Source organism: Cohnella kolymensis (assembly GCF_000829465.1).
Taxonomy (GTDB): Bacteria; Bacillota; Bacilli; order Paenibacillales; family Paenibacillaceae; genus Cohnella; species Cohnella kolymensis.
The window spans coordinates 1-56,705 of sequence record NZ_JXAL01000024.1 but is presented as its reverse complement, the minus strand read 5'-3'; the positions used below and the strand labels follow the sequence as shown (position 1 = coordinate 56,705).

Below are 56,705 nucleotides of genomic sequence, written 5' to 3'. Positions count from 1 at the left end.
AGGCACGGTGGATTTAAACACGATTCTGTTCGAAAGAACGCTTAGCGGATTTTTGATGGGCCGAAGCGTCCCCCAATTGTACATTCCAGCGCTGATCGAGTTGTACAAAAAGGGAAGATTCCCGTTTGACAAATTGATCAAATACTACTCATTCGATCAGATCAATCAGGCGTTCGAGGATTCCCATAAAGGGACGACCATTAAGCCGATAATTAGATTTGAATAGCTGATGATCGCAAAAAGCCGGTCGCGCTGAAATTTGTCAAAAGGAGAATTATAACCGTCAAGAGTACTCATTCCGAAAAGGAGTGGGTACTCTTGACGATTAAGTCTTGATTGAGACCGCTCGTGTCATAGAAAAGTGTCCCTTTCTATATTACGTTTTCGGCAGAATAGTTAAATCGGACAGGGGCCGATTCTTGGATCGTCGGACGTCCACGGTGGTACAAACTACAGGCTGCCCCGCAACGAGGCCGTTGAAAAACGGGCAGGTGTAGATACAGGATTTCCCCTCCGCAATATGCGATAATAAAGTTGACATAACGTACAACGCGGAGGATGAACCGTATGAAAGCATTAGTTTTTGATCGTTTTGGCGGTCCTGAGGTGCTGGAGTTTCGTGACATCCCTGAGCCACAGCCAGCTTTGGGCACTGTGATTGTACGGATGAAGGCAATCGGGCTCAACTTTGCTGATGTATATCGGCGTAAGGGCAACTATCATTTGGCGGGGGAACCGCCTTATATACTCGGATATGAGGGAGCCGGCGTGATTGAGAATGTCGGCTACGGCGTAGAGGGGCTGCGTGAAGGTGACCGCATCGCTTTTGCCGACGTTCCGTTTGCAAATGCGGAACTTGTCTCTGTGCCTGTGGAGCGGGCTATTCCGCTGCCGGACAGTATCACCTTCGAGCAAGCAGCATCCCTGCTGCTCCAAGGATTGACCGCACATTATCTGGTCCATGACAGTTATCGTGTGCTAGCGGGTGACGAGGTACTCGTGCATGCCGCAGCCGGAGGTGTGGGTCAGCTGTTGACGCAGTTATGCAAGGCGAAGGGCGCTCGCGTACTCGGTCTTACATCGTCCGATGCCAAGCGCGAGAAGGCGCTGCATGCTGGCGCGGATGAAGTTTTGCTGTATGGAAGCGGTGTTGATCGGCATTGGGTCAAGGCCGCCCGGGATTGGTCCTCCAACGGAAAAGGCGTGAAAGTTGCGTATGACTCTGTAGGCTCCACTCTGATGGACAGTTTTTCGGCGGTCCGCATCAAGGGTGTTGTCGTTTTCTACGGCATGGCCGGGGGAGATCCTCAGCATGTCGATCCGAGAATGCTAATGGATACGTCCAAGACACTGACCGGAGGTGACCTGTGGAACCATATCACAACACGGCAAGATCGGGTAGAACGCAGTGAAGCTCTGTTCACCGAGCTTCATGAAGGTCGTCTACGGGTGGACATGCCGACGACTTTTCCTCTTAGCGAAGGTAAGCAAGCGCATCGATTGCTTGAGAGTCGCGCCAGTACCGGCAAAATTTTGTTGATACCATAAGATTTCTAACACAGTGGTTCGGATTAGAACATCCGGAGTTATTAACCTCGAGCATCCATTTACGAAGGGGGCACTAAATGAGGTTATTTCATTTTAGCGAGGAAAGTTCAATTGAGATTTTTGTTCCTAGAGTTAAAGAAAATCGTAGGGACATGCCGCCTGTCGTTTGGGCGATTGATGATGCCCATGAATTCACTTTTTATTTTCCAAGAGATTGCCCGAGGATTGTTTATACTAGGAGTAATGAAATCACGGATGAGGATAATATTAAATTCTTTGGTACAACGAAATCAGACATTGTAGTCACAGTTGAAAATGATTGGTACGAGCGTATTAAGAGGACAACCATATATAGATATAGATTGCCTACCGATGGTTTTCGGCAAGGGGAGAATTTTCGCCACTTCAGACATACGGGGCAGCCGCTAGATTCCAGACTTGCTTTGGGGCAAATCCTTGCACTAAGGTTCGCGGAAGATGAGGAATTCCTCGTCTTGTGTCAGAAAGCCGTTGAAACCGGAATGACGAATGAGGCGATCAAGAAATCCATCACCCGCTGGAGAGCGGACCATATCCGCGTTTGAACGTCCACACGTACACAAACATTCACTCAATCGGGCACGACTAGTTCAATAAACACACGGGGACTGCTGATACATTTCAGCGGTCCCTGTGCATTTAACGGCAAAGAAATACGCAACGTCATCCGCAACTCTTTAAAAAATGTGGTCATGGACGCTCCTTAAAGTGTTATTGTATGTTTGATTGTAGATTTCCTATATTACCCAGAAGAAAAGGAGAGTCTAAGTTATGGAATGTCCTTGGTGCCATCATGAGGTAGAGATTCTTAAGGGAAGATGCCCGAATTGCCGAAATAAATTGCACGAGGTTACAGAAGATGATTTTGCACCGGATGCGCGCACTGGGAGCGCCGTCGAAGCTTTTGAGGAAGCACGCGTGATTGAGGTTATCGAGGATAACTTTAAATGTGCCAAATGCAAAGGAACTGATTGCAACGTCAAGGAAGTGGCCATGACCGGTGCCGGCTTGAGCAAGTTGTTCGATATCCAGCACAACCACTATTTGTTCGTTTCTTGTATGAATTGCGGATTCGTCGAGATCTATGATCCGGATGTCCTGGAGGGTCACAAGGCCGGAAAGTTGGGAACTGTGATGGATGTTTTGTTTGGGGGTTAATAGATAAGCTCATCGAATAAGTTGTTTCGAGGTTGGAGGTCAAATATGCACGAAAATACTGAAGATTTATATGATTTGATTTATAGTTTTAAGGACTATAAAAAAGAAGCAAACGATATCAAGGAATATATATTAACAAGGTTTCCTCATACAAAATCAATTCTTGACGTTGCATGTGGGACAGGAAAACATATTGAACATTTGAATGACTCTTTCAAAGTAGACGGCATTGATATAAGCGAGCGTTTCGTTGAAATAGCCCAAAATCGAAATCCTTCCTCTACGTTTTGGTGCAGGGATATGACTTCATTTAAATTAGAAAAGCATTATGATGTAGTAATGTGTCTGTTCAGTGCAATCGCATACGCTAACACCTATACTGCTTTGACTCAAACTTTAAAACAAATGTAAAAGCATACCAAGCAAGGTGGATTCATCATAATAGAACCTTGGTTTACTCCAGAAACTTGGCATCCTGGTTATGTATCTATTGTTAACGGCGGAACAAATGATATCAAAGTGAGTCGGATGTCGTACTCCGGCCAATCGGGCAATTTATCTGTCCTTAATTTTGAGTATTTAGTTGGAACTAAGGATGGAATTACACGTTTATCAGAGAAACATGAGCTAGGGCTATATACCGTCGATGAAATGTTTTCTGCTTTTAAAGAAGCTGGAATGGAAACGGAATATGACCCTGAAGGAATTAGCGGAAGAGGCATGTATATTTCAAAACTATTAAACATCAGATAAACCCAAGTTAAAGCCTTGTTAAAGCAAGAAAAAATTAGCAAATGATACAGCTATTGCGATGGCTGGCCTGCCGTCCCTTGAAGTAAACTGGATGCAAAAGGAGATGGGGACATGAAGGATAAGGTAAAAGGAATCGTTCTTGGATTGGCCGTCGGCTCGCTCGTATTCGGCTCTGTTGGATTCGCGGCGGGGTCGCAAATCAGCGTCAAGGTTCAGAAAGCGGCGGTCTATTTCGACGGGGTGAAGAAATCCCTGCCGTCCGGCCAGGAAACGTTCATATACAAGGGGCAAGTTTACGCTCCCGCTTCTTTTGTCGCTGGGTAAAGCCTATTCTTTCGATTCCAAGGCGAATTCGGCGTACATAGGCAAAAAACCGGTCAAGACGTTGACCAAAGCCGATGCGGAGAAATTGGTGCGGAAGCATCTGAAGCTAGACAGTAAACCGGCCATCTATGTAGAATATGACCACAATGAAGGCGCCGAATACTTAATTCACGTGTACGAAGTCGTGATCGACGATCCGAATACCGGTGAGGGCCATACGGCCACCTGGGGGTGGTACTACGTTAACCCGAAAACCGGTGGTATCCGGTCGATGTTCTGAGTCAAATATAAATGATCAACTATCGTGAATGAGGAGAGAACATGGTAAACGTCACAATCGAACTTGTGAAGGATGGAAACATCGAGCAGTGTAGACAGTTGTGCAACGAGCTAATGGCATTTCAAAAATCGAAGGCTGCTATTGCACCAGAAGCTTTTGACTCTATGAACTTTGACACAAGAATGAAAAAAAGCTACGAAAGTTCGTTAGAAAGTCAGGTTATTGTGGTTAAGGACAATGGTATGCCTGTCGGGTACGTTTTTTCTACCATCGAAAATATTGAAAACAGTAAGGGCCAATACCCGGCATGGGCTCCGAAAGACGAGAACAGCAAGGGCTTTTATCCGGAATGGGTTAATCTGCCGAATAAGATTGGCTGCTTAAACAACTTATATGTGCGGGATCAATATCGGGACATGGGACTTGGCTCCAAACTCTTAGAAATGTCTATGGAATGGCTGGAGAGCTTTCCGGATGTTGATTTAATATTTATTTATGTATCAAACGGCAATGATGCCGCGCTGAATTTTTACCTCAGTCGTGGGTTCACCTTTAGTCATGATGTATTCGGGGGTTTTATCAAGGCAATCTATAAGTTCAAAAAATAAACGATTTGGGTGCACGCATGATCGATTGCCTTACATGCAATCTTTTTGACAGCCGAAAAAAGCGTTTACTGTGTCGGATGATACTTGTCTGTCGGAGAGAGATTAAGCGTACAGCATGCTTGTCGGAGCTACAGAAACCAACGTTCATCTTGCTGGTTTTCACTTGATAGAAGGCGGTTCTAAAAACTATTGCATCATTTGTGATTTTGTGGGTAGTCATGCATTTTAGGCAAAAGTAGTCCATCGGACGTTCTCCTTTAAAAAGGAAAAATTTAATGTTTCATGTAGGAGGGTAAGGTTTATTTACCCCATACCAATTGTTTGAAACAAAAACGAAATGGAGTCAAGCAAGAGGAGGATTTACATGTTAGCTGCTATTACACGAAGTGAAAACGGATATACCGCCTGTTTTGAGCGTCATCTCGAGCATTCTGTAGAAGCGGTATGGTCTTGGCTGACAGACAACGCAAAGTTGCCCAAGTGGTTTCCTGAGCTGCGGGTCGACGACCTTAGTGAGGGCGGGACCATAAGCTTCGACATGCATGATGGGACGTATAAAGTACTAATAATTATCGAGCTTAAAATAAACTCCGTATTGGAATATACATGGGCTGAAGACCGTGTTCGGTTTGAACTGTATCCAGAGCCGGAGGGCTGTCGTCTGCTGTTGATCGAGAAAATAGCTAAGATCACGAATCATACTCCAAAAGATTTGGCCGGTTGGCATGTTTGCTTGGATGTGGTGAGCGCATTGCTGAATGGAAGGACGCTGGAATCACGGGAGAACGAATGGAAAGCGTGGTATGAGAAGTATGTGGAGCTTATAGAAAACCTGCCTTCGACAATCAATTGAGAAGGTCGAATTCAATAATGGTTCAAAATGGGTAAAGATATTAAAAAGCCATCAGAGGAAGATGATGAAGGATGAAAACCCAGTATCCTGTCGAATATTTGAAGTCTGCGAGGATCGTCAGCAGATCCTCATTTGACCAAAGGGAGAAAGACCGGCATTACAAAGAATTGCTAGCAGCGCTTCGGCCGCACGTAGAGCCAAATACGGAAGCGCTCGCTTTTTATCGCGATATTTCTTCAATGATCGGCAAGCAGTAAAGGCATCTGACCAATAGCGCGGTTAATGCGTCAGAGTCTCACCAGGCCTTTTTCCCATGTAATATCTCTGCCCAAGACACCGACTGCCTGGATGTCTTCCTGCGTGCTCGCTCCAACATCGGCCATAAATTTTTTCTGCGCCTCTGCAAACGGCATCAGCTTGATGTGCTTATTGTAGGGGCACTGCGCCTTTTCCATATATCCGAACATGCGACATAGCCATGGACGTGCTTCATACACGGTACACCGCTTATTCTCCACGTCTACCAACGGACACGCACCTGTTTTCCGTGTCTGGCCCCTCAGCCGGTCAATTTGTTCTTGCGGCATCGCACGAACAGCTCGCCGTATGGTCACCATCTCCTTGGCACTCACTGGAACATTGGCGCAGCACTCAATACAGTTATCGCAAGAAAAGGGTTTTGTATTTGTCGTCGCCATAGCCGCAAGCATCCTCCTCATTCAAAGCTGTGAATCACCACCGCAGGCATTATTGTTTCCCGACACCACGTCAGTCATGTAAAAAAACGGAAAAGACGCAGCCTTGCCAGAACAATAGCAATCGATAAGAAATCCCTATGTATTCTCCATGCTACAATATCCTTGATTTGGAAATTTTAATGAAATAAACATGGAGGTGGTGCCGGTAAATTTCATGGTTATGACGTTGTCACATGCAGTTTCGCACGCCAATTATCCGAAATTAGAGGTGAGGAACAATGGCAGTTACAGCAGACAAAATATTTGTTAATTTACCCGTTAAAGATCTCAATAAATCCATGGAGTTTTTTCGTAGTATCGGCTTTGAATTTAACGCCCAGTTCACCGATGAGAACGCAGCGTGCCTGGTAATCAGCGAGCACATCTATGCCATGTTGTTGCTTGAACAATTTTTCGGGACTTTCACAAAAAAAGAAATCGCAGATGCAACTAGAAGCACGGAAGTCATTCTGGCCTTGACCGCCGACAGCAAGGAAAAAGTGGATGAGCTCGTAAATAAGGCTCTGGCAGCCGGAGGCAAGCCATCGAATGATCCGACTGACCATGGATTTATGTACGTGTGGAGCTTTCAAGATGTAGACGGTCATCTTTGGGAAGTCTTCTACATGGATGAAAGCGCAGTCCCTCAAGAATAATTCGTTAAGGCGGAAATATAAAATGACAATTAACGTTACTCTTCGAGAAATGATAACAGATGACCTACCGACATTTTACGAGCAGCAATCGGACGCAACCGCCAACTATATGGCTGCCTTTACGCCTACAGACCCAGCGGACAGGAATGCCTTCACCACTCGCTGGCTTAAGATTTTAAGGGATGATAACATCTCAAAAAAGACGATCATTTATAACGGGGACGTCGCAGGGCAAGTGCTCAGCTTTGAGCACTTCGGTGAACCGCACGTGAGTTACTGGATTGCAAAGGAACATTGGGGCAAAGGCGTGGCCACGTCCGCGCTCTCGAAATTTCTGGCCGACTCAAAGATTCGCCCCTTATATGCTCGTGCAGTGAAAGACAATATCGGCTCTATTCGTGTGCTGGAAAAGTGCGGGTTTACAATTACCGGTGAGGACAAGGGCTTCTCTAACGCACGCGGCACAGAGGTCGAAGAATTTATTCTGAAACTGGATCGGTAAAACAAGCCGACATCGGTCAAATACCGATGTCGGCTTGTTTTTTATAAATTAGTCGTTTGAGACTTTGTTGATTGTTACTGCTTCTTTTCCCTGGCTAATGATTTTTGGTGTAAAGTAGGATTGTTGTGATTGCGAACTGGGGGAATATTCATGTGGAAGAACCGCAACGTGTGGATTATTTGTATCGGTGAACTCATTGCCGGCGTAGGTTTATGGACCTCTATCATTGGGAATCTGGAATTCATGCAGCGGCATGTGCCGTCGGATTTCTTGAAGGCGGTTATCCTCTTCATCGGTCTGCTCGCCGGAGTGCTCGTAGGTCCGCTTGCCGGCCGGGTGATCGATTCGAGCAAAAAGAAGACCGTGCTGCTTTATTCAGGATTCGGGCGGATGGTCAGTGTATGCTTCATGTTCGTTGCCTTGCAGCAAGAGTCCCTGCTATGGATGGTGCTGTTCGCGATATCGCTTCAGATTTCAGCTGCCTTTTACTTCCCTGCACTCCAGGCCATCATTCCCCTGGCCGTCGAAGAAAAACAGCTGCTGACGCTGAACGGCATACATATGAATGTCGCTACAGTCGGCAGGATCGCCGGAACTGCACTCGCGGGTCTCATGTTAACAGTTATGAGTCTTTATTCTTTATATCTGGCTTCATTGATCGCCTATCTTTTTCTGCTCATCTCGACATGGTACATCAACGTAGATGAAAGCAGGAAGGATGCGGGTTCACGGCACAGCAGCAGCAAGAGCAAAGGCTTCAGAGAAATCATACCGTTATTGAGAAGCATGCCGGTTGTGACCAGAATACTGCTGCTGACCATCGTACCCACGCTTTTCATAGGCGGATTCAATTTGATGGTGATCAATATAAGCGAACTTCAGCATGATGCGACGATAAAAGGGCTTTTGTATACAGTGGAAGGATGCTGCTTTATGTTGGGAACCGTCCTGGCGAAAAGGCTGCCGGGTGGCAGCATGATGCAGCGGCTGTTCGCTCTGTCCATATTTGTGGCAATCTCGCATCTGTTATTATTTTTTGCTGATGACAAGCTCATGTCGCTCGTGGCTTTCGGATTGTTCGGGCTCAGCATCGGCTGCTTTTTTCCTATCATTTCAACTGTGTTTCAGACGCAAGTTCCAAAGGAGTATCACGGCCGGTTTTTCTCGTTCCGGACCATGTTCGACCGAGTCTTGTTCCAGGTCATTCTGCTTTGTACAGGCATGCTGCTTGATTTGATCGGACTAAAATATATGGTTCTCGTTTTCGGTCTGTTTTCATTGCTGCTTGTGTTCTATTTCGCATCCCGCCCGGTTCGGCAGTCAGCATCGTCCGACGCGGCACTTCGGGAGATGTCAGTCTGACACTTGTATATAACATCATATTGGACAATCACGCACGCATAGGGTGAGGCGAGGGGAGTGTGGGGACCTTGAACGAAACCCGAGCGGAGAATGAGTTGTTCGAACACCGCTTTTGGCTGCAAATCATGGGGGATCATGGGAGATTCATCTTGAATTCCTTGTCTCCACGTGAGAGCGTGGATATCGCAAAGGCTGAAGCTATATTCACTTATTTGATCAATTACTCGCACAGGCACGAACGGCAAACACAACCACGGATCTATCGGCATTCGATAGGGATACACTCGGTAATGTCGCTGCTTTTCGATTTTTTAAACTAGACCTGCTTGCCAGACAGCTGCTCGGCAAAGTGAAAATTATGTTATCACCGACATTTCTCAATCATATGGTTAACGAACTCGAAGAATATATGAGGATCCTGCAAGTTTTGACAGCAGGTCAACCGGTGCCTGAATTTGATCCGCTGCATCACGACTTGTTGTGGCTGCCGGACGCCGCCGGGCATGCGGGAGCCATAGCTTCTGATTTAGACATGGTGGAAAAAAGGCTGATTCACAAAAGCAAAGACTTTGAGAAGCATTTCGAGGCATTCTACCTGAAAGCAATCGAAATGGCCGGTTACATTCGGTCGAATCTAAATGATTTTCCAGCATTCCGGCGTTTTCATAAAGAAATCAATTTGGAGATGCGCCTGTTTATGGCATTCCTAGCTGAGTTGGAGGAGGATGAGATATCATCCGAAGTGCTGGACCGGATTTCTCCACTTATCCCTGATCATATGATGCGGGAAGAATGTTACTACCTGACGAAGCTTGCCAAAAGCGGTGTGATCCCCGACTTGAATTGCGATCCGACTCGTCCACGTGTGGAAGACTAGCCGCGTTTATACTAAAAATCAGCTTCCTCTCACGGAAGCTGATTTTTTTATCGCTAAAAAAGTTATAATTGATACCAAGTTAAAGGTGAAAATGTAAAGGCGGAATACATTTGAAATCTTCGTACCCACGTGAATTGACGGTCCTAAAGCTGTTCACTTTTTTCTCTTTCGGATCGGTGGCCATCTTGTTCGTTTACTTCCCGGTGTACTTCTCCCAACAAGGGTTAAGCAAGCTTCAGGTTGGCATGATTATGGCCGGCGGCCCGTTCATTTCGATCATTGCCAACCCTTTCTGGGGATACGTAAGCGACAAGTATCAGAATATCAGGCGGACGATTGTCTTGCTGCTTGCAGGAAGCTTGATTGTCGTGCAAGCAGTATTGCGTACAGATCTGTATGTGCTGCTAATAGCTGCAATGCTTCTATTCTTTTTCTTTCAAAGCCCGCTTGCCTCTCAAGGCAACAGTCTGATTCTCAATACAATCGAGGGCACCGGTTATAAATTCGGTTCCTTCCGGTCATGGGGGTCGATCGGCTACGCCGTTGTTGCGATTGCGGCAGGTCCGGTATTCGTTGCCGTGGGCATGGATGAATTGTGGATCGTCTATTCGCTGCTGCTCATCGTCTCTTTGATTTTTACTGCAGGCATGCCAATAGGGATTGCATCAGGCAAGGCCTTCTCCAATAAGGGATACGGTACGGTGTTTACAAATCCCCTGTTTCTCATTTTTGTCTTACTAGGCGTACTTGGTCTCGATACCGAATTCGGTCAATTCCACTTTCGTCTCCATCTACATACAAGAGCTTGGCGGTTCGGAAGTATTCGTCGGATGGGGAGCTTTCTTGGCGGCCATCTTTGAAGTGCCGGTCTTTCTGCTGCTCGACCGCTTCATCAAACGCGAAACCCGCTATTTGATCTTTTGCTTAGCGGTGACCAGCTTGCTGTTCTCGGTTCGTTGGGCGCTGATGTCGTTCGCTTCGGAACCTGTACACATTCTGCTGATCCAGCTTCTGCATTGCGTAACCTTCGGCGGCTATTATTACTTAGGCACTACGCTTACCGCCTATTTAATCCCCGCGGAATACCGGGCATCGGGTCAGGCGGCTTTCGCTTTAACCTGGGGAGGCGTGTCCGGAATCATGGCGGGAGTGATGGGCGGATGGTTGTACCAAACGTTCGGAGCGGTTGTCATGTATCGTGTGAATGTTGTCATTTCGCTTTGCGGCGCCGCCGGTTTTATGTTGATGATCAAGCTGGTCGATAAGAAGCAGAAAGAGGCAGCATTCACTGAAGGTGGAAAACCAACCGGAGCGTAATTTTGTCCCACTTCCATAAAAATGGTAAAATTTAATGTGCAACTGCTTGAATCCATGATTAAAAAGGAGGAAATGCAAATGCGCAAAAAGTTTATCGTTACATTGGCAGTGGCAATGATTTGGTCGGTTCTGCTGAGTACTTCAATGTTTGCCTCGGAACAGAAGGAGAAGAAGCATCATTCGTGGGAAGTGTCGATTGTCGTGGATTTGGATGCCAACAACGCAGCGGGGATGAGGATAGAAGGCCTGACAGGAGACAAGCAGGGCAGGCTGTATACGAGTGATCTTAATTCCAGGCGATTAATTCGGGTCACACCCCATACAGGGGCTGTTGAAGTATTAACGGTTCTTCCCCAATCGGCGACGGGCATGGTGTTCGATAAAGACGGAAACCTGTATATGGCGAGCGGCGGAGGTCCGGGCGTGGATGGTGTCATTCTCCGAGTCTCTGAGCAAGAGCTGAAAAAAGGCAGCTTCACATCTGATAAAGTAGAAACCTTTGCTGTGGATGTGGACGGCGCGAATGGGTTGGTGTTTGACCGTGACGGCAATCTATATGTTAGCGGGGGCGCCACGGGCAATATCTATGTAATTACACCGGATGGTGAGCGTACGGTTTGGGCAAGCGGCATTTCAGCCGATCGTCCGACGCAGCCGATTGTGGTCAACGGATTAGCTTTCGGCCGCGACGGGCGTCTGTATATCGCCAATACCAGTTCAGGTGAAATCAATCGCGTCAGTATTAAGAAAGACGGCACTTTTGGAGCTGTAGAGAGGTTTGCGAAAGATCCTTTGTTGTATGGAGCCGATGGTATCGCATTTGGTCCGAATGGCGATCTGTATGTGGCAGCCAACGAACGTAATGCGATCGTCAAGGTTTCACATTCCGGCAAAGTGACCGAGATCGCGGGCAACAACAATGAAGGACCTCTGGAATTCCCGGCCAGCCTTCATTTCATTGGCAGCACTCTGTATGCCAGCAACTTCGACATCGACCGCGGAGTGAATTCACCGAACTCGCCAGGAATCGGTGCCTCGATTGCCAAGATAGAGTTCGTGCAAGAACATTCTAATGAAAAATAAATATGACGCAGAAAACAAGAGATAACACCCCGCTAGCAATTAGCGGGGTGTTCTATCGTGGACTTAAGTTTCCTGCTTTATCAAGGCTTGAGATTGCTTGACCGCCAAGGTTCTGCGTTTTAACGCGGATCCGGTGAACAAGAGAACACTGAGCAGCGCAAGGCTGATCATGCCGGCACTGATCAGTAATGCAGGTACGACATGGCTGCCGAAGTCTGCCGGCGATTGGATCTGCGAGCCTGACTGAAAGATGAGACCGCTGATCGCAATTCCGAAAACACCGCCCAGCTCCCGCGTCGAGTTGCTGATTCCGCTAGCTTCGCCTGCCGAATCCTCCGGTACCGAAGATAGAACCCCATGTGCGAGGGGAGTGAAGCTCAAACCCATTCCCGCACCCGCCAGCATCATTAACGGCGCCTGGTATCCGAAAGGAAAGTCGACGCCAAGCGATAAGATCAGCATGCCGAATCCTATCAATGCCAAGCCTTGCAGCACCAGGCCCAGTGACAACACTGCCTTGTTGCCGAATCTGGATACCGCGAGTCCTGCAAGCGGTGCGGCGATCATCGTGCATCCTGTCCAGGCCATTGTGCGCACTCCCGCCTCTAGAGCCGAATATCCTTGCCCCTGTTGAAGGAAGAGCGTGAGGAGAAAAATCGAACCGAAGATGCCGGCGTTCATCCAGAAGCCTGAGAAAATGAATGCCGAATACTTGCCGTTACGGAAAAAGTCGAAGCGGACGAACGGCTGTTTTCGGGTACGCTGCCACAAGTAAAAGACGATCAGCAGCAATAATCCGCCGGCTAAAGATCCTGCGACGATATCCGATGTCCAACCTTCGTGATTTCCTTTTTCCAGTCCGAACACAACGCCGAACAATCCGGTGCCGAGCAGCAAGATGCCGAGCGGGTCTAATGGTTTCTTTACTCCAGTTGATTCTTTTAGCCAAAATAATCCCAACACGAAAGCGAGCATACCGGCGGGGACATTCACCCAGAAAATGAGCTGCCAAGGTGCGCCCTCCACGATTAAACCGCCTACCAGCGGACCCACCGAAAGCCCAAGCCCCGAAATCCCCGACCACAGGCCCAGTGCGGCCGCTCTCATTTTCTCCGGGAATGCCGAATTCACGAGTGTCAAGCTCAATGGCACGATCGCAGCTCCACCGACTCCCTGTAAGGCACGCGACAATATGAGCTGAATGGAACTTTCGCTCAATCCCGATAGTGCCGATCCTAAAGTGAACAAAACGACACCGGTTAAAAACATTTTTTTGCGGCCGAATCTTTCCCCAAGGACGCTGAACGGGATAAGCAATACCGAGAACGCGAGGGTGTAAGCGTTCATGAACCATTGAAGGTCTGTGATGGTGGCCTTGAACGATTCCTGAATCGAAGGTAAGGCGACCCCGATCACCAAATTGTCCAACATGGCCATGAACAGTGCGGTACATGTTACTGCGAGCAATCGAACTCTTGAAGCGGTAAACATGGGACTTCATCTCCATTAAGTTTTTATTTATTGATAAATAAATTGAAGCCCGAAAAAATCGGCAAAGCAGCTGAAGTGAAAAAGCACTTTGCCTTGATGGATGTGTGTTGCAATCTGCTTACTCGCACCAGGGGAGCAATTTCTGCAAATTGACCGTTTCCGCCAACGCAATAACGAGTCCTTGGCCGATGAAATTGCTCGCCATTTTTCCTGCGTCCGGAATGCCGGCGTCTTCGAAGCGTTGTTTTACCCGCTCGTACACGAGATCGAATTCTCTCCGGGTGTATTCCCTGATCGCCGGCTCGGGCGTGGCAAATGACATCATGACAAGCAGAATCTCATTGCGATGCACTTCGAGCAATTCGGAGAAAGCTTTGCCCATGGCTTCAGGAAGCTGCTCCGGCGGCGCCTCCACGGTGGAGAAAGCGTGCAGGATTCTTTCCGACGCCTGCTGAAGCACGGCCAGATACAGTTGTTCCTTGGATTTGAAGAAGTGGAACACATACGGCTGTGTAACACCGACTGCCCTAGCTACATCCGCTGTCGTCGTTTTGTAGTAACCCGACTCGGCGAATAGCTCAGCCGCAGCCTCAAGGATTTGTTGTTTTCGATTGATGGATGCAGCATCGTCTTTTGGTGTCATGGCCGACTCCTTTCCATTTATTTATTGACTGATAAATAAAATATAAACGCATCTCGCTCAAGTGTCAACTACACCACGCCACCGCACACGGGCACAGAGCCAAAGTTCCTCAGGTCTATCGTGGTTTTCTGCCCAATTGATACTCGCACATAACCTGTTGTTTTAATTTGGCTCATTAGTACAGCGTCTCCCCGGTGGAGGTATTATAAGGAATCGGGTCTAGGGCAATGAACTCTGCAGAGATACTATACAAACCATCCAGCAGGCGCTTAGGTTTCGAAGATTCGCCGGTGACTACACGCGTTAACCGCAAAGATGTGGGCAAGCGGAAACCCCGAACCGGTTGGTTGGCAACTAACCGTAACAGATACGGCCATAACTGCTGCAGGATGGGTAGGAGTTGGTGGTACTTCTTTAAATGGTGTTCGAGATTTTGACTTTGTGAGTATTGCCACAAACGGGGAAACGGCTCTCCGATACCCGCTAGTGAACACCCTACAGCCGAGTGTGATTGGCTCAGTGGGAGCAACTTTACAAGGTGACATCCAGGATACAGGCGGAGAAGATCCAACAAGATACTTTGAATACGGGCAGACAACGGCATACGGTAATATAGTTAGTGCGAGTGTTGGCGCGGCAGGCATTTTTACTGCTGCCATAGGCGGGTTGACAGAGAACACCACCTATCATTACCGTGCTTATGCCACGAACAGTACAGGCACAGGTTATGGTCCCGATCAAACGTTCACGACGACCAGCTATATGAGAGCAACTCAGTTACAGCCGAATAATACTAATATTTCGCCGTTAGCGATCAATATATTCAGTTGGCAAAAGGCCACGCAGGGAATTCAAACCCACGATGAACTGCGATACAGAATTGTAGGAGACGCTGCCTGGATCACAACGGGACCGATTGCCTCTACATTGCTTCAACACTCTTTTCCGGCGAATACATTCGGCATTGATAAAAATTACGAATGGCAAATTAAAAGCTGGGATGCAGCCAATCCGAACGCCTATGACTGTTTTAACCGGGAAGATATGTCGTTAAGTTTAGTCTGAATCCTACGTAGTTCTCGGTCATAGTGCTTATAAACCCTGTACCCTGTGTAGGCTTGGATTGCAAAAAACAAAACACCTCCAATCGAGATGAGTAAATAATTGTGCGTTAAGTTCTCTAACAAATCATTTAACTTCTGCAAATGATGTCCCATAGATTAGTCCCCCGTCCGTACACTTGTTGGAGATTAGGGTTTGGATTAGATTGGAAATTTATTCATGATGGGAGTTAGTGGGATGAAAGTCATTACGGTCATTCAGCCATGGGCTACGCTGATCGCCCTTGGCGAGAAACGATACGAGACGCGATCATGGGATACAAGGCACCGCGGCGCAATAGCGATCCACGCAAGTAAGAAGGTCGATAAGCGGATCGGCATGGAAGAGCCGTTCTTTTCAGTATTGGGAAGGCATGGGTACACAGCGCACAACCTTCCAACCGGCGTGATAATCGCCAAGTGTAGGTTAGCAGCCAGCATGCAAGTTGTTCGGAACGGTGGAGATCACGCCATTCTGGACATCGGTCGGCGTTTGATCTATGGCAATGAACTTGCATTCGGCGATTACACTGAGGGGCGCTTCGCCTGGGACTTGGTGAACGTTGAAATGCTGAAAGAGCCGATTCCAGCTAAGGGGCAGCTCAGTTTGTGGAATTATCGGATGCCAATATCGACGATCCCACCCGATCCGGTCGGTCCAGAGAACGACATGCATATTCGGAGAGCTGCACTTCAAGCCGACAAGATCATCACGGCATGGGGAACCAACGGAACACTACTCGGCCGTGATCGCAAAGTGAAGGAGCTTCTATACTCATTTCATACTTACTACCTTCAAATGTCAAAAGACGGTCACCCAAAGCACCCGTTGTATATAGCCGGTAATTGCGAACCGAAAGCGCAGGCGGAGAAAGAGCGGCTGGCCAGAGAAGCACTGGCTAAAAGCAACGCAGAGCTTGAGAAGAAGACCAAGGCGCATGATGATCTGGTTAGACGGTTGAACAATGAACTGCAGGAGGCTAAGGCAGTTGGCAACGATGAAGAAGTGGAGAAGCTGCAGGCATCCTTAAAGCAGTCGGAAACAGAAGTGGAGGCTTCCCGACAGCGGATCAAGCAGCAGGAAGGAGAGCTTACTAAAAAGCCGATCGATGTGCCGGCCGTTGTGGAAAAGATTCCGGATAACATCCAGGCAGAGCTCGACCAATTGCGTAAGGCGCAGACACAAAGCAAACAGACTATCAAATTTACTTGTCGAAATGCCAAAAGGATACGAAAAAACAGGATATGTGATTACTAATTTTGAAACGGCTATCGATATGATACAGAAAATAGAAGGTCGCGAAGAGCGCATTGCATAGTAAAAAGAGCAGGAATATTATCTGGTTGTCTTAAATCAAACCCTAATTAATTGGAGAAAACTGTCGATAACGTAGGAGGAAGCAAACGTGCTTGCTGTCATACAAAACCTCTTAGAATTGGACGGTGCTTTTTTTGCTGAGCGCAATCGGAAATGCTTTTTCTATTATGATGATGTGGATTGTACGGATCTGCGTGTTCGTTTATTTTCTGTATATCTTTGAACAATTCTCTCAGCTCATCACGATGTATAACATCCATGTGAAGACGGCGCAATCGGCGGTGCAAGCTTCACAACTGGCCAATGAGAGCATTTTATTAGCTCTTACATATATCGGCAAACTGCTTGTCGTTGTGGCCGGCATCATGGTGTTTGAATCCATGTATCGTAATAGTCGCCGGGCAGCACTACGCGAAAGATTGAATCAAACATCCGAGTCGAACTTATGAGTAATAATTGAGCAAGTAGATTCGCAAACGGAACTTCGGCTCCGAAAGCTACGCTAATATCAAATATAAACAATGTTGTTAACATAGCCCAAAAAATAAAAAGCAGGCTCCGGACAGTACGTCCGGCAGTCTGCTTTTTGTGTGCTGCGTCGCGGCGCCGCTTACATTTGCCGCTGATTCGTTCCTCTGGTGAAACTCTGCAGTGTACGGATTAATTTGTCGCGTACCGGTTTATTCCTCATCAGATACCTGACACCCATACCGACTGCGGTCATTATTAATGTTTTTCTCAACATATCGTTACCTCCTCGGATATTGGTTTGGCTTGCTTACATTTACCCTTGTTTACAGAGTTACACGCAACAACAATAGATTGACGAATCATCAGGCGGTAAAGTAATAATAGGAAAGAGCGCAAACTTGCGGAATGATAAGGGGCAATACGACTGATGTTTAACGCCGAACATTTGCATATAGAAACTTCATATTGTCTGATAGAACCATCAGCTAGTTTGGCTGGTGTGAGAACTCTTGCCGAAACGCACAGATATGTAATCGTCATTCAGGACGATGCTTTCGTTGTCGCTTCTGACGAGATGCATTATTTTGCAGCGCTTGAAGCTGGCAGGGCGATTGCGGACTGTATACGAGAATTGAATTGGAAAAGCTCTCGAACCGAGAACCTGGAACGATTGGCGGAAAGCAATGGCAGCTGGGAACGGCCGGTTATCATTCGAGACGCAGCCAATGAACTCAAAGGGATCGTGACAGCAGAGAGCTTCATTCATTTTATAGCCGCAGAGTACAAAAGAATCGCGTCGTATTTGTCCGTACTTTCGGAAACTGTGAACGATGCGGTAACTGCGGTGGATCATGAAGGTCGTGTCATTCTGTGGAACAGTGAAGCTGAGCGCGTATATGCCATCAAAAAGGAGGACATCATCGGCCGAAAAATCGGTGATCATTTCGAGAAAGACGCCGTCATGCTGCACACCATTCTGGATGAGGGGCGGACTGTGCGTCAGGTTTACCATCAGCCGACTCCGAGTAAGCATGTACTGATCAACGCATCCCCGATCCTCGAAGGCAATCAGGTCAGAGGAGGGATAGCGACCGAAAAAGACATAACACGCATCGTTCATCTGAACGAAGAGCTGTACTCCTCGGTGCTTCTCCGAATTGAGCAAGAAAGACCTTTTTCATCGATTGTGGGGATGGGTCCCTTTTTCAAGCGTTCCATAAAGGCGGCACAGAAGTTTGCTCAAACCAACACTCCTGTTCTCCTTAAGGGCGAATCGGGATCCGGCAAAGAAATGCTTGCTCAAGCGATTCATTATGGGGGGGGAACGGCAAAAAGCTCCGCTGCTTTCCTTGCATTGCGGGGCTATGCCGGGCGGGCTTCTGGAACCTGAGTTATTCGGCTACCAAGGCGGTGCGTTCTCGAGCGGCGGCAAACAAGGTAAAGCGGGCAAGTTGGAGTTGGCTGATGGCGGCACACTGCTGCTGCAAGAAATCGATCAGATGCCGCTCGATATCCAATTGAAGCTGCTGCACTATTTAAAAAGCGGAAGCTTTACCCGCATCGGCAGCGATGAAGAGGTAACCGTTGACACGCGTATTATCGCGACGACTACAGGATCGATGCAGAGGCTGATGGATGAAGGCCAATTTTTAGAGCAATTGTATTATCGCTTGAACGTGATGAGCGTCGAAATTCCACCTTTGCGCGAACGTACGGAAGACATCCCGGAGCTGGTTCAAGCGTTTATACGAGAGTTTGCGGTAGAATACCGGAAGCCTGCGCCCCGAGTCGATGCGAGCGTCATGACGGTTCTGATGAATTATAGCTGGCCGGGAAACATAAGAGAGCTGCGAAATGCAATAGAGCGAATGATCATACTCGGAGACAGTGATACGATTACCGCCGAGCTTTTACCGGAGTCTTTGGCGTCATTGACTCAAGGTGATGAAGGATTTCCAGCGGCAAGCACAGACAAAGATACCGCAGAAATGGACGAACAAGAATTAATCAAGGAAGCCTTGCGGAAAACCTTCGGAAACAAGAGCGCTGCCGCCAAAATGCTTGGTATATCCCGAGGAACTATCTATAACAAGATGAAGGAATACGGCATTGAAGAGTGATCGACCAACCGGCCTATGATTAGGCCGGTTTTTTTGTGAGGGAATGCGGAGATAGATAGCCGGAAAAAATGTACAACCAATTATATACAAATAGTGTTTAAATACATATAATGACGAGGTAAGGATTAAACATAAGTGTTCAAATTGTGCGGTTGTTGTGTTCATTACAGTCATGGGAGGCATTTATGGAAGTGATCCTGCGGAATTTATTCCAGTCTCTAGGCAAAAGTCACACAGCAGTTAAGTTGGCGCGCAGGTACGGGTTAAAATTCGGAGCCAGCCGCTTTGTTGCAGGCGAATCGATCGACACGGCAATTCGGGCCGTACGGCGACTGAATGAAGATGGCCGAATGGCTACTCTCGATCATTTGGGAGAATTCGTGAGCACGGAAGAGGAAGCGAATGAATCCGCGGCAATGTGTATTCAAACTTTGGAAGCGATTGCAGCGGCAAAAGTGAAATCGAATCTATCTTTGAAATTGACCTCATTGGGCCTCGATCTGAGTAAAATTCTATGTATGAACAACATGCGCAGAATATTGGATTGCGCAGCCAGACACGGCAGCTTTGTGAGGATCGATATGGAGGACTATGCACATTGCCAAACTTCCCTCGATATCTATCACCAGCTTCGCGAGGAGTACGACAATGTAGGAATCGTCATTCAAGCTTATCTTTATCGGACCGAACAGGACATCGAAGATTTGAACCGTGTGAACGCCAACTTGCGGCTGGTTAAAGGAGCTTACAAAGAATCGCCCAAGGTCGCTTTTCCCGCCAAAAAAGATGTGGACGACAATTTCCTGAAAATCATAAAGCGGCATATGCTGAATGGAAATTACACAGCGGTCGCAAGCCATGACCCTGCGATTATCAGAGAGACCGTAGCGTTCATTAAGGAGAATGGCATCACTAACGAGAGATTTGAGTTCCAAATGCTGTATGGAATAGCGGAAGACCTTCAAAAGCAGCTGGTTAATGAAGGCTACAGAGTACGGGTTTATGTTCCCTATGGCATCGACTGGTTCGGCTACTTCATGAGGCGGTTGGCCGAGCGTCCGGCGAATGTCTGGTTTGTTCTGAAAAACATGTTCAAATAACGAATAGGGGAGTGTCCATGTTTATGATTAACGGTACCGCTGCAGCATTCGTAAATGAACCCTTCACGGATTTTTCACAGGAAGAGAACAAATCGGCCATGAAAGCCGCGCTAAATAAAGTGAAGCAGCAGTTGGGACGAGAATATCCCCTTCATATCGGCAGTGATAGAGTGATGACCGAAGCCAAAGAGCGGTCGATTAATCCGGGCAAAGTGTCTGAGGTCATTGGCTTAGTAAGCAAGGCTTCTATCAACGAAGCGGATCGCGCGATGGCTGCCGCACTTCAAACTTTCGACACCTGGAAGAAGGTTCCCCCGACTGAAAGGGCGGAGTATTTATTTAAGGCAGCGGAACTCATGAGACAGCGCAAACATGAATTCTCCGCATGGATGGTGCTGGAGGCCGGGAAGAACTGGGCTGAAGCCGATGCCGACACTGCAGAAGCGATCGACTTTATGGAGTTCTATGCCAGGGAAATGGTTCGCTTAAGCGCAATCAACATCCATCAGCCGCTCACCAAAATTAATGGAGAAGTGAACCGGTTGACTTATATTCCACTAGGGGTGGGAGTCGTCATCCCTCCATGGAATTTTCCGCTAGCCATCTGCGTGGGAATGACGACCGCTGCCGTCGTGTCCGGAAACACGGTTCTGTTGAAGCCGGCCAGCACGACTCCAGTCATTGCCGCCAAATTCGTTGAGTTAATGCAAGAAGTGGGACTGCCGCAGGGAGTCATCAACTTTATACCTGGTAACGGATCCGAGATCGGAGACTACCTGACGTCTCACCCCAAAGTTCGTTTTATCAGCTTTACCGGCTCCAAAGAAGTGGGCTTACGCATCAATAAGAGAGCGGCTGAAACGGCTGACGGTCAGATCTGGATCAAACGGGTGGTCGCGGAAATGGGCGGTAAAGACGGAATTGTCGTGGATGAAACAGCGGATTTGGATCAGGCGGCTGCCGCCATTGTCGCTTCCGCTTTCGGTTTCCAAGGGCAAAAATGCTCGGCCGGCTCCCGCGCGATCATCGTTGAAGACGTGTATGATACAGTGCTCGACAATGTTCTGGAGCTGACGAGTAAATTAAAGTCAGGACTGCCGGAAGAAAACTTCGCGGTCGGGCCCGTTATTGATCAGAAGTCCTATGATAAAATACTTGAGTATATGGAAATCGGAAAGAATGAAGGCTATTTAGTGGCTGGCGGTTCCAAGGCGGAAGGGAACGGGTATTATCTGCAGCCGACGATTATCGCAGACGTTTATCCGAAAGCGCGGATCATGCAGGAAGAAATTTTTGGGCCGGTGCTCGCGGTTGCAAAAGCAAAGGATTGGAAAGAAGCGATCGAGATCTTTAATGATACCGAGTTCGGGCTCACGGGATCCTTCTTCTCGAAGAATGAAGCGAGAATCTCAGAGGCCCTGCAGGAAATGCACTGCGGTAACTTATATATCAACCGCAAATGCACCGGCGCTTTGGTAGGTGTCCATCCATTCGGCGGCTTTAATATGTCGGGTACCGATTCCAAAGCCGGCGGCCATGATTACTTATTACTGTTCACTCAAGCCAAACTGACTTCCCGCAAAATTTAAAAGCACATACAACGAAGCTGCCCGGCAACTTGCTCGGCAGCTTTCCGTTTAACCGGTCCACCAAATATCTTTGAAATCCACCCAGCCGCGCGCATTCATGTGAACGCCTTTCCAGGCGGAATGAAAAGAGGCGTTGGATTTTTTGCGAGTTAAATAGATCATACAGCAGTCCTGAAGCAACACATTTTCTACCGGCTTGAAGGTTTCAAGCCAATCCTTCTGAAGGGGTTTCGCCCATTCTACAGCTATAGCCGCATCAACGGACTCTGCCACCTTGGTCGAGAGATGAGCTCGCAAGAAACTGTTGTTGGACCGAAACATCTCCATCACACGCATCGGGCCTTCGCTGAGCACCAGTTCGTATAAAATGAAGTCCGCCTCTCGGATGACTTCTTCGGTAAGAAGCTCGTGCCACTCCAACAATTTTACAGCTATATGTATACCGAATGGTTTGTACCACTCTTGCAGCCAGTAAGCATCTCGGCCATGCCGTTCCACACAGTAAACGGTGAGCGGCTCGCCTTGGTACGCGGATTGCCGGAGGAGATCACAACCCAGATCAGGGTCAAAGTCCGGATCCTCCTCTAATACAGCTCTGTTCATCTGCAAGGCTTGTGCGGCTGAGACCCGAAGCTCGCCTAATACGGACACCATCTTTACCCGATCGATCAAATGACTGAGAGCCATTCTAAACAATGGGTCTTGCAAAGGTCCTTCTTTTCGCATATTGATCGTCAGCAAGCTTCTTCCTTCATATCCATCGTCTGTTTCTTCATTATCAGAGTGTGTGACATAGCTCTCGGTGCCGGTTTCCTCTGTATGAACGAGAAGCATGCTTGAATCCATCGGTAATGGTAGCTGTTGTCCCAGTTCCGGTATATGCAGAATTTCTACACGATCAAGATAAGGTCTCCCTCGGAAATGGCGATCATAGGCGTCCAGCACACAGATGCGCCGATCATATTTGGACAATTGGAATGGCCCCGTCCCAACTTCGGCATGGAGATCGTCTTCCGAATCTTTCATATATCGCTTAGGGATAATAGCAGCCGGTGTAAAACTGAGGAAGTGAAGGAATGCGTAATTGGGATTCGCCAGATCAACTTGCACGATATTTTCGGAGATCGCTTGAATGCTTTCAACCCCCGCCATCAGCCAACTCTGCGCCAATCCTCCATGCTTTAACCGCTGAAAAGAGTGACACACATCGTGTGAATCCATTAACTTTCCATTATGAAAATACACGGCTTTGCGCAGGTAAAAGGTCCAGCTCGTACAGTTCTCGTTAGATGTCCAATGGTGTGCGAGACTTCCTGTAATTTCACCGGTTCGATGATCATATTCCACGAGCGTGTCATAGAGTTGGCGAATAATATGAAAATCAAAAGAGTAGATGGCCGACGCGGGATCAAGAGTATTGATGGCCCGAAATACAGGCGTCCGCAAAACTTCTCTATGCGCTCCGCCGGCGGCTTCTACCCGGATGCCGAAATAGTTGGACAGCCAATGCAAAAAGTGTGTTTTGACAGGGAAATCTTCCTCTGTATTGTTGATGAGCGACAATGCATCTTCCACGTGTCCTTCGACGACCATCCGCTCAGCTTCTTGCAAGATTAAGGCGGCAGGATCGGCCAATATTGTAAGCTCGGAGACATGACCTCTGCCCCGGCCGGGCGCATAGTGAATCCAGCGGGCAACGCTCATTTTGTTCAGCAGAAATTTCACATTCCGTTCCGTACATATCCATATTTGCGCCAGTTCAGGAACTGTCAGTCTCAGCTTCTCTTTACCGGCAGCCTTCGATTGCCTCCATAACCGTATAAAATCTTCCAGCAATCTGGACATCGTATTTGCTCCTTTATAAAACCCGAAAATGATCCTCGAATTCGTTCGCTTTTTACGCTGCTATTCAGCCATTATCATGAAATCAACGAATGAATAGAGGGGAAGTGATTGCAGTGCAGCCTTATGCTTCGGAAAAACAAGTGAGTGCCGCATGGAAGCTTCAACCGCTGATGCTGCTCGTTGTCGGAAGTTTCCTGCTGCATATCGGAACTAAAATCTACGAAATTGTCCTGCCTCTGATGATGTATGACATGACGCATTCGTCGGTGGCCATGGCGTCAATGCGTACGGCAGAATTGCTGCCGAATCTCGTATTCGGAGTGTTAATCGGAGTCATCGTCGACCGGGTCAACACGAAGCGCTGGGTATTATGGATGGTCAGCTCGCAGGCGGTCATTCTGCTCCTGTTGGCCGCGTTGTTCAAATCAGGCAATGCTGCCCTATGGCCGTATTACCTGGGCGGCTTTCTTCTGATGACTTTCGGCTACGGTTATTTCAATGCGCAGATCAGCTTGACCAAACAGACAGCACACCCGGATGAGCTGACTTCAGCCAATGCCAAGTTTTCGTTCGCGGAAACGTTAGTCAGCGTGTTAGGTCCTGTCCTAAGCGCCTGCATCCTGTTGTTCAGCGATAAATCCGATGGCTTGGTCATAACAGCATTGCTGTTGGGATTCAGTTTTGTCATTTTCACGAAGGTTGCCGTTCAGGGTGTCCAAAAACCGTCCTTGAATGTTCAGGCTAAGGGCTCCTATTGGAGAGATTTCAGGGAAGGCTGGGTGGTGTTCCGCAGTACTCCGATCCTCAGGACTGTCACTTTGTTCGTCTTATTCTTGAATTGTACAACAGTCGTTTTTCAAACGACAATCATTTATTACGCCAAGGATGTTTTGGAGATCTCTTCCTATTTGCTTGCTGTTTATTTCTCCGTATCGGGAGTCGGAGGGCTGCTGGGCAGTTTGTTGGTGGGACAGATCCGCAATCGATTCGGGTTAGGGAAAACGATAGGATTGACAGCATTGGTCAACGCTTTCGTATATTTGGGGGTTTATCTTCTCCCTACAACGCCGGTAATTGTCGCAGCTCTGTTCGTTTTTGGTTTTACAATCTCGGTTTTCACCATCTGTGTCTATACACTGCGCCATGAACAGACGCCGGCCGAACATATGGGACGAATCGGCGGAATCACCGGCACCTTCTTTCGCATCGGTATGCCGATTACGATGTATGCTTCGGGTTGGATGATGTTGTGGTGGAGTCCTACAGTCATATTTGCAGCTTTGGCTGTGTGGAATGGTGCGGTATTTCTATTCTATGTTCGAAGTCTATTATGGAGGGGATAAGTTTGTACGGCATACACAATTATGAGGTATTTATACTTGCCGGAATTCTATTAAATATGACTCCCGGCACAGACACGATGTATATCATAGGCAGAAGCGCGGCTCAGGGTAAAATGGCCGGGGTGTATTCCGCATTAGGCATTGGAACGGGATCGCTGGTTCATACTTTGCTAGCGGCTTTCGGGCTATCCGTTGTATTGGCACAATCCATTGTGATGTTCAATATGATCAAAATAATCGGCGTGATCTATCTCTTCTATTTAGGACTAAAAATGATACTGAGCAAGGCAACTCTCATGAACAGCGATCCTGAACTTGTGAATCAGAGGCTTTCCAAAGTGTATTTGCAAGGAGTGCTCACCAACGTTTTTAATCCGAAAGTGGCCTTGTTCTATCTTTCATTTCTACCGCAGTTTGTTGACGCCACCGGTAATTTCGGGCCAATTCCGTTTGTGTTGTTAGGGTTGACGTTTATTGTAACCGGAACTCTGTGGAATCTGTTGTTAGCATTTTTCTCCTCATTTGCGACAAAAAAGCTAAGAAGCAGCACGAGAGCGGCATCAACGCTGAACAAGCTGACGGGCATCGTATTCATCGCCATGGGCGTTAAGTTATTTCAGGCAAAGGCAAGTCAATAATAGGAGGTTATTCGGAATGAGTATGCACTCGGAAGAACTGCTGCCGGAGATAGAAAACCGGAAAAGTGTAACGAACTGGAGGAATGCGCCGATTCGAAGCGAACACTGGGACCTTATGCTGGAAGCCGCGCGACGGGCGCCTTCTTCGTGGAATCATCAGCCTGCTAGATATGTGCTGGTCACCGATCGGGAGCACATTCAGCGCTTATCTCAATCGCTCCACCGAACGAATGGCTGGGCCGTGAATGCCGCCGCTTTAGTGGTGCTGGCTGCAACTCCGGAAGACGACGATCGTGTGGCGGGCAAAGACTACTATTTATATGACTGCGGACTTTCGATGATGAGCATGATCTATCAAGCTCAAGCTCTGGGTATCACCTCTAGGCAGATGATAGGGTGGGATGAAGAGCAAGTGAAGGGATGCCTTATGATTCCTAGTCGATATCGGGTGGTTGTCATTACGGCAATCGGCTACGTGTCAGATAGCCTTGCTTCTACCAAGCTGGCGGATTGGAAACGCACATTGACAGGGCAGCAGAAGCGATACAACGCCCAGCACACGGTTTATTGGCAGCGCTGGGGAGAAGGGGGGAGCAGTTTACGATGAAGGCTGTAGCAGCTAGAGCACCCTCGTATCGGCTCAATCCGGAGTTAAGAGTGAAGCTTAATAAGCTCCGATTGAACATTGACACGATCGGGCTCTATTTCGTGAAGGTTATTTTCTCCCTAGGTATAGCATTGCCGGGATGGTTGGGTATGGGGTTGGGTGTATATCAGGTGGCAGCGTGGATTACCGTGCTCACAGTTGATCCATCGCGAATCCCTGAAGCGGCGACGACCCGGATCCATCAGAAACAAGCATGGCTGCTGCTGCTGAGAATTTTGCCGGCAGTTTCGATGGTTCTCGGATTATTGGCTTGGGCCAATGCTTTAAGTATTCAACTGCCCACTGCAATTCCTGCACTTGCATTCCTGTTGACTTGCTATATGGATGAACTGTTGTTCCGAAACATCCTGCAGCCGCGACTGCGACGTTTAGGTTTGGCTCGCTGGGGAGCAATTGCGGTGCAAACGGCATTGTTCACGATCCCTTTTATACTGCACGGGCAGTCAATCGGAATCATAATGGCGATGCTGACATTGGGAGCAGCGAACGGCTATATCGTTTACCGGCATCGCAGTCTTTGGCCGGCATACGTATTGGCGCTCACAGTGCGGATGTTATGCGTTGGTGCGTAACAAGTTTGGCGGTGGCTATGCCGCCGCTGATTTTTTTTTACCATTTTAGGTAAAAGGAATTGACAAATATATCCGTCTTATTTTATGATACGAGTAAATAAATTTGACCGTGTAAAAAAGATGGGATGTGAAATGAAAATGAACCAGGTTTTCATCATCAGTAACTACGAGCAACTTAAGGCGCTAAGTGATCCTTTTCGAGTGAAAATTCTAACCCTCCTTATCGAGGGCGCTTATACAGGACAACAAATCGCACAAAACCTGGAGATTCCGCGGGCAAAAATTCATTACCATCTGAATGAGATGGAGAAGAACGGGCTAATCGAAGTGGTGCGCAATGAGGTAAAAAACGGGATTATCCAAAAATTTTACCGTTCCGTCGCGTACAGCTTCAGGCCTGCAGCGGATCTGCTTCCGTACACGGAGGAAGTAGGGGACTATTATCGGCAGACGATGCTGGAAGTATTGAACAGGGCTCGGCAGCGGGTATTATCGGCGCCGGAGGAAGCGTTCCAGTCGGAAAGTCAGGATAGAAACGATTGGCCGCGTTTGAGTCTGCAAGCGGAAGTTAAGATGAATGAGAAGAAATTTGCCGAATGGCTCGTCCGGTTCCGGTCTTTGGTCGAAGAACTGGTGGGGCTCGAGGATCCGAACGGCAAGTGGTTTTATCTCTCTACCATTGGCTTGCAGATCGACCAGCCGCTTTTCCATTGCGAGGATGATTGCGGTGAAATGGTGAGCACGAAGCAGAATGAGCCGGAAGCCGAGGGGCAATCGCCGGACGAAATAAAAGAGTGAACAAACAAGGAGGACAGGACAATGTTAAACATGAGTCCTTACGCATTTGAAACAATGTTGAAGCAGCAGGCGGTACAGCATAAGCGTCAACGTCTGGAATTCAGTAAGAGAAGCGAACAGAAGAGCGGCAGTTTGGCAGCTTCCCTTTTTCAGAAAGAGGGGCAGGAGCTGGAAAACAAAGCCTATCACGTGCTGGAAGCTCTGCTCAAACATGAGAACGAGGAGATCCGACTAAGGGCCGCGGCAGTCATTCTTGAGTCGCGCGCTTATCCAAAGAGGAAAACGGAGCTGGGAAGAAAGACACTTCCTGTATAAGAGGCATTAGACCATGGAGCCGGGCGGCAGCAGCGGCTTCTTTCTTTTGGTTATTAAATAAAAAAATACTAATAATTAATATCTGGATTTTTGATCGTTGTATAATAGCTAAAATAAACCAAATTTTTTTTTTTAATCCAGAAGAGTTGGAGATGATGAACAATCAAATTGCTAACTAGAGTTGCGGCAACGACCCTTGGGTTATTCCTAATGGCTGGAACGGGAGCGGCGTTAGCGAGCGGGGATAATACGCTGTATATTGAAGGCGACAAAATGGAAATGAACCAAAGCTTTTGGTTCGTTGACGGACGGACGTACGCTCCAGTGAGAGAATTCGCGGATCTAATGGGATGGAAGCTGTCTCACAACGCCGGTACAGGTCAAATTACAATTACGAACGACATAGGCGATACATTCTCTTTTAAAACGGGATCGTCGGAAATCCATTACAACGGAAATACATATGAAATTTCAGCAACTGTCAAAGCCAAGGATGGAAGTGCTTACCTTCCTGTGCGATTAGTCGCAGAAGCAATGCACGCGAACGTCGGTTGGCGGGCTGAGGAAAAAATGTCCGTCATAGAAAAGGAGCAGGAGCGGATTGTCGAGAGCGGTGACACGCTTTGGAGCATCGCGCAAGCGCATCAAACGACGGCCGAGGCGCTCAAAATCCGTAACGGAATATCGGATGATTCTCTACAAATCGGTCAGCGCCTAAAGGTGGTTATTCCTGAGTTCTTGGTGCGAAATCCCCAAGTCACAGCTGCAAAGTCCGAGGCTGCCGCCGACATCGACCAAGCGGAATTGATGCTTCTAGCCAAGCTTGTTGAAACCGAAGCCGGGAACGAGCCATATGAAGGTAAACTGGCTGTCGCAAGCGTTGTGATGAATCGCGTGAGTGACGGCAACTACCCGAATACTGTTAAAGGCGTCATTTACGAGCCCTATCAGTTCTCTCCTGCGAGGAACGGGACGCTGGCTAAAACAACGGCCTCCAAGGACAGCATCAAAGCTGCAAAGGCTGCACTGTCCGGTGAGAACAATGTTCCAGGTGCGGTCTATTTCTTTAACCCGAAGCTCGAACCGGCGAAATTAAAAAGAGTGACGGTTGTTGCTAAAATCGCCAATCACGTTTTTGCGAAATAATACGATATCTCGAATGCATGAAGGCTGCCATTGTGCAGCCTTTTTTGCTGTTTTCATTGACGTGTGTAAAAAAACAAACGAAAATGTCACGAGAAGTGTTTGTGTAGTAAAGGGGGGAAAAGGATGGACGAACTGATAGAACTGTGCAAGAAAGGCGACATGGCAGGGTTCGGTATGCTATTTGAGAAATATGGCAGTACCATCCACAAGACGGCTTACCTGATTACTCGCAATCATCAAATGGCCGAGGATGTTACTCAAGAGACTCTTATTCACTTATTTTCAAACATTAAATACTACCGCCCTGAGCAGCCTTTTGAGAACTGGCTGTACCGTGTCACTTCGAATCTCACAAAAAATGCCCTTCGTAAAGAAAATGGTTTGTTCGGCCTGAACAAAAAGTTAATGAGCTTTCCTGGTTCCAATGGAGAGCCCAAATCACCCGATCTTATTTTAGTGCAAAAAGAGAGCCAGTCGGAATTATTTAGTCAAATTGCAAGGCTGCCATATAAAATTCGGATTGTTGTCGTTCTGAAGTATTTTAACGGGCAGACACAAGAGCAGATTGCGAATATTTTATCCATACCCGTAGGTACGGTTAAATGGAGAATTCATCAGGCCTTAACCAAATTGAAAAGAACAGCGGATCAAGAGAGTTTTTTTATCTAAGGAGGCTGTGATGCATGAATGATTTGGAGAAAAATGTGCAGATGGCTCTAAACAGGGCTGCTTCTTCTGTGGTCCTTAGTCCGGATATGGAAATGAAATTGCAGGCTCGGTTAACCTCACGGTCGATCCCGGCTAAGCGTTACATAGGTCGAAAAAAAATGGCTGTCGCGTTATTCTTCGGTCTTTTGTTCGTTGTAAGTACGGCCTACGCCGACAGTTTATCGTCTAAAATCAACTTGTTGTTCAACTTTCACGAGGTTCCCGTAGTCTCTAATTCTGGGTTAATTGCAATTAATGATGAAGAGCAGCAGAAGCAGGATGCTCTAAATCTGCTGCGTAAAGAAAATCAAGTCAGCCGCGAAAAAGTGGAACAATTGTCTCCAGTGCCATTTGTGTTACCGGATCTACCTGACGGATACGTCTTGACGGAGCAAGGAGCGATCGCCGGATCGGTTGGCTATGATGACAAAGAGCACAAGACTTTGTTCATTCCGGATGGGAGCTTTGCCTATCACGCAACGTTTGTTAACAAGAGTTTACCTGTAGGCGAACAGTACGAGAGTCGAATTATTGTTTCCTATACCTTCGATGCTTCTTTTTCTCAAAATCGCCAGATGGAGTTGCGAGGGCCTGAAGTCTCGTCAATTACGTTGGATGGAGTGCCGGGAATAGAATACAGCTTGGTCACGGAAGCTTGGCTCGAATACTCGAATGGAGGCTTATTGAGAATTGGAGTCTCAACTCCTGAAACCTGGACTGCGGAACAACGCAGGGCTATTTTAAAAACGATTCTACAGAAAACAGACCTTCCTCACCAACAGATAAGAGGCACCGCTAAGTAATAATGTCGGGGACAAATCTATCCATATTATGGTATTGTTATAACAAACAATGCCAGACAATGGAGGGATTGTATGACATTAATCCAAACGGAGAAAAAGAGTGCGGTACCCGAATTGTTTTACGATGGCGGCGAGATTGATATCTTATGGGATTATCATGATCAGGCGATTGCCTGGTATGAGACATTCATGGGGTGGGAAGTGAAACGGAAGGAGTCATGGCAGCCTGATCAACGCGTAAAAGGTGGGAAAATGACTCATCTTGGGTACGGCACCTGGCTGAACTCCGTGCTCACTACGCAGCGAATCCCGTTCCATTACGCTGAAAGAGGCAGTGTTGATCCTCATATACGTTGGTGTTGGAGAACCAGGAATTTACACAAAGTGCATAGCAATTTTAGCGAGAATGGCATTCGGGTTACGGAGATTTACCTTGGACCGGATGGCAGGCAATACTTTGACTTTTGGGCGACGGCAGAAGGCACGAGGCTCACGGCAGAAGCAGACGATAGGATAACAAGTACGGGCTTTAAGCCTTCTTGTACACGAATCGGAGTCAGCGATTTGCAAACTGCGAGTAAATGGTATCGTGAATTTGTTGGAATGAGTGTGTTGGAGGACCATAACGAAGACGGACACGTTGTAATGTCGCTGAAGGAAAACCATTCTAGCAACGGCCGTTCTACTTGGATATTGGAAAAGCTCCCTGCTAATTCATACACAGGTAAGATCGACGGTGCAATTCGTCCGCTGACCCTCGTCAAAAAACGAGAGGACTTCTTCGCATATCATCAGTTTTTACAAGACAACGGCGTGGAGTGCGGAGAAATAGGCGGGTTTTTGAAAAAGGGAAGAGTGTTATTTCATTTCTATGACTCTGACGGCAACCGTTTTAATGTCTCTCACTGTTAGTAGCAGCTTCCAATATTTTTATTGATGTCCGCGAAATTCGCGGACTTTTTTTTTTATTATCGGTCATATATAACTACTAAACGGGAGGGGGTGTAAGAGTTCGTTAGGAGTAAGGCATTCCACCGCAATGAAAGGGTTAGACAGCAGAATGACAGCCATTTTCCAAGGGGGATTTTATGATCAATCGAAAGTTCGGCTTGACGCTTACCGCCGCTCTGTTGATCTTCGTCATGATTTTATCTGCATGTTCGAGCAATAACAAAAGTGAATCAAGCCCTACAGCCAGCTCTTCAGCATCCGTTACACCTTCTGCATCCAATTCACCGAGCGCATCCAGTACATCCGATAATCAACTTGCTGCCGAGCAGGTTTTCCGGATGAATCTGCACTCCGAGCCTCCGACACTTGACCCGGGTATGGCTCAGGATAATGTGTCCGGGACCGTGCTGAATACGATTTTCGAAGGGCTGACCCGTGTCGACAAAGACGGAAAAGTAATTCCAGGCATGGCGACGGAATGGAAGATTTCCGACGACAACCTCACCTATACGTTTACGCTCCGCGACGGCATTAAGTGGAGCACCGGCGATCCGGTTACCGCTCACGATTTCGAATTCGCCTGGACACGGACACTGGATCCCGCGAAAGAAACGCCTGCGCCTTATGCTTATCAGTTGTACTATTTGAAGAACGCAGAAGAGTATAATACGAAAAAAATTACCGACCTAAGCCAGGTCGGCGTAAAAGCCCAGGACGACAAAACCCTTGTGGTCCAGTTGAAATCGCCTACGGCCTATTTCCTGAATTTGCTTTCCTTCTACACGTATTATCCGGTAAGCAAAACGGCTGTCGAAAAAAATGCGAACTTCCACACGGAAGCGGCCACGCTGCCGACGAACGGGCCGTTCCTTCTGTCAGAGTGGAAGCATAACGAATCGATCACATTGAAGAAAAACCCGGATTACTATGCGGCAGATGAAATCAAGTTAAATGAAATTCGGATGGCGATGGTTATCGATCCGAATACCGAAATCAGCATGTACGATACGGATGAACTTGATTGGGCCGGTCGTCCCGTCGGAGAAATTCCGGTGGACCTGATTCCATCACTGAAAGCCAACGCGGATGCAAACCTGCAGATTAAAGGAATCGCCTCGACCTACTATTACCTGTTCAATAACACGAAACCGCCATTCAACAACTTGAAAATTCGCCAGGCCTTCTCAATGGCGATAGATCGACAAGCGATTATCGACAACGTGACTCACGGCGAACAGAAGCCTGCTTACGGATTCGTTCCTTACGGCATTAATGGCGCCGAAAAACAATTTCGTGAAGAATACCCAGATAGTTACTTCACCGAGGACGTAGAAAAAGCGAAACAGCTTCTCGCTGAAGGATTGGCCGAAGCGAAAATGACGGCATTACCGAAAATCGAATTGATTCATAACGAGAGTGAAGGCCATAAGAAAATTGCTACGGCGATCGTCGACATGTGGAAGAAGAACCTGGGTGTGGATGTCACCGTTCAATCTCAAGAATTCGGCGTATTCCTGACTAACCGGACCAATTTGAACTACCAGGTCGCGCGTGCAGGATGGGGTGCGGACTATAACGATCCGATGACGTTTGTCGACATGTTTGTTACCAAGGGCGGCAACAACGACGCCGGATATGCGAATCCCGAGTATGACGCGCTTGTAAAAAAAGCCGGAGAAACTTTGGATCAGAAAGTGCGGATGGAATCCTTGTCGGCCGCAGAAAAAATTCTCATTGATGATATGGTCATCATGCCGATTTATTACTACACCGGCATTTGGATGCAGAAGCCTTACGTGATGGATGTATTCATGGATTATGCGGGGGAGCTCAACTTAACCAGAGCATACATCGCGGCACATTAACAGTAGGACTGATTTAGAAAGGGGGGTATGTATGGGACACCATATATACCCTCTTTTTGAGAAAAACAATACTGAAACCTAATTTGATCCTGGAGATGATCTGAATGGTTCGTTACATAGCGGTCAAGCTCCTCTATATGTTGCTTACTCTATTTATATTGGCTACCGCTACCTTTTTTCTGATGAAAGTGATTCCTGGGAATCCGTTTCTAGGCGAGAAGAAGCTTCCGACTGAAATCTATAACAACATTATGGAGAAGTACGGATTTGATCAGCCTTTGTACAAGCAGTATCTGACCTATATGAACAACCTTATCCATTTCGATCTTGGAACTTCAATGAGAGCTACACACCTGACGGTAAACAGCATCATCCAACAGTCCTTTACCAATTCAGCCAAGCTTGGCATTGTAGCCATCATTGTGTCCGTGATCGTTGGAATCGGTCTGGGTATTGTCTCTGCGCTGTATCATAGTAAGGCGATTGACCATTTCACGTCGATCGTTGCGGTGATCGGCGTCTCTATTCCGAGCTTCGTAATCGGTCCGCTCCTGCAGTATTTTTTCGGCGTCAAGCTTGGCTGGTTTCACGTGGCGGGCTTGAAGGAACCGCTCGACTACATCATGCCGACCATCTCGCTCGCGGCATTGCCCATTGCGTTCATTGCCCGGTTAACCCGCTCCAATATGATTGAAGTGATGAACGCCGATTATATCAGAACCGCCAAATCAAAAGGATTAGCCAAGTCATTTATCATTCACCGTCACGCTCTTCGCAACGCCATTCTTCCAGTCGTAACCTACTTGGGTCCGATGACTGCAAACATCATCACGGGGTCCGTAATCGTTGAATCCATCTTTGGGATTTCCGGACTCGGAAAATATTTCGTGCTTAGCGTGTCGAATCGCGATTACACGGTGATTATGGGCGTTACGCTCTTCTATGCGAGTATTTTGATGATTGCTCGGTTTTGTACGGATGTCGCCTATGTGTTTATCGACCCGAGAATCAAGCTGGCCGGAAGGGAGGGGAATGGCTGATGGCTTCATTCACACCGGATCCTATGCGAGCGCATTCAACTCCCATATTCAAGCCTGATGATTTCAAGGATGTCGACAAGAACCACTCCAGCGGGCCGGAAATGCAACGCGAGAGCATTTCAGCTTGGAGAGATGTGTGGCTGCGGTTAAAAAGCAATAAAATGGCGATGTTCTGGCTCGCTGTTTTATTCATTATTGTGATCATGTCCCTGGTCGGCCCGCTTCTCACGCCTTTTAATTTCCGGACCAACGATCTGTTGAATACGAATAAACCGCCGTCGTCCGAGCATTGGTTCGGTACGGACGATTTGGGACGGGACATGTTCGAAAGAACATGGATGGGAGCAACCATTTCCTTGCGTGTCGGACTGTTCGCCGCTTTGATCGATCTTTTCATCGGCGTCATTTACGGCGGTGTAATGGGGTATTTTGGAGGGCGCATAGATGAGATCATGAACCGGGCTGCTGAAATTCTGTATTCGATTCCCAGTCTGCTCATCATTATTCTTCTCGTCGTCGTCATGCAGCCCAGTCTGTTCACGATCATACTTGCACTAGGCATTACCGGCTGGGTCAATATGGCCTGGATTGTCCGGGGTCAAATCATGCAGTTGAAGAATCAGGATTATGTGCTGGCTTCCCGTTCATTGGGCGCCGGTTCCGCTAGGATTATTTTCCGGCATCTCATCCCCAATACGATCGGGCCGATCCTGGTAACGCTTATGCTGACGGTGCCCTCAGCCATTTTCGCCGAGGCGTTCCTGAGCTTCCTTGGACTGGGGGTTCAGTCGCCGGCTGCCTCCTGGGGCACGATGATTGCGGACGCGCGCAGCTCGATGACCGTATTTCCGTGGAGGCTTTTTTTCCCGGCTATTTTTATCAGTGTGACCATGCTGGCTTTTAATCTTTTCGGCGACGGTCTGCGGGACGCGTTCGATCCGAAGCTGAGAAAATAGGAGAGAACCGATGAACAAACAGCAGAATCACCAGCCCATGTTGGAGGTTAAGGATTTACGGGTCTCCTTCGATGTTCGGGAAGGGGAGGTACAGGCGGTCAGAGGTGTGGATTTCCATGTCAATTCAGGGGAGGTGCTCGGCATCGTGGGCGAATCCGGCTGCGGGAAAACCGTAACTGCCCAAACGTTGATGCGCCTGATCCCGTCTCCCCCGAGCCGTATTAAAAGCGGGTCCATTCGTTTTCTCGGCGAAGAGATTCTGCACAAATCGGAGAAAGAAATGCAACAGTTGCGAGGAAGCAAAATGGGGATGATTTTCCAGGATCCGATGACCTCTTTAAATCCAACGCTGACCGTCGGCAGGCAGATTACCGAGAATCTCATGAAGCATTTGAAGATGAATACTGCACAAGCCAAAACAAGGGCTATTGAAATGCTGAAGCTTGTCGGCATACCCGGTGCAGAAACTCGAATCAATCAATATCCGCACGAATTTTCAGGGGGAATGCGGCAGCGCGTGATGATTGCCATTGCCCTGGCATGTAATCCCGCCCTGCTTATTGCCGATGAACCGACTACCGCACTCGATGTCACCATCCAGGCGCAAATATTGGAAGTGCTGAAGGAGCTGCGCGGTCGGCTGAATACGTCCATCATCCTGATCACGCATAATCTCGGTATAGTGGCCGGGCTTTGCGATCGTGTTGTCGTGATGTACGGCGGTCAGATCGTTGAAACGGGAACGGTCAGGGAGATTTTCAGCCATCCCAAGCACCCGTATACCGAAGGGTTGTTGAAATCTCTCCCGCGTTTGGACACGAGTAAATCAGAGCCTCTGATACCGATTCACGGTACGCCGCCGGACCTGGTTCATCCGCCGGCCGGATGCGCTTTTGCGCCTAGATGCGGCTATGCCATGCGGATCTGTCAGAGGCTTGATCCTGCGCTGATTGATTGCGGCGGTACACAAGCGGCCCGTTGCTGGCTGAATCACTCAAAGGCGCAGGAGGCGAAAGCATGAGTACTCCACTGATCGAAGTGAATCAATTGCATAAACAGTTTCATTTAGGCAGGGGAAAAACGCTGACGGCCGTCAACAATGTCAGTTTTTCGATACGGAAAGGGGAAACGCTTGGCTTGGTGGGGAATCCGGCTGCGGGAAATCCACGGTCGGCCGTACGCTCCTTCGTCTGTACGAACCGACGGCAGGGGAATTTCTTTTCGAGGGAAAGAGCGTTTATTCCTTATCCCGTGCTGGAATGAAAGCGATGCGCAGGGATATGCAGATGATTTTCCAAGACCCGTATGCTTCTCTCAATCCGCGGTTAACAATTATGGACAGCATTGGTGAAGCGCTGGATGTGCATCATCTTGTCAAAAGTCGCACCGAACGCAAAGCGAGGATCGGGGAGCTGCTCGAGCTTGTGAGACTGCGTCCCGATTATGCAAACAGGTACCCGCACGAATTTTCCGGAGGCCAGCGTCAACGCATCGGAATTGCGCGCGCGCTTGCGGTAAATCCGAAATTCATCATTTGTGACGAACCGATTTCGGCGCTTGACGTTTCGATCCAAGCCCAGGTCATCAATTTACTCAAGGAATTGCAGCGGAAAATGGGATTAACGTACTTATTCATCGCGCATGATTTGTCCGTGGTCAAATATATCAGCGATCGCGTAGCGGTGATGTACCTAGGGAAACTAGTGGAGCTTGCAGACAGTGAGAGTCTATATTCGCGTCCGTTGCACCCCTATACACACGCGCTGCTGTCTTCCGTTCCGATTCCGAATCCTGAAATCGAGGCGAACAAAGACAAAGTCATCATTAAAGGCGATTTGCCGAGCGCGATCAACCCTCCCAGCGGGTGTCCGTTTCGAACCCGATGTCCGCTGGCCCAGCAGGTCTGTGCCGAGACGATGCCGCCTCTGATTGAACACCGGCCAGGCCATTTTGCAGCATGCCATTTTGTCGATGCCAATCCATGATGATTCCCAGGCTGACACCCAGTGAAATGATTTCAATCATCAGGCATGGGGTTAAGAAGACGTCATTTCCTAAAAAAATCATCATAGCCGGCGCGGGTATGGCGGGGCTTGTCAGCGGCTCTCTATTAAAAGCGTCCGGACATGATATTACAATCCTTGAATCTGCCGAGAGGGTAGGAGGACGAGTTTATACGCTGAGATCCGCATTTCAATCGGAGCAATATCTTGACGCGGGTGCAATGCGAATTCCCAGTGTGCATCTTTTAACATTAGAATACATCCGAAAATTCAACTTGCCGATCAATGAATTTATCAGTCGTACCCCCAATGATCTTATTTATGTGAATGGAATAAAAACGACGTTAAAAAAGTATGTGGAAAATCCGGATATCCTCGGCTACCCGTTAGCACCCTGGGAAAGAAACAAAAACGCTCTAGAGTTATTCCTAATTGCCACACGACCGGTCCTAGACTTCATGAACCAAAATCCCGAGAAAAACTGGAAATTGCTAATGAGGGAATTTGATAAATATTCGATTGAGCACTTTTTAAGACATAATCCGGTAGGACCTTCCCTATCTGCAGGTGCCGTCGATCAGATCAAAACCCTCATGGCACTCTCAGGATTTCCCGAGCTTTCATTTTTAGGATTATTGAAGGAACTGCAGTACATTATTGACCCTAACATTCGTTTTTATGAGATTACCGGCGGCAATGACCAGCTTCCTCATTCGTTTCTTCCTGAATTAAGAGACAATGTATGGCTTGAACATAAAATAACAGAAATCACCCAGAATCCAAACAGCATCACGATACATTCCATTCATAGCAAGACTTCGGAACGATTTGAGATTACCGGTGATCTAGCCATCATAACGATACCTTTTTCGGCATTTAAATTTATCCGGGTAGAACCCTACAACTCGTTTTCACAAAAGAAATGGCAGGCGATACGTCAACTCCATTATGTGTCCTCAACAAAAATCGGGATTCAATTCAAAAGCAGGTTCTGGGAAAAGGAAGGTCTTTACGGCGGGCATACGGTGACTGACCTACCCATACGATTTACATACTATCCCAGCCATGGAATCGGAAGTCCGGGACCCGGTGTTGTGTTAGCAAGTTATACATGGGAAGATGAATCCGATTGCTGGGAAAGTCTGAATGAGGAAGAACGAGTTCAACAGGCTTTAAAAAACTTGTCTATTATCCATGGCAATCAAGTGCATCGCGAGTTTATAGCCGGTTGTTCTTACGTATGGAATCAGAGTCCACATCACTCAGGGGCATTCTCGCTGTTTAAGCCCGAACAAGGGAGTACTTTAGGCCCTTATCTGTCTACTCCGGAAGGAAGGGTTCACTTCGCGGATGAACATGCCTCCGATACGCCTGCTTGGATGCAGGGGGCAATCGAATCTGCGATACGCGTTGTGAATGAAGTTAATGATCTGCCGAATTATAATTAGGTCGGTAGGACTCAACTGATTGTGATAGTATTTAATTAGTTGTTGGAGGGAGTCTAGCTTACGTAAGTAACACATTCACTTGCAGGAGGACATTATGGGCATTTTTGGGGCGATTGTAGCTTGGGCTGTCGGTTTATTCATCACATATTTAGTTATTTACTATGCTGTGAAAAATGCAATTAACGATTCACAATTGAATAAACGGGATTAACAAGAAATGGCGGCATGCGGGCACGTGTATGATATTACACGCCCCGCATGCCGCCATCGAACGTTCAACTTGCCATCAGCAGACTATGCACGATCGCCGCTCAAGTATCTTTCGGTTAAGATGGAGAGCAATTGAATGCCGACTTCATTATGCCCGCCTTCGGGGATAATCAGGTCGGCATATTTTTTGGAAGGTTCGATGAACGCCTCATGCATCGGCTTCACCGTATTTAGATATTGGTCGTGGATGGACTTAATGCTTCGGCCGCGATCCTCGATATCCCGGAGCACCCGGCGCAGTATACGGACATCGGGGTCGGTGTCGACGAAAACTTTGATGTCGAGCATGTCCCGCAGATTTTCGTCGGATAGTACATGGAGTCCTTCAATAATCACGATATTGTTCGGCATGAGCTCGATCGTCTTGTGGGTCGAACGGGCGTGAACGGAGAAGTCATATACCGGAGCTTGTACCGTCCGGCGTTGTTTCAAATGTTTGAGATGGACAATGAGCAGCTCGTTGTCGAACGCGAACGGGTGATCATAGTTGATCTTTTCGCGTTCGGCGAAGCTGAGCCGGGTATTGTCTTTGTAATAGTTATCCTGAGATATGAACGTGACTTTGTCCGATCCCAGACGATCGATGACAGAGCGCGCTACCGTCGTTTTACCGGAACCGGTACCGCCGGCTATACCTATAATAAGCATTGTGATGCATTAAACCTCCCTGTGTTGATTGCCGCTTCAATTCCAGTATTGTAGCATACCATGCACACATTTTCATTTTTGCTCGCCGCCTGGCATTTTCGGTGTACATATTTGTCTTAGGCGATGAAAATATATGGACTCTCATCTGAAACCTGTGGATCGTATGCAACTGATGCCTGAAGTTAATCGTAATATGTTTAACGAAAAAGAAAACGACCCACTGAGGGTCGTCTGACTGGGTGAGGTGGTGGTGTAAAGTGAAGAAATATCTAACTTTATTTGCCTGCTCACTTATTATTATTTTCATTGCCATTTATCGGTTGTATTCTGCGTATCAGCCTATGGTTGGGCCTGTCGGGAACGGTCCAAATGAGAAAATAATCTGGTTTCGTTTTATCTTCACTATACTTATGGGTATTACTGCGCTAGTATTGTCAGTCCGGATGTTCATTATTGAAAGAAAAAAGGGTAACAAAGATACATAATGTTTTGATGAGTTCGATTCTATTGCTTCATTTTTTCATCAAGCAGCTGGAATGCCTTTGTTACCTCTTCTTTTGGTATTTCTGCATACTGATCTCCCAAACTGACTTCGACATAACAGGTATTTTCATCGATGTCGGCCAAATAACTAGTAAAGCCAATGCCCGTTGCTTTTTGAACTTCAGTCAGAATAGACTCCATTTGCTCTTTAGTCTTATGGAAATGGACATGAAACATATTCGAAACGGGTTTGAGTGGCAATGTTGAAACGCCGTGGCAGGAATTGAACAATTCAGCAAGCTCTTTTGCTTCTTCAAAATACTGACCCATTTTATGTGACCGTTGATCAAAATAATAATCCGCTGAGATGATATAGGGATACAAGCTGATCAAATCACCACCGTAGCGTCTTTTCCAAACTTTCGATGCCGCAATAAAGTCTTGACCCCCCGCTAGAATCGCTCCAGCAATTCCGCCAATTCCTTTATAAAACGAGAGATATACGCTATCAAAAAGAGCGCAAACTTCAGCGGCCGACTTTTGATAATAAGGCAGCACTTCTAAAAGACGGGCTCCATCTAGATGCAATTTAATGTTTTTATCACGGCAATACTCCGAAATTTGTTCAAGTGTTTCAAAGCTCGGCAATTGGCCGCCGATTTCACGCTGAGGCAACTCCAGTAATACACACGCGATGCCTTCTTCCATTTGCACGACATCATCCAACTCGATGACAAGGCTTTTGTCAGCCAGCAAAACGGTTTTGATTTGGTGCAATTCTTTCAAGCCATCTTCTTCGTGAATTTCTAAATGGCTCAATGGATGATAAGCAACTTTTCTGAGGCCTTTTTCATCGCACCAAATGCGCAGAGCAATTTGCTGAGCCATCGTTCCGCTCGGGAAAAAGACCGCAGTCTCTTTTCCTAACACAGCAGCCATTTTCACTTGAAAATCCTCAATGAGCTGTCCTTTTCCATACATGTCGCTTTCCAGTTGCCCGTCAACATTCTCAAAAACTTCTTTTAATACGCGCATATCGCGTTTACCGTGACCTGCTAATTGGTATTTCGTTTGGTTATATGATTTTTTTAATGGATTTAATTCGTTCATTATGTATACTCCTTGCCTTTATCAGATTTATTGTATTGTCTCTATAATAGTATATCTTTTTGTGCATCTGACTGCAGGTGGAATTTTTTAAATTAAGTGGATTAAAGTGTGATATGAAATTGAATCCGAGAAGAGGAGAAAGCTATGACTTATTTCATATATCCGTATATCGGTTGGAAGCAGCAATGCACTAATGTCCCCATCGTCTTTCCACCGCAACATCAAATAGGCATCCAGGGTTTGAATATTTGATGAACCCTCGCCCGTTATCCGAAAATCCTACCTATGCAGGCAGCGGGAAGTTGAAAAATTGTTTCTCCTTTTTAGCGATGCGGATTTCAGCCCTTACCGGTTTGAGAAAGTCCAGGGCGGCTCTGTAACCGTACTGGATCCGGCAACTCTGCAATTGAAGGATGAGTGGAGGACGAGGATCGATCCGTTCGATCTAGCCGTGGACAAGAAAGGCCATGTATTCGTCACGTCCGGTTCCGGACAGCATACAATGATCATCAATTATGACCGTGCGACCAAGCAGGAGCTCTCGTTTGCATGGATCGAGGATGCGGATTATGTGGAGCTTCATCCTTTTGAGGACAAGCTTTATTCGGTGAGTACAGCCGTATCTCCCCGGGACATCTCCTGTTACACCGTGTCACCTGACGGCAAATTCATAGATTCGAAGGATTCTCTTTATCATGGGGAGTATGAATTTTCCGACGCCCTTGGAGTCACGCCGAACGGTAGGTATGTCGTGAACGGATCCGGCAATGTTTTTACTTCATCCAGCAATCCGACGTTGAACATGAAATACATTGCGGCCATTGATAAGTTTGAGGCGGTGGCAAGCGACCCCGAGAACCCGCAATATTTCTATACCGGTTTAAACAATGTCATTAATCAAATAACAGCGATACGTTGGAAAAAACGAAGGTAATTCTGCCGAAGGGGAATGTCGTCGGAATGGTTGACGCCAACAAGCATTTGATCGCGCTAACGAAGATTATCAAGCCCGGCATCCCAGCTCCTCAATATGCTTTGGAGATCCTGGATCTACAGTAGCGCGCTAATCCCAGCCATGTCGGCTGGGGTTTTACTTTTTCTTGCTTGCAATCTATATAAGGGGATTCGAAACAAAGGATTGTAAACAAACGGAAAGTCTGTAAAGATTAAAGCACTTAGAGTAACCGGCAAAAAGGGGTAGCAAATCGTACATAAGGAGGTAGGTACAATTCACAGGAGATGGCTTATCATCATGATATTATTCTTCGTTGTTGGAATCGTGGGCTGCAATTCAGATGTTCTGAATGGAAAAGAGATGGTCGGCATTAAAATCGAATGTGCGGACGGCTGCAAGACGATGAAGACACCCCCATTTACAGAAAAGATTGTGACTTATGAGAATGTCGATGAACTTAGGATATTCCAGCGAGCAAACAGTAAAGCGGTAAAAATGCAAGGTGAGCTAGATTACAGCGTTATGTTTTTCATGTATCTTTCGTTTGAAGATGGCACACAAAAGAAATTCGTATTAAACGTTGCTGACGAAGATGGTCGTACCGCCTTACTGGTCGATACAGCGGATAGCGGGCAAGGCTACACAATACCCAAAGATCAGACGAATGAACTGAGAAAGATCATCTATAATGGCTAAATCATCATCAGAGTTCTGATCGTGCACACCTTTGACATAAGCTTGGCGAGTCAATGCCGCTAAGTCATAATTGAGGCATCTCATTACTGTTTTGTCAAAGAAGGATGAAGTCAGGATTACTAAAGAATGGTTAGGGCTTTTGCGATTATCACTATTACAGGTTCATTGCTCTTTCTTCTCTATGCGTTAGTCCGGGCCATCATTTTTATATTCTTTCTGTGAGTAAACGGAGACAATATGATTTCCATACAAGGAGGACAATATGGAGAACCTTAACTTTTGGCAAGGTGAGAAAGTAAGATTACGCGGAATTGAACCAAAAGATAGCGAAACCCTGTTTCAATGGAATTTAGATAGCGATGCAATAAAAATGGTGGATGCTGTATCACTTCCTCATTCATACGAGAACGTTCAAGAATCATATAGAGGAATCCTCTAAAAAAACACCCGATGGAGATTCATTTAACTTTGCTATTGAGAATAGAGAAGGAGAGTTAGTGGGAGAGATTCGCACGTTCAATTGTAACCGTAGAGTGGGCTCCTTCAAGTATGGTATTTTCTTTGCTCGACCTTATTGGGGGAAAGGGTATGGAAAAGAAGTAGTTTCGTTAATTTTAAAATATTATTTTAAGGAACTGGGTTATCAAAAAGTCACTGTACATGTGTACTCATTCAATGAACGTTCTATTTAGTTTCATGAAAAACTAGGTTTTCAAAAGGAAGGGCAATTACGAAGAATGAATTACACAGACGGTAGATACTACGATGATATTTATCTTGGAATGACACGAGAGGAATATGAAGAAAAACTGATTTAAACACAATAAAATTCCGTTAAAATAAAGGATAGTTCTATCGTTTCCCATAGAGCTATCCTTTGTATTTGAAGGAGGGATTCCTGGTGAGAAAAATTGTGCCTTTGTTGGCGCTTTTATTTCTTTTATCCGGCTGCATGACCTATCGCCGTAAGTTGGAAACGATTCAAGAGGGGCAATAACAGGCAAACGGGTGATGAAAATGGATTTCAGCCAATTAGAGCAGGCTTTGAGGGATGGCAGAGTTGAAGAGGCAATGAATACAATATCGGAGCTGGGAAAACAGAGAACGAAAGAAGCAGTTCCGCTGCTTATCAAATATTTAAAACTTACGGATAACAGCATTTTGAGAAATGAAATTGCGATTGCGTTAAGTGACATAGGGAGTCAAGAAGCTGTCGAGCCACTCATTGAAATGCTTAAGGACCCCAAAACACTGGGTAACAGAGGAACGCTTTTATTCGCTTTAAGACCATTTGATTATACTGAACACCTCGATGGAACCGACAAAGTTATCGATAGACAAGGCGGTTAGTTCACCGAAGAAAGAAGACGATCAAAATAATGGAACGTATTCGGATAATCCTTGGATCATTAACCGGCGTTATAACTTCTCTAGGATGCTTTATTTTTTGGTTATCAATTGTGCTGCATAGTGGGATAACGTTTTTCTCTCTCAGTTTGTATCTTTTACCAGTGTGCATGGCCATGATTGGATCTCTAGTTCGCAAACGATTGTACATAGTAATCGCCGTACTTTGGCTGATTCCAGCATCTATGTTTCTGAACTTTAGCTACATATATCTCAGTTTCTATATATTATCGATCATATTGCTGACTCCAGAATTCAAGAAAAATCTAAATGCTTTTTACCAGAAGTGGTTAAAACTTTGATAATTACGCTAACATCTAATGACGCAAGAAGGGGGATAAAATTGCGAACGATATTAGCTTTTATTGTTCTGTCGGCATTTGTAGGTCTAATTGGATGCGGTGATAACGATTCGGAGATTGGTGATTACGTCGTCCAAAAAGCAAATGAAGATGGGCATCTTAAGATACTTGTCGTGAGTAATATTACTAAAAGTGGCTCAACAAAATCTGTTGCCGAGTTAATGAAGAACGATGAGAATTTAATGTTTTATCACATAGATGACTATAATTTGTATAAAGATCTACGTATTGGCGAAAAAGTTACCGTTAGACCAAAAACGTCTATCGTAGATGGCAAGCAAGTAGACAACAATGGATTCATACCCTCCACAGACATATGCCGAAGAAGTTATTAGACATTCCCGAGGGGGTGCGTCATTTGACAATTAGAGCACTAACAGTAAGTTTAATCTCAGTTATTACGATTGCTATTTTAAGCGGATGTCAGGGAGCAACTTCAGTCGTTTCTGAAGAACAAGCAAAAATAGCAGTTAAAATGAAACACGAGCAAAATAGCAAACATGGGGAAATCAAAATTGTTTCCATTAAACACAACCAGGGTGAGTATGAAGTCCAGTGGGAAAGAAAAAGCAATTGTGAAAGTGGAACGGATTATGTGAGTGAAAAAGACGGTAAAATCGTTGGCGGCATGTATCAGATATGTTAGATTTTTTATACAACTTCAGTAACAATATGAACGGAGTGCAGATTAATGATTGACAAGGTATTCAAATGGATTTTTATATACGCTGTACTAACTGTCGGAATTCTAATGCTGCTTGCCTTTAACGGAGCTGATATTTACTTTATTCTTCTGTTCTTGTTACTCCTTAATATTATCGCCTTGCTGACGATGGCTGGACTATTTGCGTCTTATCTTTATGAGAAAGAAAATGAAAATTAAAGTGAGAAGAATACATTATGCATGGGTTATTTTAGCTGTCTCATTTATCGGTGTTTTAGCCGCTCAAGGAGTACGATATTCTTTTGGTGCCTTTATGGATCCGTGGGAGCAGGATTTTGCTTCCTCCAGAGGTACAGTTTCAGCCGTATCATTTCTAAGTTTCATTGTGTTTGCACTATCACAGCCAATAGTCGGCAAGTTGATTGATCGGTTTGGAATTAAACTTATATTTTTAGTCAGTATGATTATTTTAGGGGCAGCAACCATTCTCAGCTTTTTCGCAACCACCATTTGGCAGTTGTTTTTTTTATACGGCATCATTTCTTCATTAGGATTCGGAGGAGCTTCAGGCGTAACAGCCACTGTTGCTGTGACAAAATGGTTTCATAAAAGGCAAGGACTAGCGTTAGGTATCGTTGAGGCTGGCTTCGGAGCAGGGCAAATGTTATTGGTTCCCAGTTCCCTTCTTTTAATCAGCCAATTTGGCTGGAGAATAACCGTTCTTTTACTAGGCGGTTTTCTTATTGTTATTGTTTGCCCCATACTCGCTTTCTTCTTAAAATCAGAGCCTTCAAAAATAGGTATAAAAGCTTGGGGGCAAGAGGCTGAAGGAGATAAACCGGAGACAAAGGACATCCCAATAAAAAAAAGTAATGGGACGAGATCTTTTGTTTAGTCGTGGATTTTGGTTTCTTATCATTCCATTCTTTGTTTGTGGATTTACAACGACTGGATTAATGGATACCCATCTTATTCCTTTTGCCCAGTATTGTGGATTCTCCGTCTCTACTACGAGTGCTGCTGTAAGTTTATTGGCGGCATTTAATACAGCAGGAACGCTTGCAGCTGGTTATTTAGCTGATCGTTGGAACAATAGCAGATTGCTGGCTTACATCTATTTGGTTCGGGCTTTTTACGCTTGCTTTTTTTAGTGATTATGACTAGCAATTATGGCTCATGAGTATCTTTTTTGGAACATCCGTGGTTACTCGTATTATTTTCGATTTCCTTTGGTTTGGTTGATTTTTCAGTAGTAGCTCCTACTCTTAAGCTATTAACTAGTTATTTTCCAACAGGAACAATTGGTGTAGTTACAGGTTTACTCTACATGAGTCATCAACTGGGCTCCGCATTAGGTTCCTATCTTCCTGGAATATTATTCGACACAACCAACAGCTATCAAGTTTCATTTGAAATATCGTTTGTCTCATTGATCATTGCAAGCATACTGTCTATGTACTTTCCAAAAACCAATAAATATAAAAAGCTAATCTGGGAGTGGAATTAATGAATGAAAGCATTATTGTAAAGGAATATTCCAGCGAGTATCAATCACAAATAATTGATTTAATCCTTTATATTCAGCAAGTCGAATACAATGTTCCGATAACTATACAAGACCAGCCCGATCTATTAAATGTTGCAAATTTTTATCAAAATGGTATAGGGAATTTCTGGGTTGCACTGCATGGGGATAAAGTCGTAGGCACAGTGGCTTTACTAGACATTCATAATCATCAAGCAGCCCTAAGAAAGATGTTTGTAGCAAAAGATTACAGAGGAAGAACATCAAATACAGCTAATTTCCTATTAAACAATGCAATGGCATGGGCAAAGAAAATAGATATTAATAAGATCTACCTTGGAACGACTTTGCAATTTGTAGCAGCCCACAGATTTTATGAGAAAAACGGTTTTCAAGAAATATCAGCTGAGGATTTACCGAAAAACTTTCCTATTATGAAGGTAGATAAGAAATTTTATAAATATGTTGTTTAAAAATGTTATTGTACGAGTTGGAGGCTAGGTGTAGGTGAATGTATTTCAGTCAGTGGAACCATTTATACCACGATTAAAACTCTACTGCCATAGACTTGCGGGAAATGAGTGGGATGCAGAAGATTTGATGCAGGAGGTACTCACTAAGGTATATCGTTCGCTGCAGCAATCACCTAATCGAGAATTCGGGTATGCTTTTCTTTTTCTTATTGCCAAAAATACTTGGATTGACCATTGTCGCAAGCATCAAACATCAGGAGTGACTTCCGTTTTCAATGAGGATATGCACCCGACGACCTACACAGGGTTGAACGAATTACAGATTCGAGAATTGCTAGAACAGCTTGCCGATCAATTGAACTCCCGACAGATGGTTCTTATCCTTATGATGGACATCTTCAAATTCAGTGCAGCAGAAACGGCCGAACTTTTAAGCACAACCGTTGGGGCAGTGAAAGAGGGACTTAAAAGAGCTCGTCACCGCTTACGGGCTCTGGCTACTAAGTCCCGGGAAGGTGCAAACAAGATAAAACTCGAAGCCGAGATTTCCGGCATCTACTCGTTCACATTCCGAGATCCGAATGGTCATTTAATCGCTTTTTTTCAAGAGATTTAGTTAGCCCGTTTCTTTTCATCATTTTCTATCGTTTATAGTTGTGAAATGATCAGGATAAAGGAGATGCAACGATGGCTGTTCAAGTCAAAAATTATGCAGTAGTTCAATTACCCGTCAAGGATTTGGAAGCTTCCGTGAACTGGTATCAGCATGTATTGGGAATCCCTTTTACCTTCGAGTTTCTCAGGTAGATAACATTCAGAGCGTATTTCAGGAACTCAAGCAAAAAGGAATCGAGACCGGCGAGCTGATCTATAAAAAGAGCGGTGGCTACAGTTTTACACTTCGAGATCCGGACGGCCACTTATCCAACTTGTGGGGCGGTTGGCCATCAGCTGAGGATGAACTAGCGAACCATCAATAAGACCATCTCTCGTTACCAAGACGGACTGCCGTTTAGTACTGACAATAGAAATGGAGAATAATAATGTTACTATCAAACGCTCAATATATGGACGAAAATTTCAACATCGTTAAAGGCAATTTAGTTATTTTAGACGGTAAAGTCTGGGTAAGGGAAGGCCACTACACTTCTGAACAGCCCGTTTTAGATTGCTCGGATTATATTATTATTCCAGGTCTCTTTAATGCTCATTTTCATAGTTATTCTTTAACAGCAAAAGGACTGGCGAAGGAAAAGAAAATCGAAGAGTGGTCAAACAACGATCGCCAGGGTAAAATTCAGCAAAAGTATTTTGAAAGTGTGGAGCAGTTGACCAGTGATGAGTGGCAGACCCTATGTATGAAAGCATACGTTGAAATGGCTAAGAAAGGGATTTCGTTTGTAAGTGAGTCCGAACCAGGTAACTGGCCGGATATAGCGGCTGAGGCGATAAATAAGGTCGGCATAAGAGGATTGGTGGATTCGTACGATAAAGTTGGAATGTACGGTGGCACCAAGAGTGGGAATGTTTCCTTTGGTACGCATCTGCTTGAGGAAGAGGACATCACAGACGAGACTATGGAGGCGTGTGTGACAGCTAAAAAGGCGTATAGCACCAGCTTGTTTCTAGCGCATTGTATGGAGAATGACTGGAGAAAGAATCTTATTCACTCCAAATATAGCCGTTCATCGGTGCAATTATATAAAGAAAGAGAAATACTAGATTCAAATACGATCTTATTCCACGCGACTCATGTAGATCAACTCGATATTGATCTCATCGCTCATGCGAAAGTATCCATCGTTCACTGCCCAGTTTCAAACCTTTGGTCTGGGGCAGGCATCGCTCCGATTGGGTCTATGCTTGAAAAGGGAGTTAACGTTTGCCTCGGCACGGATTATTCCAGTACGGATATTTGGGAAACTATGCGAATTGCGTATTATTTACTGAAATATAATGTATCCGTGGATCGATTTAATGCACAGGATATTTTTAAAATGGCCACCCAGAATGGGGCGAAGGCTTATCAACAGGATTTATTAGGAAAAATAGAAAATGGTTCATTTGCAGACTTAGTTTTTATTCGGAAGAATCAACTTATTCCAACTGTTCATACGGATGGGTTTTCAACGATTGTCCATAACCTGCTGTTTGAGACGAAAGAAGAATCCATTCATCACCTGATGGTTAACGGGGAGTGGGTAATGTATGATCGAAAAATGATACGGGTGGATGAAGAGGCAATTAACACAAAATATAAAGAAGTGCTAAGTAAGCTTTATTCTTAGTTAGAAGCACTATCAAGCAACTTTTGAACTGCAGGATACATTCTGGGGAGCAAAACATGCAAACCTGGTTGATAAATTTGGAGTTGGCTGGTTGCTAAATTATCAGAAATAAAGGGTTCAGGTAATTAACAGCAGTTCACCGAGGTGGACTGCTGTTTTACTAATTTGCAACCAGTAATCTTACGCTGCGTCTAATAAAGTAGGGGGGGAGGATATTGAAAAGTATTATAAGTACTTTGGTTGCCCTATTTGTTTGTGTGTTTTTGCTTGCTGGGACCGTCAATGCAGATTGGGCGTATGCCTTTGTTGTATATGATGATAAGACATACATAATTTCCGACTCTGAAGTGCGTCCCTCTGAAGTCGGTTCAAAAATCGGTAAAGTCACAAAATACTCGGATCAAGAAGGCACTTATTCAGGTAATTTTTCGAATAGCTTCCCATCAGGCACAGAGTATTACAGAATCGAGGGTATTCATGCAGGTGAAGCAATCGCTATTAAGCACAGTGACGGGCGATTTATACAAGCTAATTATCATGGCGAATATGCCGGCAGCAAGCATAACTGGTTAACGTATGGAGTGTATCTTGTTGCGGGGCTCATCGTCACATTGGAAAGAGGGAGACGTGGATGAACGTGAATGAACCTGCCGGTTTCTGGATTCGCTTCGGCGCGTTAATACTTGACGCGATCATCATTGCCGTACCGCTGACCATCATCTCGGTGCTTATTACAGGAGGGCGGGCAGAAGATGAGTATATCTCAGATATATTGTCGTTTCTGTACTCTTTGCTAACTCCCGTCTTTTGGAACGGTTACACTATCGGCAAACGCATATGCGGCATTCGTATTGCTACGGTCGACGATGGAGAGCCGCCGGGTCTGGGGACAATGCTGTTGCGCAATGTGGTGGCCTACCTCGTATATGCCTCACCTTTGGCATTGCCGTCATTATCAGCGCGATTATGGTCGGGGTTCGAGAGGATAAACGATCGATTCACGATTTTATTGCCGGTACGGAAGTCATTCGGGATTAAACGAATGGCACTGCCTCAATAACAGCGTCAGAGGAGGTGGGAGGATTCTCATGCGAATAATAAGGATGATATTGGGAGCCGCATTGCTGTTTGGTGTCACGGGCTGCGGGGATGAACAAGCGACGGTTGTTCCGGCGGCGTCAAGCTCTGCACAAGTATCGGGAGCGCATTCTCAGGAAGCAGTGAGATCCGCCGATCAAGTTGTGGTGAGTCGCTCACTCAGATTCGGGAGTGTCAATGCAGCGCCTTACGGTAGTTTTTCAGAGAAAGGGGAGGTTGATGTCTTCGTGAAGGCGGTTCATTCTGCGGACAAAATTCAGGGCATACTCGATGTGGTCCAGCCTGATTACGACGTCGTGATCGAGCAAGACGGCAAGCGGTGGGAAATTCACTTGTGGCTCTTTGCTCATGCGGAGCACGGCATGTATACATACGTCTCCGATACGGGCACGGGATACAAGCTCACAGCAGAATCAACCCGCGAGTTATATAAGCTGATATGGGGCTTAAGGTACGAACCGAAACAAGCGGCAGCTAACGGGGATTTCGTGAACGCACACGGCAAGCTAAGCAACTTGGATGTTTGGGAGAAGTTCGTGGCGAATGTGAAGGCCGGCATCCGAGACGAGGTCCAAGTTGTTCAATATACGATCGAAGGTGGACCGATCTTCGACAATCTGTCGTTCGACGGAGAGACAATTATGCACAAGCACGACAATACGCACGATGCCCACGGGTCGCCTGCCAAGCGTTTCGAATTCTGTAAATCGATCGAGGAGAAAAACTCGGACCGCGGCACGGAATATAATCTGACCTCCTGCGGCGAAGGTTCGAGCTTGAAAGGGACGTTCAATCTAAACTTGGAGAATCAATGACATGTGGTGAGTTAATGGAGATTAATTGGAAGGCATTGTGGATACTACTTGTACTTTTAATTTTAGACTTAACTCTGTATCTTTTGAGCATCAATCAATATTATTTCGTATTCCTTAATTCAACTGGATTGATTTTTCCCATGCTACTGAATATCATTTTGATGTGCTTAATCGGATGGTTAAGCAAGCTCGAATGGGTTTTCATTGTAGCGATAGTCCTCTTCATTATCTTCCTCTTCTATTTGTATTTTTTTACCTTTTGGAGAACTGAAGCGAAATACACTTATCTCGATTCCCCCCAAAAAACGGAAACCTTAGTGATAAGACATTGGGTGGCCACTTTAGGAGAAAGTAATTTCATTTATAAGTTCTATAAAAATGTGGACCCACTCGGGCTTGTCATAAAGAAAGTAGATGGGCAGGATCTAGATTTCATGATTCGTCTTAATAAAACATACCTCACGGAAGATCAGGTACTGGATATCAATCATCCTAACTGGATAAGCGAAACACAAGTGATTTTTCAATCTATACAAGGGGAGAAAAAGATAACTTTGGAGTGATGCGTTAACCCGAATTTAAAGGAGGTAAGATCATGACTGATATTGCTAAAACGCCAGAAACACCTTACTATGCAGTGATTTTTACGTCTGAACGAACAGATGGGGATAACGGATATGCGGAAATGGCAGATGAAATGGTGAAACTTGCATCCATCCAACCTGGATTTTTAGGTATAGAAAGTGCCAGAGAAGGTCTAGGTATTACTGTATCTTATTGGGAGTCTCTTGAAGCCATACAAAAATGGAAACAGAACGAACGACATTTAGTCGCCCAAAGACAAGGTATATCTGATTGGTATCTCACTTATAAAACAAGAGTTTGTAAGGTCGAACGGGATTATGGATTTGAAAAACTCTAAAGTGGAAAGTATGAAAAACAATTATCGCCTGCTATTGATATTTGGTTTAGTTTTGCTTCTTATATACTCAGCTTATAAGTATGGAGATCATTTAAATAAACGCGAAACAAGCCGAGCGATTATCCAAGAATACTTACAAAATCAACAGGAGTATACGCACCTATTACGCCAAATCCTTAACCTTAAGACTTTCAAAGAAAATTCTGGCACATACAGCACTGAATTTGTCATCAAATTAAAACAAGTTAGTGAACAAATGTATTACAGCGAAAAGCTGCATTTGGCTTCTGGAAAAATCCCTGGCGAATATAGAATTTTAAATCAAGATGGGATGCTATTAATTGATTCGATATGGCGAGATGTAACCGAGCACCATCTCAGTGATACAGAAGTTCGGATCAAGCTTCAAAATTTCACGATTAAACTTGAGTTTATAAATAACGAGATCAATCGAAAGAATCTTGAAAACAAGAATATGGATACGATGATTAAAGGCCTTTTAGAAGTCATAAAACTCGCGGATGGGCACTAGATTCGATCAACTAAAACCAGCTAATAGTTTGTCAACATTTTTCTCTTAAATTACTTAGAATCAACCCTTATACTGAAAAAGGGCATGCTTAAGAACCTTCTTTGTAGATGCTTGGAAGGTTTTTCGTTTGGATGAGAAGTGTGGGTTTTAAGCTAAATCAAGGAAGGACTCTTTCCTTATTAACATGGCGTACACCCAGTGAAGGAGCTTGTTAATGCAGGCTACAATTGCTACTCGGTATGGTTTTCCTTCTTCACGTTTCTTATCATAGAATGTCCGTAGCTTCTTATTCCTAGAATTCCTCAGCCCACATAAGACAGCAAGATAGAGGGCATGCCGTAATTGTTTAGAGCCTCGTTTGGTTATGCGGTTCGTTGTCGCGGTAAACTTTCCCGACGAATAAACACTGGGATCGATTCCAGCGAAGGCGACTAATTTCTTAGCGTGATTAAACCGATGGATTTCCCCGATCTCAGACAAAACCGTTGCAGCGATTCTGTCACCGATTCCGGGAATCGATTGGATAATCATAAACTCATCAACTTCTTTAGCAAGAGCATCGATCTTATTTTCAAGGTGGGCTAGATGCTCTTGGTATTGAAGGAGCAGGTCGATGTACAGCTCTATGCTAATAAGATGGCTGTTATAGTTGGTCTCCTGAAATGGATTGTTTGCTGCAGCGTTCATAATAAGCCGGGCTTTATCCTTGGCCCAATTGTCTGAACGTCTGGGGCAAAGACATGCGATCCGATCTGCCAGTTTAGCTTCACCGGACTTCATAATGAATTTTGAAGTTGGAAACTCCTTGAGAAGCAACAAAGATACTCTGGAATACAGATCCCCAAAAACTCCTCTGTATTCGGGAAAAACTTGATCCAGCACAGCTTGAAAATGCAGTTTAGCTTGGACATACATATGAGTAATTGATTCGTGCTGACGTGTCAGGTGACGAAGATTGAGTAGCTGAATTCCTCTTTGTTTGTGGGTTTCGAACTCCTCTTTGTAGTAAAGCTGACAGAGCTGATAGGCATCCACAGCATCTGTTTTCACTTTACGAAGACTAGACTTCTTGGCTTGGTAGGATATGAGTGGATTTACCACTAAGAACAGAATATCTTGTGCTTCAAGAAATTGTACAACAGGCTGATGGTAATGCCCCGTTGATTCTAAAAATATCCAGACCAATGACCGGATTCATGATGTGCTCCCTTCATTATTTTATTGCCGGCAACCCCTATACTGACTCGTAGTTCCACAGCATCGCTTGTTATGCGAGATCCAAGTCCCAACCAGCTAAAACATGGTTTCTACAAGTAGGGGGCGAACAGTTTTAGCGACGGGATGTGTTCCCAGGGGTACGACCGTTCTGCCCCGGCTACCGATAAATACACCACTGAAAGAAAAATGGTCAACCAGTAAAAACTGGCTGACCTCATAATACGAAGGGTACGATTGTTAAATAAAAATACGCAAGAGCAGGTCACCGCGGCAACCTGCTGTTATTGTTAAGTTAAGGGAAACTGAATCAGCCGGTAAATTCTTGAACCCATTCGCCTTTGAAGTAAGCAATACCGATGTTGGTAAAGCTACTGTTCAAGATGTTCGCTCTGTGTCCTTCACTGTTCATCCAGTCGTTCATCACTTGCTCAGGACTGGTTTGGCCTTTGGCGATGTTCTCACCTGCTGCGTTAAAAACGATCCGGAACTTACCCATCATTTCGAAAGGGGATCCGTACGTAGGAGACGTATGATCGAAGTAATTGTTATTGTACATATCCTGCGCCTTGGCCATAGCCATTTTGGACAAATTGCTGTCCATGCCAAGGGGACTGAGGCCTGCTGTGGCTCTTTGTTTATTAACCAATTGCAGAACTTGCTGCTCAAATTCAGTTTCATAAGATGCTTGTTTCGTCGAAATAGAGGTTTTCCGTGCCCCCGGAGTAGCTATTGATGATGCCTGTGTTACGGTAAGGGACGGTGCAGCAGTATGGGCGGGAGTCTCAATTCGTGATTGTTTAGGAACCGTTTGATTGTTTGTCGTGTTGTCATTGGCCGCACAACCTGTTACCAGTAATAATCCTGCTAATACGATATATTTCTTCAAAGTATCCACACCCTCGATGCAGTAATGTACTGGCAATAGGCAGAACACCTGATACTTGTTCTGTCGATCGTCAGTTTCTTGGATTAATGTGCCCCTGGATACATTGTCTCTATCCATAGGCATCGGGGCTGTGGAGCAGGCGGCTAATCGTCGTCCATACATCGACGCTGTCGCTCCGCTGATTACTGAGGTTGATCACTGTCGCATGACAAGAACATGTTCCGAACTCGTCAAACGGAGGTTGCTGTTGCAGCCTTTTATTTTTTTATTGTAATCATATATTATTATATATATAATTTCATATGAGGATCAATTGATTAGGGGAGTGAATACGCCGGATGTACATAAACGGGGAATGGATTCAGTCCGATCAAACTTTGAAAGTCATCAATCCTGCCACAGGTGAACTCGTAAGGGAAGTGTACACGGTAGGCCGTGAAGAAACGGAACGTGCGATTCAAGCAGCGACTGCGGCTTTTGTTCCTTGGTCAAGGGCGACAGCCGACGAACGAGTGGCCTATTTACATAAGGTAGTGGCCAAGCTGGAGGAAAAACGGGAATATTTGGCGGAAATGATCACCAAGGAAATGGGAAAAGCGATTCATTATGCGCGTTATGAAGTGGGAAGCACGATTTCGTTTTTTAAATGGTTCGCCGAAGAAGCTCGCAGAATTTATGGAAGAACGGTTCCAGCTTCCGCGAACAACAAACGGATAACGGTAAACAAGCAGCCGATCGGGGTGGTCGGCGCGATCACGCCATGGAACTTTCCGTTGTCGATGATAGCTAGAAAAATGGGTCCGGCTCTTGCCGCAGGCTGCACCGTCATTCTGAAACCTTCCAAGGAAGCGCCGTTGTCGGCGGTGGAGTTGTTCAAAATTTTCGATGAAGCAGGCATTCCCAATGGTGTTGTCAATTTGGTCGTTGGGCAATCCGGAGTCATCGCCGAGGCTTTTATGAAAAGCAAAGAGGTCCGTAAAATTTCGTTCACCGGTTCCACGGATGTCGGCAAGCAGTTGATCCGGCAATCGGCCAACACGGTCAAGCGAGTTTCGATGGAATTGGGCGGACACGCGCCGTTCATCGTTTTTGAAGATGCCGACCTGGATTTGGCCGTTGCGGGGGCGATCCAGAGTAAATTCGCGTCCGCGGGACAGCAATGCGTATGCGCCAACCGAATTTACGTACATGACCTGATCTATGATGATTTTGCCAAACGACTGAAGGAAAAAGTGGTGGCGCTGAAAATCGGCAACGGACTTGAGCCGTCCAACCAGATCGGCGCAATGATCAACGAGAGCGCGATTGGTAAAGTGCAGGAGCAAG

66 protein-coding genes and 4 pseudogenes (1 of these 70 running past the window's edge) are annotated in these 56,705 nt (G+C 46.0%); 61 read left to right on the top strand and 9 right to left on the bottom strand.

Features of this window, described 5'->3' with window-relative positions; all coding sequences use genetic code 11:
* From SD71_RS15320 to SD71_RS15265, 11 genes are all read left to right on the top strand, one after another.
* Nucleotides 1-17, top strand: the 3' end of a protein-coding gene (locus tag SD71_RS15320) for an NAD(P)-dependent alcohol dehydrogenase (protein ID WP_326998764.1). The gene continues 868 nt to the left of window position 1, outside the view; only the last 17 of its 885 coding nucleotides appear in the window; its start codon lies off the left edge, out of view; it ends in the stop codon at nt 15-17.
* Complete coding sequence (locus tag SD71_RS25975; RefSeq protein ID WP_326998763.1) at nt 8-226, top strand: hypothetical protein; 219 nt, start codon at nt 8-10, stop codon at nt 224-226. The genes SD71_RS15320 and SD71_RS25975 overlap by 10 nt, the downstream gene beginning before the upstream one ends.
* Nucleotides 227-567: 341 nt before the next feature.
* Nucleotides 568-1,548, top strand: a complete 981-nt coding sequence (locus SD71_RS15315; RefSeq protein ID WP_041064946.1) for a quinone oxidoreductase family protein — start codon at nt 568-570, stop codon at nt 1,546-1,548.
* 77 nt (nt 1,549-1,625) lie between these two features.
* Nucleotides 1,626-2,132, top strand: a complete 507-nt coding sequence (locus SD71_RS23185; RefSeq protein WP_082034278.1) for a DUF6886 family protein — start codon at nt 1,626-1,628, stop codon at nt 2,130-2,132.
* Between the two features lie 226 nt (nt 2,133-2,358).
* Nucleotides 2,359-2,745: a zinc ribbon domain-containing protein gene (locus SD71_RS23180; protein ID WP_082034277.1), complete on the top strand. Its 387-nt coding sequence runs from the start codon at nt 2,359-2,361 to the stop codon at nt 2,743-2,745.
* Nucleotides 2,746-2,790: 45 nt separating this feature from the next.
* Nucleotides 2,791-3,156 (top strand): class I SAM-dependent DNA methyltransferase, encoded by a 366-nt coding sequence (locus SD71_RS22380; protein WP_052476298.1) that lies wholly within the window; start codon nt 2,791-2,793, stop codon nt 3,154-3,156.
* Between the two features lie 453 nt (nt 3,157-3,609).
* The gene (locus SD71_RS15290; protein WP_041064943.1) at nt 3,610-3,822 is read left to right on the top strand and encodes a hypothetical protein; all 213 of its coding nucleotides are present in this window, start codon (nt 3,610-3,612) and stop codon (nt 3,820-3,822) included.
* A complete protein-coding gene (locus tag SD71_RS15285; protein ID WP_041064941.1) occupies nt 3,809-4,102 on the top strand; it encodes a hypothetical protein in 294 nt (97 codons plus the stop codon). Before SD71_RS15290 ends, SD71_RS15285 begins: the two co-directional genes overlap by 14 nt.
* A 41-nt stretch (nt 4,103-4,143) precedes the next feature.
* Entirely contained in the window at nt 4,144-4,710 is a 567-nt protein-coding gene (locus SD71_RS15280; RefSeq protein WP_041064939.1) for a GNAT family N-acetyltransferase, read from the top strand.
* Between the two features lie 364 nt (nt 4,711-5,074).
* Nucleotides 5,075-5,563, top strand: coding sequence for an SRPBCC family protein (locus SD71_RS15270; protein ID WP_041064934.1), 489 nt, complete (start codon nt 5,075-5,077; stop codon nt 5,561-5,563).
* A gap of 71 nt (nt 5,564-5,634) precedes the next feature.
* Nucleotides 5,635-5,820 (top strand): hypothetical protein, encoded by a 186-nt coding sequence (locus SD71_RS15265; protein ID WP_041064931.1) that lies wholly within the window; start codon nt 5,635-5,637, stop codon nt 5,818-5,820.
* Between the two features lie 30 nt (nt 5,821-5,850).
* Here the strand turns inward: SD71_RS15265 and SD71_RS22375 are convergent, their stop codons facing one another.
* Nucleotides 5,851-6,261, bottom strand: a complete 411-nt coding sequence (locus SD71_RS22375) for a YkgJ family cysteine cluster protein (protein ID WP_052476297.1) — start codon at nt 6,259-6,261, stop codon at nt 5,851-5,853.
* A gap of 278 nt (nt 6,262-6,539) precedes the next feature.
* On the opposite strand from SD71_RS22375, the gene SD71_RS15255 reads away from it, so the two are divergent.
* From SD71_RS15255 to SD71_RS15230, 7 genes and pseudogenes are all read left to right on the top strand, one after another.
* Complete coding sequence (locus SD71_RS15255) at nt 6,540-6,956, top strand: VOC family protein (RefSeq protein ID WP_041064929.1); 417 nt, start codon at nt 6,540-6,542, stop codon at nt 6,954-6,956.
* A gap of 22 nt (nt 6,957-6,978) precedes the next feature.
* Nucleotides 6,979-7,458, top strand: a complete 480-nt coding sequence (locus tag SD71_RS15250) for a GNAT family N-acetyltransferase (protein ID WP_041064926.1) — start codon at nt 6,979-6,981, stop codon at nt 7,456-7,458.
* A 150-nt stretch (nt 7,459-7,608) separates the two neighbouring features.
* Nucleotides 7,609-8,820, top strand: a complete 1,212-nt coding sequence (locus SD71_RS15245) for an MFS transporter (RefSeq protein ID WP_041064923.1) — start codon at nt 7,609-7,611, stop codon at nt 8,818-8,820.
* Between the two features lie 125 nt (nt 8,821-8,945).
* Nucleotides 8,946-9,697, top strand: a pseudogene (locus SD71_RS26275) (DUF2935 domain-containing protein).
* A gap of 110 nt (nt 9,698-9,807) precedes the next feature.
* Nucleotides 9,808-10,557 carry an MFS transporter gene (locus SD71_RS25650; protein WP_268747757.1) on the top strand — a complete coding sequence of 250 codons (750 nt, stop codon included), beginning with the start codon at nt 9,808-9,810 and terminating at the stop codon, nt 10,555-10,557.
* Nucleotides 10,445-11,014: an MFS transporter gene (locus SD71_RS25645; protein WP_268747756.1), complete on the top strand. Its 570-nt coding sequence runs from the start codon at nt 10,445-10,447 to the stop codon at nt 11,012-11,014. The genes SD71_RS25650 and SD71_RS25645 overlap by 113 nt, the downstream gene beginning before the upstream one ends.
* Before the next feature lie 78 nt (nt 11,015-11,092).
* Entirely contained in the window at nt 11,093-12,097 is a 1,005-nt protein-coding gene (locus SD71_RS15230) for an SMP-30/gluconolactonase/LRE family protein (RefSeq protein ID WP_235427147.1), read from the top strand.
* Nucleotides 12,098-12,160: 63 nt separating this feature from the next.
* On the opposite strand, the gene SD71_RS15225 is transcribed toward SD71_RS15230, so the two are convergent.
* Together SD71_RS15225 and SD71_RS15220 are read right to left on the bottom strand one after the other, a co-directional pair.
* Nucleotides 12,161-13,588 (bottom strand): MFS transporter, encoded by a 1,428-nt coding sequence (locus SD71_RS15225; RefSeq protein ID WP_052476295.1) that lies wholly within the window; start codon nt 13,586-13,588, stop codon nt 12,161-12,163.
* Between the two features lie 118 nt (nt 13,589-13,706).
* On the bottom strand, nt 13,707-14,231 hold the full coding sequence (locus SD71_RS15220; protein WP_041064920.1) for a TetR/AcrR family transcriptional regulator: 525 nt from the start codon (nt 14,229-14,231) through the stop codon (nt 13,707-13,709).
* A 315-nt stretch (nt 14,232-14,546) separates the two neighbouring features.
* Between SD71_RS15220 and SD71_RS15215 the strand changes: the two genes are divergently transcribed.
* The 3 genes from SD71_RS15215 to SD71_RS15205 all read left to right on the top strand — a co-directional run bounded on the left by SD71_RS15215 (nt 14,547) and on the right by SD71_RS15205 (nt 17,098).
* The gene (locus SD71_RS15215; RefSeq protein WP_041064917.1) at nt 14,547-15,296 is read left to right on the top strand and encodes a hypothetical protein; all 750 of its coding nucleotides are present in this window, start codon (nt 14,547-14,549) and stop codon (nt 15,294-15,296) included.
* Between the two features lie 234 nt (nt 15,297-15,530).
* Nucleotides 15,531-16,589: a DUF1643 domain-containing protein gene (locus tag SD71_RS25960; protein WP_200889613.1), complete on the top strand. Its 1,059-nt coding sequence runs from the start codon at nt 15,531-15,533 to the stop codon at nt 16,587-16,589.
* A 227-nt stretch (nt 16,590-16,816) separates the two neighbouring features.
* Nucleotides 16,817-17,098 carry a hypothetical protein gene (locus tag SD71_RS15205; protein ID WP_161793402.1) on the top strand — a complete coding sequence of 94 codons (282 nt, stop codon included), beginning with the start codon at nt 16,817-16,819 and terminating at the stop codon, nt 17,096-17,098.
* 161 nt (nt 17,099-17,259) lie between these two features.
* Here SD71_RS15205 and SD71_RS25640 read toward each other — a convergent pair whose 3' ends face one another.
* The gene (locus SD71_RS25640; RefSeq protein ID WP_268747755.1) at nt 17,260-17,394 is read right to left on the bottom strand and encodes a hypothetical protein; all 135 of its coding nucleotides are present in this window, start codon (nt 17,392-17,394) and stop codon (nt 17,260-17,262) included.
* 153 nt (nt 17,395-17,547) lie between these two features.
* Here SD71_RS25640 and SD71_RS25050 point away from each other — a divergent pair, with 153 nt between their 5' ends.
* The 4 genes from SD71_RS25050 to pruA all read left to right on the top strand — a co-directional run bounded on the left by SD71_RS25050 (nt 17,548) and on the right by pruA (nt 21,929).
* Nucleotides 17,548-18,510: a PAS domain-containing protein gene (locus SD71_RS25050; protein WP_235427144.1), complete on the top strand. Its 963-nt coding sequence runs from the start codon at nt 17,548-17,550 to the stop codon at nt 18,508-18,510.
* Entirely contained in the window at nt 18,485-19,240 is a 756-nt protein-coding gene (locus SD71_RS25045) for a sigma 54-interacting transcriptional regulator (protein ID WP_235427142.1), read from the top strand. Before SD71_RS25050 ends, SD71_RS25045 begins: the two co-directional genes overlap by 26 nt.
* Before the next feature lie 185 nt (nt 19,241-19,425).
* Nucleotides 19,426-20,340, top strand: coding sequence for a proline dehydrogenase family protein (locus SD71_RS15195; protein ID WP_041064911.1), 915 nt, complete (start codon nt 19,426-19,428; stop codon nt 20,338-20,340).
* Nucleotides 20,341-20,363: 23 nt separating this feature from the next.
* Nucleotides 20,364-21,929: an L-glutamate gamma-semialdehyde dehydrogenase gene (pruA, locus tag SD71_RS15190; protein WP_152619490.1), complete on the top strand. Its 1,566-nt coding sequence runs from the start codon at nt 20,364-20,366 to the stop codon at nt 21,927-21,929.
* Between the two features lie 48 nt (nt 21,930-21,977).
* Here the strand turns inward: pruA and SD71_RS15185 are convergent, their stop codons facing one another.
* A complete protein-coding gene (locus tag SD71_RS15185; protein ID WP_041064907.1) occupies nt 21,978-23,774 on the bottom strand; it encodes an ABC transporter substrate-binding protein in 1,797 nt (598 codons plus the stop codon).
* 113 nt (nt 23,775-23,887) lie between these two features.
* Here SD71_RS15185 and SD71_RS15180 point away from each other — a divergent pair, with 113 nt between their 5' ends.
* The 16 genes and pseudogenes from SD71_RS15180 to SD71_RS15105 all read left to right on the top strand — a co-directional run bounded on the left by SD71_RS15180 (nt 23,888) and on the right by SD71_RS15105 (nt 39,027).
* Nucleotides 23,888-25,117 (top strand): MFS transporter, encoded by a 1,230-nt coding sequence (locus SD71_RS15180; RefSeq protein WP_041064905.1) that lies wholly within the window; start codon nt 23,888-23,890, stop codon nt 25,115-25,117.
* 2 nt (nt 25,118-25,119) lie between these two features.
* Nucleotides 25,120-25,755 carry a LysE family translocator gene (locus tag SD71_RS15175; protein WP_041064902.1) on the top strand — a complete coding sequence of 212 codons (636 nt, stop codon included), beginning with the start codon at nt 25,120-25,122 and terminating at the stop codon, nt 25,753-25,755.
* Between the two features lie 16 nt (nt 25,756-25,771).
* Nucleotides 25,772-26,362, top strand: a complete 591-nt coding sequence (locus tag SD71_RS15170; protein ID WP_041064899.1) for a nitroreductase family protein — start codon at nt 25,772-25,774, stop codon at nt 26,360-26,362.
* The gene (locus SD71_RS15165; RefSeq protein ID WP_041064897.1) at nt 26,359-26,994 is read left to right on the top strand and encodes a CPBP family intramembrane glutamic endopeptidase; all 636 of its coding nucleotides are present in this window, start codon (nt 26,359-26,361) and stop codon (nt 26,992-26,994) included. Before SD71_RS15170 ends, SD71_RS15165 begins: the two co-directional genes overlap by 4 nt.
* Nucleotides 26,995-27,132: 138 nt before the next feature.
* Nucleotides 27,133-27,792, top strand: a complete 660-nt coding sequence (locus SD71_RS15160; protein ID WP_235427136.1) for an ArsR/SmtB family transcription factor — start codon at nt 27,133-27,135, stop codon at nt 27,790-27,792.
* Nucleotides 27,793-27,813: 21 nt separating this feature from the next.
* Nucleotides 27,814-28,107, top strand: a complete 294-nt coding sequence (locus tag SD71_RS15155) for a hypothetical protein (RefSeq protein WP_041064895.1) — start codon at nt 27,814-27,816, stop codon at nt 28,105-28,107.
* A gap of 210 nt (nt 28,108-28,317) precedes the next feature.
* On the top strand, nt 28,318-29,253 hold the full coding sequence (locus SD71_RS22370; protein ID WP_052476293.1) for a cell wall hydrolase: 936 nt from the start codon (nt 28,318-28,320) through the stop codon (nt 29,251-29,253).
* A gap of 123 nt (nt 29,254-29,376) precedes the next feature.
* Entirely contained in the window at nt 29,377-29,922 is a 546-nt protein-coding gene (locus SD71_RS15145) for an RNA polymerase sigma factor (protein WP_041064893.1), read from the top strand.
* Between the two features lie 14 nt (nt 29,923-29,936).
* The gene (locus tag SD71_RS15140) at nt 29,937-30,764 is read left to right on the top strand and encodes a hypothetical protein (protein ID WP_041064891.1); all 828 of its coding nucleotides are present in this window, start codon (nt 29,937-29,939) and stop codon (nt 30,762-30,764) included.
* Nucleotides 30,765-30,836: 72 nt separating this feature from the next.
* Entirely contained in the window at nt 30,837-31,676 is an 840-nt protein-coding gene (locus SD71_RS15135; RefSeq protein ID WP_041064889.1) for a VOC family protein, read from the top strand.
* Between the two features lie 176 nt (nt 31,677-31,852).
* Nucleotides 31,853-33,580 carry a peptide ABC transporter substrate-binding protein gene (locus SD71_RS15130; RefSeq protein ID WP_041064887.1) on the top strand — a complete coding sequence of 576 codons (1,728 nt, stop codon included), beginning with the start codon at nt 31,853-31,855 and terminating at the stop codon, nt 33,578-33,580.
* A 104-nt stretch (nt 33,581-33,684) separates the two neighbouring features.
* On the top strand, nt 33,685-34,620 hold the full coding sequence (locus SD71_RS15125) for an ABC transporter permease (protein ID WP_041064884.1): 936 nt from the start codon (nt 33,685-33,687) through the stop codon (nt 34,618-34,620).
* Nucleotides 34,620-35,576 carry an ABC transporter permease gene (locus SD71_RS15120; RefSeq protein WP_082034274.1) on the top strand — a complete coding sequence of 319 codons (957 nt, stop codon included), beginning with the start codon at nt 34,620-34,622 and terminating at the stop codon, nt 35,574-35,576. Before SD71_RS15125 ends, SD71_RS15120 begins: the two co-directional genes overlap by 1 nt.
* Nucleotides 35,577-35,586: 10 nt before the next feature.
* On the top strand, nt 35,587-36,597 hold the full coding sequence (locus SD71_RS15115; protein WP_041064881.1) for an ABC transporter ATP-binding protein: 1,011 nt from the start codon (nt 35,587-35,589) through the stop codon (nt 36,595-36,597).
* Nucleotides 36,594-37,561: pseudogene (locus SD71_RS15110) on the top strand (ABC transporter ATP-binding protein). Before SD71_RS15115 ends, SD71_RS15110 begins: the two are co-directional and overlap by 4 nt.
* A 26-nt stretch (nt 37,562-37,587) precedes the next feature.
* Nucleotides 37,588-39,027 carry a flavin monoamine oxidase family protein gene (locus SD71_RS15105; protein ID WP_235427135.1) on the top strand — a complete coding sequence of 480 codons (1,440 nt, stop codon included), beginning with the start codon at nt 37,588-37,590 and terminating at the stop codon, nt 39,025-39,027.
* A gap of 294 nt (nt 39,028-39,321) precedes the next feature.
* Here SD71_RS15105 and udk read toward each other — a convergent pair whose 3' ends face one another.
* A complete protein-coding gene (gene udk / locus SD71_RS15100) occupies nt 39,322-39,945 on the bottom strand; it encodes a uridine kinase (RefSeq protein ID WP_041064875.1) in 624 nt (207 codons plus the stop codon).
* Between the two features lie 504 nt (nt 39,946-40,449).
* Nucleotides 40,450-41,538: a threonine aldolase family protein gene (locus SD71_RS15090; protein WP_041064869.1), complete on the bottom strand. Its 1,089-nt coding sequence runs from the start codon at nt 41,536-41,538 to the stop codon at nt 40,450-40,452.
* Nucleotides 41,539-41,848: 310 nt separating this feature from the next.
* Here SD71_RS15090 and SD71_RS15085 point away from each other — a divergent pair, with 310 nt between their 5' ends.
* The 19 genes and pseudogenes from SD71_RS15085 to SD71_RS15000 all read left to right on the top strand — a co-directional run bounded on the left by SD71_RS15085 (nt 41,849) and on the right by SD71_RS15000 (nt 53,275).
* Entirely contained in the window at nt 41,849-42,472 is a 624-nt protein-coding gene (locus SD71_RS15085) for a YncE family protein (protein ID WP_041064866.1), read from the top strand.
* 318 nt (nt 42,473-42,790) lie between these two features.
* On the top strand, nt 42,791-43,189 hold the full coding sequence (locus SD71_RS15080; RefSeq protein WP_041064864.1) for a hypothetical protein: 399 nt from the start codon (nt 42,791-42,793) through the stop codon (nt 43,187-43,189).
* Between the two features lie 262 nt (nt 43,190-43,451).
* On the top strand, nt 43,452-43,628 hold the full coding sequence (locus SD71_RS24235) for a hypothetical protein (protein ID WP_165418318.1): 177 nt from the start codon (nt 43,452-43,454) through the stop codon (nt 43,626-43,628).
* Nucleotides 43,567-43,881, top strand: coding sequence for a GNAT family N-acetyltransferase (locus tag SD71_RS26270; protein ID WP_152619480.1), 315 nt, complete (start codon nt 43,567-43,569; stop codon nt 43,879-43,881). Before SD71_RS24235 ends, SD71_RS26270 begins: the two co-directional genes overlap by 62 nt.
* A 319-nt stretch (nt 43,882-44,200) precedes the next feature.
* Nucleotides 44,201-44,539 carry a HEAT repeat domain-containing protein gene (locus SD71_RS15075; RefSeq protein ID WP_052476292.1) on the top strand — a complete coding sequence of 113 codons (339 nt, stop codon included), beginning with the start codon at nt 44,201-44,203 and terminating at the stop codon, nt 44,537-44,539.
* Between the two features lie 400 nt (nt 44,540-44,939).
* Entirely contained in the window at nt 44,940-45,293 is a 354-nt protein-coding gene (locus SD71_RS15065) for a DUF3221 domain-containing protein (protein WP_041064858.1), read from the top strand.
* 23 nt (nt 45,294-45,316) lie between these two features.
* Complete coding sequence (locus SD71_RS15060) at nt 45,317-45,604, top strand: hypothetical protein (protein ID WP_041064855.1); 288 nt, start codon at nt 45,317-45,319, stop codon at nt 45,602-45,604.
* A 226-nt stretch (nt 45,605-45,830) separates the two neighbouring features.
* Nucleotides 45,831-46,517, top strand: coding sequence for an MFS transporter (locus tag SD71_RS25955; RefSeq protein ID WP_326998761.1), 687 nt, complete (start codon nt 45,831-45,833; stop codon nt 46,515-46,517).
* A complete protein-coding gene (locus SD71_RS25950; RefSeq protein WP_326998760.1) occupies nt 46,510-46,773 on the top strand; it encodes an MFS transporter in 264 nt (87 codons plus the stop codon). The genes SD71_RS25955 and SD71_RS25950 overlap by 8 nt, the downstream gene beginning before the upstream one ends.
* Before the next feature lie 38 nt (nt 46,774-46,811).
* Nucleotides 46,812-47,129 (top strand): MFS transporter, encoded by a 318-nt coding sequence (locus SD71_RS25945; RefSeq protein WP_326998759.1) that lies wholly within the window; start codon nt 46,812-46,814, stop codon nt 47,127-47,129.
* Nucleotides 47,129-47,620 carry a GNAT family N-acetyltransferase gene (locus SD71_RS15045; RefSeq protein ID WP_041064849.1) on the top strand — a complete coding sequence of 164 codons (492 nt, stop codon included), beginning with the start codon at nt 47,129-47,131 and terminating at the stop codon, nt 47,618-47,620. The genes SD71_RS25945 and SD71_RS15045 overlap by 1 nt, the downstream gene beginning before the upstream one ends.
* Before the next feature lie 34 nt (nt 47,621-47,654).
* Nucleotides 47,655-48,236 carry an RNA polymerase sigma factor gene (locus tag SD71_RS15040; RefSeq protein ID WP_052476291.1) on the top strand — a complete coding sequence of 194 codons (582 nt, stop codon included), beginning with the start codon at nt 47,655-47,657 and terminating at the stop codon, nt 48,234-48,236.
* A gap of 71 nt (nt 48,237-48,307) precedes the next feature.
* Complete coding sequence (locus tag SD71_RS25035) at nt 48,308-48,427, top strand: VOC family protein (RefSeq protein WP_235427133.1); 120 nt, start codon at nt 48,308-48,310, stop codon at nt 48,425-48,427.
* A gap of 236 nt (nt 48,428-48,663) precedes the next feature.
* A complete protein-coding gene (locus SD71_RS15030; protein ID WP_041064847.1) occupies nt 48,664-49,908 on the top strand; it encodes an amidohydrolase family protein in 1,245 nt (414 codons plus the stop codon).
* A 215-nt stretch (nt 49,909-50,123) separates the two neighbouring features.
* Nucleotides 50,124-50,543 carry a hypothetical protein gene (locus SD71_RS15025; protein WP_235427132.1) on the top strand — a complete coding sequence of 140 codons (420 nt, stop codon included), beginning with the start codon at nt 50,124-50,126 and terminating at the stop codon, nt 50,541-50,543.
* Nucleotides 50,540-50,946: pseudogene (locus tag SD71_RS15020) on the top strand (RDD family protein). Before SD71_RS15025 ends, SD71_RS15020 begins: the two are co-directional and overlap by 4 nt.
* A 50-nt stretch (nt 50,947-50,996) precedes the next feature.
* Nucleotides 50,997-51,821 carry a DUF4362 domain-containing protein gene (locus SD71_RS15015; protein WP_082034272.1) on the top strand — a complete coding sequence of 275 codons (825 nt, stop codon included), beginning with the start codon at nt 50,997-50,999 and terminating at the stop codon, nt 51,819-51,821.
* 595 nt (nt 51,822-52,416) lie between these two features.
* Nucleotides 52,417-52,743 (top strand): antibiotic biosynthesis monooxygenase family protein, encoded by a 327-nt coding sequence (locus tag SD71_RS15005; RefSeq protein WP_041064838.1) that lies wholly within the window; start codon nt 52,417-52,419, stop codon nt 52,741-52,743.
* Complete coding sequence (locus SD71_RS15000) at nt 52,724-53,275, top strand: hypothetical protein (protein WP_152619477.1); 552 nt, start codon at nt 52,724-52,726, stop codon at nt 53,273-53,275. Before SD71_RS15005 ends, SD71_RS15000 begins: the two co-directional genes overlap by 20 nt.
* Nucleotides 53,276-53,422: 147 nt before the next feature.
* Here the strand turns inward: SD71_RS15000 and SD71_RS14995 are convergent.
* Together SD71_RS14995 and SD71_RS14990 are read right to left on the bottom strand one after the other, a co-directional pair.
* Nucleotides 53,423-54,451, bottom strand: a pseudogene (locus tag SD71_RS14995) (IS110 family RNA-guided transposase); the annotation flags it as partial.
* Between the two features lie 349 nt (nt 54,452-54,800).
* On the bottom strand, nt 54,801-55,388 hold the full coding sequence (locus SD71_RS14990; protein ID WP_235427178.1) for a CAP domain-containing protein: 588 nt from the start codon (nt 55,386-55,388) through the stop codon (nt 54,801-54,803).
* Between the two features lie 329 nt (nt 55,389-55,717).
* Here SD71_RS14990 and SD71_RS14985 point away from each other — a divergent pair.
* Nucleotides 55,718-56,705, top strand: a 988-nt coding sequence (locus SD71_RS14985) for an aldehyde dehydrogenase family protein (protein ID WP_041064832.1), incomplete at its 3' end; no start/stop codon positions are given.

Excerpts from the sequence above, each read along its gene's own strand:
- SD71_RS15015 (WP_082034272.1), top strand. The coding sequence starts at position 50,997 with ATGCGAATAATAAGGATGATATTGGGAGCCGCATTGCTGTTTGGTGTC.
- SD71_RS25640 (WP_268747755.1), bottom strand. The coding sequence starts at position 17,394 with ATGTTGAGAAAAACATTAATAATGACCGCAGTCGGTATGGGTGTCAGG.
- SD71_RS15120 (WP_082034274.1), top strand. The coding sequence starts at position 34,620 with ATGGCTTCATTCACACCGGATCCTATGCGAGCGCATTCAACTCCCATA.
- SD71_RS15185 (WP_041064907.1), bottom strand. The coding sequence starts at position 23,774 with ATGTCCAGATTGCTGGAAGATTTTATACGGTTATGGAGGCAATCGAAG.
- SD71_RS24235 (WP_165418318.1), top strand. The coding sequence starts at position 43,452 with ATGGAGAACCTTAACTTTTGGCAAGGTGAGAAAGTAAGATTACGCGGA.
- SD71_RS15135 (WP_041064889.1), top strand. The coding sequence starts at position 30,837 with ATGACATTAATCCAAACGGAGAAAAAGAGTGCGGTACCCGAATTGTTT.
- SD71_RS15220 (WP_041064920.1), bottom strand. The coding sequence starts at position 14,231 with ATGACACCAAAAGACGATGCTGCATCCATCAATCGAAAACAACAAATC.
- SD71_RS15255 (WP_041064929.1), top strand. The coding sequence starts at position 6,540 with ATGGCAGTTACAGCAGACAAAATATTTGTTAATTTACCCGTTAAAGAT.
- SD71_RS15245 (WP_041064923.1), top strand. The coding sequence starts at position 7,609 with ATGTGGAAGAACCGCAACGTGTGGATTATTTGTATCGGTGAACTCATT.
- udk (WP_041064875.1), bottom strand. The coding sequence starts at position 39,945 with ATGCTTATTATAGGTATAGCCGGCGGTACCGGTTCCGGTAAAACGACG.
- SD71_RS25955 (WP_326998761.1), top strand. The coding sequence starts at position 45,831 with ATGAAAATTAAAGTGAGAAGAATACATTATGCATGGGTTATTTTAGCT.
- SD71_RS15290 (WP_041064943.1), top strand. The coding sequence starts at position 3,610 with ATGAAGGATAAGGTAAAAGGAATCGTTCTTGGATTGGCCGTCGGCTCG.
- SD71_RS15160 (WP_235427136.1), top strand. The coding sequence starts at position 27,133 with ATGAACCAGGTTTTCATCATCAGTAACTACGAGCAACTTAAGGCGCTA.
- SD71_RS15225 (WP_052476295.1), bottom strand. The coding sequence starts at position 13,588 with ATGTTTACCGCTTCAAGAGTTCGATTGCTCGCAGTAACATGTACCGCA.
- SD71_RS15215 (WP_041064917.1), top strand. The coding sequence starts at position 14,547 with ATGTGGGCAAGCGGAAACCCCGAACCGGTTGGTTGGCAACTAACCGTA.
- SD71_RS15030 (WP_041064847.1), top strand. The coding sequence starts at position 48,664 with ATGTTACTATCAAACGCTCAATATATGGACGAAAATTTCAACATCGTT.
- SD71_RS15230 (WP_235427147.1), top strand. The coding sequence starts at position 11,093 with ATGCGCAAAAAGTTTATCGTTACATTGGCAGTGGCAATGATTTGGTCG.
- SD71_RS15165 (WP_041064897.1), top strand. The coding sequence starts at position 26,359 with ATGAAGGCTGTAGCAGCTAGAGCACCCTCGTATCGGCTCAATCCGGAG.
- SD71_RS15105 (WP_235427135.1), top strand. The coding sequence starts at position 37,588 with ATGATTTCAATCATCAGGCATGGGGTTAAGAAGACGTCATTTCCTAAA.
- SD71_RS15090 (WP_041064869.1), bottom strand. The coding sequence starts at position 41,538 with ATGAACGAATTAAATCCATTAAAAAAATCATATAACCAAACGAAATAC.
- SD71_RS15130 (WP_041064887.1), top strand. The coding sequence starts at position 31,853 with ATGATCAATCGAAAGTTCGGCTTGACGCTTACCGCCGCTCTGTTGATC.
- SD71_RS15045 (WP_041064849.1), top strand. The coding sequence starts at position 47,129 with ATGAATGAAAGCATTATTGTAAAGGAATATTCCAGCGAGTATCAATCA.
- SD71_RS25045 (WP_235427142.1), top strand. The coding sequence starts at position 18,485 with ATGCCGGGCGGGCTTCTGGAACCTGAGTTATTCGGCTACCAAGGCGGT.
- SD71_RS25035 (WP_235427133.1), top strand. The coding sequence starts at position 48,308 with ATGGCTGTTCAAGTCAAAAATTATGCAGTAGTTCAATTACCCGTCAAG.
- SD71_RS15195 (WP_041064911.1), top strand. The coding sequence starts at position 19,426 with ATGGAAGTGATCCTGCGGAATTTATTCCAGTCTCTAGGCAAAAGTCAC.
- pruA (WP_152619490.1), top strand. The coding sequence starts at position 20,364 with ATGATTAACGGTACCGCTGCAGCATTCGTAAATGAACCCTTCACGGAT.
- SD71_RS15075 (WP_052476292.1), top strand. The coding sequence starts at position 44,201 with ATGAAAATGGATTTCAGCCAATTAGAGCAGGCTTTGAGGGATGGCAGA.
- SD71_RS25050 (WP_235427144.1), top strand. The coding sequence starts at position 17,548 with ATGTTTAACGCCGAACATTTGCATATAGAAACTTCATATTGTCTGATA.
- SD71_RS15140 (WP_041064891.1), top strand. The coding sequence starts at position 29,937 with ATGAATGATTTGGAGAAAAATGTGCAGATGGCTCTAAACAGGGCTGCT.
- SD71_RS15250 (WP_041064926.1), top strand. The coding sequence starts at position 6,979 with ATGACAATTAACGTTACTCTTCGAGAAATGATAACAGATGACCTACCG.
- SD71_RS23185 (WP_082034278.1), top strand. The coding sequence starts at position 1,626 with ATGAGGTTATTTCATTTTAGCGAGGAAAGTTCAATTGAGATTTTTGTT.
- SD71_RS15205 (WP_161793402.1), top strand. The coding sequence starts at position 16,817 with ATGATGATGTGGATTGTACGGATCTGCGTGTTCGTTTATTTTCTGTAT.
- SD71_RS26270 (WP_152619480.1), top strand. The coding sequence starts at position 43,567 with ATGCTGTATCACTTCCTCATTCATACGAGAACGTTCAAGAATCATATA.
- SD71_RS15265 (WP_041064931.1), top strand. The coding sequence starts at position 5,635 with ATGAAAACCCAGTATCCTGTCGAATATTTGAAGTCTGCGAGGATCGTC.
- SD71_RS22375 (WP_052476297.1), bottom strand. The coding sequence starts at position 6,261 with ATGGCGACGACAAATACAAAACCCTTTTCTTGCGATAACTGTATTGAG.
- SD71_RS15170 (WP_041064899.1), top strand. The coding sequence starts at position 25,772 with ATGAGTATGCACTCGGAAGAACTGCTGCCGGAGATAGAAAACCGGAAA.
- SD71_RS23180 (WP_082034277.1), top strand. The coding sequence starts at position 2,359 with ATGGAATGTCCTTGGTGCCATCATGAGGTAGAGATTCTTAAGGGAAGA.
- SD71_RS15115 (WP_041064881.1), top strand. The coding sequence starts at position 35,587 with ATGAACAAACAGCAGAATCACCAGCCCATGTTGGAGGTTAAGGATTTA.
- SD71_RS25960 (WP_200889613.1), top strand. The coding sequence starts at position 15,531 with ATGAAAGTCATTACGGTCATTCAGCCATGGGCTACGCTGATCGCCCTT.
- SD71_RS22370 (WP_052476293.1), top strand. The coding sequence starts at position 28,318 with ATGGCTGGAACGGGAGCGGCGTTAGCGAGCGGGGATAATACGCTGTAT.
- SD71_RS15125 (WP_041064884.1), top strand. The coding sequence starts at position 33,685 with ATGGTTCGTTACATAGCGGTCAAGCTCCTCTATATGTTGCTTACTCTA.
- SD71_RS15000 (WP_152619477.1), top strand. The coding sequence starts at position 52,724 with ATGGATTTGAAAAACTCTAAAGTGGAAAGTATGAAAAACAATTATCGC.
- SD71_RS15005 (WP_041064838.1), top strand. The coding sequence starts at position 52,417 with ATGACTGATATTGCTAAAACGCCAGAAACACCTTACTATGCAGTGATT.
- SD71_RS15145 (WP_041064893.1), top strand. The coding sequence starts at position 29,377 with ATGGACGAACTGATAGAACTGTGCAAGAAAGGCGACATGGCAGGGTTC.
- SD71_RS15155 (WP_041064895.1), top strand. The coding sequence starts at position 27,814 with ATGTTAAACATGAGTCCTTACGCATTTGAAACAATGTTGAAGCAGCAG.
- SD71_RS15315 (WP_041064946.1), top strand. The coding sequence starts at position 568 with ATGAAAGCATTAGTTTTTGATCGTTTTGGCGGTCCTGAGGTGCTGGAG.
- SD71_RS22380 (WP_052476298.1), top strand. The coding sequence starts at position 2,791 with ATGCACGAAAATACTGAAGATTTATATGATTTGATTTATAGTTTTAAG.
- SD71_RS15080 (WP_041064864.1), top strand. The coding sequence starts at position 42,791 with ATGATATTATTCTTCGTTGTTGGAATCGTGGGCTGCAATTCAGATGTT.
- SD71_RS15270 (WP_041064934.1), top strand. The coding sequence starts at position 5,075 with ATGTTAGCTGCTATTACACGAAGTGAAAACGGATATACCGCCTGTTTT.
- SD71_RS15280 (WP_041064939.1), top strand. The coding sequence starts at position 4,144 with ATGGTAAACGTCACAATCGAACTTGTGAAGGATGGAAACATCGAGCAG.